General features: G+C 64.2%; 55 protein-coding genes (1 of these 55 only partly in view). 27 read left to right on the top strand and 28 right to left on the bottom strand.

Translation table 11 applies throughout. The features are described 5' to 3' along the window. Window positions 1–22: 22 nt before the first annotated feature. From FHY55_RS12635 to FHY55_RS12615, 5 genes are all read left to right on the top strand, one after another. Window positions 23–1,498: a hypothetical protein gene (locus FHY55_RS12635; protein WP_140014536.1), complete on the top strand. Its 1,476-nt coding sequence runs from the start codon at window positions 23–25 to the stop codon at window positions 1,496–1,498. Window positions 1,499–1,522: 24 nt separating this feature from the next. Continuing rightward, on the top strand, window positions 1,523–1,840 hold the full coding sequence (locus tag FHY55_RS12630) for a 2Fe-2S iron-sulfur cluster-binding protein (protein WP_140014535.1): 318 nt from the start codon (window positions 1,523–1,525) through the stop codon (window positions 1,838–1,840). Window positions 1,841–2,023: 183 nt separating this feature from the next. After that, the gene (locus FHY55_RS12625) at window positions 2,024–3,343 is read left to right on the top strand and encodes a Rieske 2Fe-2S domain-containing protein (RefSeq protein ID WP_140014534.1); all 1,320 of its coding nucleotides are present in this window, start codon (window positions 2,024–2,026) and stop codon (window positions 3,341–3,343) included. A gap of 46 nt (window positions 3,344–3,389) precedes the next feature. Continuing rightward, complete coding sequence (locus tag FHY55_RS12620) at window positions 3,390–4,847, top strand: glutamine synthetase family protein (RefSeq protein ID WP_140014533.1); 1,458 nt, start codon at window positions 3,390–3,392, stop codon at window positions 4,845–4,847. After that, complete coding sequence (locus FHY55_RS12615) at window positions 4,847–5,203, top strand: 5-carboxymethyl-2-hydroxymuconate Delta-isomerase (protein WP_140014532.1); 357 nt, start codon at window positions 4,847–4,849, stop codon at window positions 5,201–5,203. Before FHY55_RS12620 ends, FHY55_RS12615 begins: the two co-directional genes overlap by 1 nt. An 86-nt stretch (window positions 5,204–5,289) precedes the next feature. Here FHY55_RS12615 and FHY55_RS12610 read toward each other — a convergent pair whose 3' ends face one another. The 7 genes from FHY55_RS12610 to FHY55_RS12580 all read right to left on the bottom strand — a co-directional run bounded on the left by FHY55_RS12610 (window position 5,290) and on the right by FHY55_RS12580 (window position 12,410). Next, window positions 5,290–6,660 (bottom strand): FGGY-family carbohydrate kinase, encoded by a 1,371-nt coding sequence (locus FHY55_RS12610; protein WP_140014531.1) that lies wholly within the window; start codon window positions 6,658–6,660, stop codon window positions 5,290–5,292. Further along, window positions 6,657–6,971, bottom strand: a complete 315-nt coding sequence (rhaM, locus tag FHY55_RS12605) for an L-rhamnose mutarotase (protein ID WP_210410480.1) — start codon at window positions 6,969–6,971, stop codon at window positions 6,657–6,659. Before rhaM ends, FHY55_RS12610 begins: the two co-directional genes overlap by 4 nt. Continuing rightward, window positions 6,971–7,957, bottom strand: coding sequence for an ABC transporter permease (locus FHY55_RS12600; protein ID WP_140014529.1), 987 nt, complete (start codon window positions 7,955–7,957; stop codon window positions 6,971–6,973). The genes rhaM and FHY55_RS12600 overlap by 1 nt, the downstream gene beginning before the upstream one ends. Continuing rightward, on the bottom strand, window positions 7,954–8,937 hold the full coding sequence (locus tag FHY55_RS12595; RefSeq protein ID WP_210410479.1) for an ABC transporter permease: 984 nt from the start codon (window positions 8,935–8,937) through the stop codon (window positions 7,954–7,956). The genes FHY55_RS12600 and FHY55_RS12595 overlap by 4 nt, the downstream gene beginning before the upstream one ends. A gap of 7 nt (window positions 8,938–8,944) precedes the next feature. Next, window positions 8,945–10,471 (bottom strand): sugar ABC transporter ATP-binding protein, encoded by a 1,527-nt coding sequence (locus tag FHY55_RS12590; protein WP_140014528.1) that lies wholly within the window; start codon window positions 10,469–10,471, stop codon window positions 8,945–8,947. A gap of 93 nt (window positions 10,472–10,564) precedes the next feature. Continuing rightward, window positions 10,565–11,566 (bottom strand): rhamnose ABC transporter substrate-binding protein, encoded by a 1,002-nt coding sequence (gene rhaS / locus FHY55_RS12585; RefSeq protein ID WP_140014527.1) that lies wholly within the window; start codon window positions 11,564–11,566, stop codon window positions 10,565–10,567. Window positions 11,567–11,603: 37 nt separating this feature from the next. Beyond that, window positions 11,604–12,410, bottom strand: coding sequence for a DeoR/GlpR family DNA-binding transcription regulator (locus tag FHY55_RS12580; protein ID WP_140014526.1), 807 nt, complete (start codon window positions 12,408–12,410; stop codon window positions 11,604–11,606). 190 nt (window positions 12,411–12,600) lie between these two features. Here FHY55_RS12580 and FHY55_RS12575 point away from each other — a divergent pair, with 190 nt between their 5' ends. After that, window positions 12,601–14,703 carry a bifunctional rhamnulose-1-phosphate aldolase/short-chain dehydrogenase gene (locus FHY55_RS12575; RefSeq protein ID WP_140014525.1) on the top strand — a complete coding sequence of 701 codons (2,103 nt, stop codon included), beginning with the start codon at window positions 12,601–12,603 and terminating at the stop codon, window positions 14,701–14,703. 23 nt (window positions 14,704–14,726) lie between these two features. Beyond that, window positions 14,727–15,965, top strand: a complete 1,239-nt coding sequence (locus FHY55_RS12570) for an L-rhamnose isomerase (protein ID WP_140014524.1) — start codon at window positions 14,727–14,729, stop codon at window positions 15,963–15,965. Window positions 15,966–15,985: 20 nt separating this feature from the next. On the opposite strand, the gene xylB is transcribed toward FHY55_RS12570, so the two are convergent. The 8 genes from xylB to FHY55_RS12530 form a co-directional block, all read right to left on the bottom strand. Beyond that, on the bottom strand, window positions 15,986–17,437 hold the full coding sequence (xylB, locus tag FHY55_RS12565) for a xylulokinase (protein ID WP_140014523.1): 1,452 nt from the start codon (window positions 17,435–17,437) through the stop codon (window positions 15,986–15,988). Between the two features lie 4 nt (window positions 17,438–17,441). Further along, on the bottom strand, window positions 17,442–18,149 hold the full coding sequence (locus FHY55_RS12560; protein ID WP_254695297.1) for an HAD family phosphatase: 708 nt from the start codon (window positions 18,147–18,149) through the stop codon (window positions 17,442–17,444). Continuing rightward, window positions 18,146–19,207, bottom strand: a complete 1,062-nt coding sequence (locus FHY55_RS12555; RefSeq protein ID WP_140014522.1) for an ABC transporter ATP-binding protein — start codon at window positions 19,205–19,207, stop codon at window positions 18,146–18,148. Before FHY55_RS12555 ends, FHY55_RS12560 begins: the two co-directional genes overlap by 4 nt. Before the next feature lie 18 nt (window positions 19,208–19,225). Next, a complete protein-coding gene (locus tag FHY55_RS12550) occupies window positions 19,226–20,278 on the bottom strand; it encodes an NAD(P)-dependent alcohol dehydrogenase (protein WP_140014521.1) in 1,053 nt (350 codons plus the stop codon). Window positions 20,279–20,282: 4 nt separating this feature from the next. Beyond that, entirely contained in the window at window positions 20,283–20,525 is a 243-nt protein-coding gene (locus FHY55_RS12545; protein ID WP_140014520.1) for a DUF2160 family membrane protein, read from the bottom strand. A 4-nt stretch (window positions 20,526–20,529) separates the two neighbouring features. Beyond that, window positions 20,530–21,366 carry a carbohydrate ABC transporter permease gene (locus FHY55_RS12540; protein WP_140014519.1) on the bottom strand — a complete coding sequence of 279 codons (837 nt, stop codon included), beginning with the start codon at window positions 21,364–21,366 and terminating at the stop codon, window positions 20,530–20,532. 10 nt (window positions 21,367–21,376) lie between these two features. Further along, window positions 21,377–22,249 (bottom strand): carbohydrate ABC transporter permease, encoded by an 873-nt coding sequence (locus FHY55_RS12535; protein ID WP_140014518.1) that lies wholly within the window; start codon window positions 22,247–22,249, stop codon window positions 21,377–21,379. Window positions 22,250–22,366: 117 nt separating this feature from the next. Continuing rightward, a complete protein-coding gene (locus FHY55_RS12530; RefSeq protein WP_140014517.1) occupies window positions 22,367–23,818 on the bottom strand; it encodes an extracellular solute-binding protein in 1,452 nt (483 codons plus the stop codon). Window positions 23,819–24,036: 218 nt separating this feature from the next. Between FHY55_RS12530 and FHY55_RS12525 the strand changes: the two genes are divergently transcribed. From FHY55_RS12525 to FHY55_RS12510, 4 genes are all read left to right on the top strand, one after another. After that, window positions 24,037–25,005, top strand: coding sequence for a sugar-binding transcriptional regulator (locus FHY55_RS12525; RefSeq protein ID WP_140014516.1), 969 nt, complete (start codon window positions 24,037–24,039; stop codon window positions 25,003–25,005). Continuing rightward, complete coding sequence (locus FHY55_RS12520) at window positions 25,002–25,733, top strand: SDR family oxidoreductase (RefSeq protein ID WP_140014515.1); 732 nt, start codon at window positions 25,002–25,004, stop codon at window positions 25,731–25,733. Before FHY55_RS12525 ends, FHY55_RS12520 begins: the two co-directional genes overlap by 4 nt. Window positions 25,734–25,756: 23 nt before the next feature. Then, window positions 25,757–26,485, top strand: a complete 729-nt coding sequence (locus FHY55_RS12515; RefSeq protein ID WP_140014514.1) for an SDR family oxidoreductase — start codon at window positions 25,757–25,759, stop codon at window positions 26,483–26,485. 89 nt (window positions 26,486–26,574) lie between these two features. Then, the gene (locus FHY55_RS12510; RefSeq protein ID WP_140014513.1) at window positions 26,575–27,342 is read left to right on the top strand and encodes a hypothetical protein; all 768 of its coding nucleotides are present in this window, start codon (window positions 26,575–26,577) and stop codon (window positions 27,340–27,342) included. A 39-nt stretch (window positions 27,343–27,381) separates the two neighbouring features. Here the strand turns inward: FHY55_RS12510 and FHY55_RS12505 are convergent, their stop codons facing one another. Then, window positions 27,382–28,398: a Gfo/Idh/MocA family protein gene (locus tag FHY55_RS12505; protein ID WP_140014512.1), complete on the bottom strand. Its 1,017-nt coding sequence runs from the start codon at window positions 28,396–28,398 to the stop codon at window positions 27,382–27,384. 104 nt (window positions 28,399–28,502) lie between these two features. Here FHY55_RS12505 and FHY55_RS12500 point away from each other — a divergent pair, with 104 nt between their 5' ends. Further along, a complete protein-coding gene (locus FHY55_RS12500) occupies window positions 28,503–29,525 on the top strand; it encodes an SIS domain-containing protein (RefSeq protein ID WP_140014511.1) in 1,023 nt (340 codons plus the stop codon). Between the two features lie 74 nt (window positions 29,526–29,599). Here FHY55_RS12500 and FHY55_RS12495 read toward each other — a convergent pair whose 3' ends face one another. From FHY55_RS12495 to FHY55_RS12460, 8 genes are all read right to left on the bottom strand, one after another. Then, window positions 29,600–30,664: a Gfo/Idh/MocA family protein gene (locus FHY55_RS12495; RefSeq protein WP_140014510.1), complete on the bottom strand. Its 1,065-nt coding sequence runs from the start codon at window positions 30,662–30,664 to the stop codon at window positions 29,600–29,602. Window positions 30,665–30,668: 4 nt separating this feature from the next. Further along, window positions 30,669–31,616, bottom strand: a complete 948-nt coding sequence (locus FHY55_RS12490; RefSeq protein ID WP_140014509.1) for an ABC transporter permease — start codon at window positions 31,614–31,616, stop codon at window positions 30,669–30,671. Then, on the bottom strand, window positions 31,616–32,569 hold the full coding sequence (locus FHY55_RS12485) for an ABC transporter permease (protein ID WP_140014508.1): 954 nt from the start codon (window positions 32,567–32,569) through the stop codon (window positions 31,616–31,618). Before FHY55_RS12485 ends, FHY55_RS12490 begins: the two co-directional genes overlap by 1 nt. Then, the gene (locus tag FHY55_RS12480; protein WP_140014507.1) at window positions 32,566–34,047 is read right to left on the bottom strand and encodes a sugar ABC transporter ATP-binding protein; all 1,482 of its coding nucleotides are present in this window, start codon (window positions 34,045–34,047) and stop codon (window positions 32,566–32,568) included. The genes FHY55_RS12485 and FHY55_RS12480 overlap by 4 nt, the downstream gene beginning before the upstream one ends. Window positions 34,048–34,113: 66 nt before the next feature. Further along, window positions 34,114–35,139: a substrate-binding domain-containing protein gene (locus FHY55_RS12475; RefSeq protein WP_140014506.1), complete on the bottom strand. Its 1,026-nt coding sequence runs from the start codon at window positions 35,137–35,139 to the stop codon at window positions 34,114–34,116. A 46-nt stretch (window positions 35,140–35,185) separates the two neighbouring features. Further along, complete coding sequence (locus tag FHY55_RS12470) at window positions 35,186–36,100, bottom strand: sugar phosphate isomerase/epimerase (protein WP_140014505.1); 915 nt, start codon at window positions 36,098–36,100, stop codon at window positions 35,186–35,188. Between the two features lie 16 nt (window positions 36,101–36,116). Further along, window positions 36,117–37,265, bottom strand: a complete 1,149-nt coding sequence (locus FHY55_RS12465; protein ID WP_140014504.1) for a Gfo/Idh/MocA family protein — start codon at window positions 37,263–37,265, stop codon at window positions 36,117–36,119. A gap of 42 nt (window positions 37,266–37,307) precedes the next feature. After that, entirely contained in the window at window positions 37,308–38,033 is a 726-nt protein-coding gene (locus tag FHY55_RS12460) for an SDR family NAD(P)-dependent oxidoreductase (RefSeq protein WP_140014503.1), read from the bottom strand. 205 nt (window positions 38,034–38,238) lie between these two features. Between FHY55_RS12460 and FHY55_RS12455 the strand changes: the two genes are divergently transcribed. Further along, window positions 38,239–39,366 carry a zinc-dependent alcohol dehydrogenase family protein gene (locus FHY55_RS12455; protein WP_140014502.1) on the top strand — a complete coding sequence of 376 codons (1,128 nt, stop codon included), beginning with the start codon at window positions 38,239–38,241 and terminating at the stop codon, window positions 39,364–39,366. Window positions 39,367–39,382: 16 nt separating this feature from the next. On the opposite strand, the gene FHY55_RS12450 is transcribed toward FHY55_RS12455, so the two are convergent. After that, a complete protein-coding gene (locus tag FHY55_RS12450) occupies window positions 39,383–40,516 on the bottom strand; it encodes an FAD-binding oxidoreductase (RefSeq protein WP_140014501.1) in 1,134 nt (377 codons plus the stop codon). A 61-nt stretch (window positions 40,517–40,577) separates the two neighbouring features. Then, window positions 40,578–41,339: a DeoR/GlpR family DNA-binding transcription regulator gene (locus FHY55_RS12445; RefSeq protein WP_140014500.1), complete on the bottom strand. Its 762-nt coding sequence runs from the start codon at window positions 41,337–41,339 to the stop codon at window positions 40,578–40,580. 275 nt (window positions 41,340–41,614) lie between these two features. Here FHY55_RS12445 and glpD point away from each other — a divergent pair, with 275 nt between their 5' ends. The 10 genes from glpD to glpK all read left to right on the top strand — a co-directional run bounded on the left by glpD (window position 41,615) and on the right by glpK (window position 51,901). Next, window positions 41,615–43,228 carry a glycerol-3-phosphate dehydrogenase gene (glpD, locus tag FHY55_RS12440; protein ID WP_254695296.1) on the top strand — a complete coding sequence of 538 codons (1,614 nt, stop codon included), beginning with the start codon at window positions 41,615–41,617 and terminating at the stop codon, window positions 43,226–43,228. Between the two features lie 9 nt (window positions 43,229–43,237). Next, window positions 43,238–44,326 (top strand): ABC transporter ATP-binding protein, encoded by a 1,089-nt coding sequence (locus FHY55_RS12435; RefSeq protein ID WP_140014498.1) that lies wholly within the window; start codon window positions 43,238–43,240, stop codon window positions 44,324–44,326. Between the two features lie 9 nt (window positions 44,327–44,335). Further along, a complete protein-coding gene (locus FHY55_RS12430; protein WP_140014497.1) occupies window positions 44,336–45,415 on the top strand; it encodes an ABC transporter ATP-binding protein in 1,080 nt (359 codons plus the stop codon). A 151-nt stretch (window positions 45,416–45,566) separates the two neighbouring features. Next, window positions 45,567–46,439 (top strand): carbohydrate ABC transporter permease, encoded by an 873-nt coding sequence (locus tag FHY55_RS12425; RefSeq protein WP_140014496.1) that lies wholly within the window; start codon window positions 45,567–45,569, stop codon window positions 46,437–46,439. Further along, complete coding sequence (locus FHY55_RS12420) at window positions 46,436–47,281, top strand: carbohydrate ABC transporter permease (RefSeq protein WP_140014495.1); 846 nt, start codon at window positions 46,436–46,438, stop codon at window positions 47,279–47,281. The genes FHY55_RS12425 and FHY55_RS12420 overlap by 4 nt, the downstream gene beginning before the upstream one ends. A 16-nt stretch (window positions 47,282–47,297) precedes the next feature. Further along, window positions 47,298–47,606 carry a hypothetical protein gene (locus FHY55_RS12415; protein WP_140014494.1) on the top strand — a complete coding sequence of 103 codons (309 nt, stop codon included), beginning with the start codon at window positions 47,298–47,300 and terminating at the stop codon, window positions 47,604–47,606. After that, a complete protein-coding gene (locus FHY55_RS12410) occupies window positions 47,606–47,878 on the top strand; it encodes a DUF2160 domain-containing protein (protein WP_140014493.1) in 273 nt (90 codons plus the stop codon). The genes FHY55_RS12415 and FHY55_RS12410 overlap by 1 nt, the downstream gene beginning before the upstream one ends. A 59-nt stretch (window positions 47,879–47,937) precedes the next feature. After that, window positions 47,938–49,674, top strand: coding sequence for an ABC transporter substrate-binding protein (locus FHY55_RS12405; protein ID WP_140014492.1), 1,737 nt, complete (start codon window positions 47,938–47,940; stop codon window positions 49,672–49,674). A 120-nt stretch (window positions 49,675–49,794) separates the two neighbouring features. Then, on the top strand, window positions 49,795–50,280 hold the full coding sequence (locus FHY55_RS12400) for a hypothetical protein (protein ID WP_140014491.1): 486 nt from the start codon (window positions 49,795–49,797) through the stop codon (window positions 50,278–50,280). 133 nt (window positions 50,281–50,413) lie between these two features. Continuing rightward, window positions 50,414–51,901, top strand: coding sequence for a glycerol kinase GlpK (glpK, locus tag FHY55_RS12395; RefSeq protein WP_140014490.1), 1,488 nt, complete (start codon window positions 50,414–50,416; stop codon window positions 51,899–51,901). Between the two features lie 92 nt (window positions 51,902–51,993). On the opposite strand, the gene FHY55_RS12390 is transcribed toward glpK, so the two are convergent. Continuing rightward, on the bottom strand, window positions 51,994–52,290 hold the full coding sequence (locus FHY55_RS12390) for a MarR family winged helix-turn-helix transcriptional regulator (RefSeq protein ID WP_371706929.1): 297 nt from the start codon (window positions 52,288–52,290) through the stop codon (window positions 51,994–51,996). 469 nt (window positions 52,291–52,759) lie between these two features. Between FHY55_RS12390 and FHY55_RS20540 the strand changes: the two genes are divergently transcribed. Next, complete coding sequence (locus tag FHY55_RS20540) at window positions 52,760–53,221, top strand: PaaI family thioesterase (protein ID WP_168222995.1); 462 nt, start codon at window positions 52,760–52,762, stop codon at window positions 53,219–53,221. Between the two features lie 38 nt (window positions 53,222–53,259). On the opposite strand, the gene FHY55_RS12380 is transcribed toward FHY55_RS20540, so the two are convergent. Beyond that, complete coding sequence (locus FHY55_RS12380; protein WP_140014487.1) at window positions 53,260–54,075, bottom strand: response regulator; 816 nt, start codon at window positions 54,073–54,075, stop codon at window positions 53,260–53,262. 156 nt (window positions 54,076–54,231) lie between these two features. On the opposite strand from FHY55_RS12380, the gene FHY55_RS12375 reads away from it, so the two are divergent. The 3 genes in view from FHY55_RS12375 to FHY55_RS12365 are tightly spaced (at most 16 nt apart) and all read left to right on the top strand, a layout consistent with a single transcriptional unit that may run on beyond the window. Next, window positions 54,232–54,423: a NepR family anti-sigma factor gene (locus tag FHY55_RS12375; RefSeq protein WP_140014486.1), complete on the top strand. Its 192-nt coding sequence runs from the start codon at window positions 54,232–54,234 to the stop codon at window positions 54,421–54,423. Further along, a complete protein-coding gene (locus FHY55_RS12370) occupies window positions 54,420–54,998 on the top strand; it encodes an RNA polymerase sigma factor (RefSeq protein WP_140014485.1) in 579 nt (192 codons plus the stop codon). Before FHY55_RS12375 ends, FHY55_RS12370 begins: the two co-directional genes overlap by 4 nt. Window positions 54,999–55,014: 16 nt before the next feature. Further along, on the top strand, window positions 55,015–56,119 hold the 5' portion of the coding sequence (locus FHY55_RS12365) for a sensor histidine kinase (protein WP_140014484.1). Its footprint extends 749 nt past the window's final position; the window shows 1,105 of its 1,854 coding nt (coding positions 1–1,105); the start codon lies at window positions 55,015–55,017; the stop codon falls past the right edge of the window.

Genomic DNA, 56,119 nt, shown 5'->3' with positions numbered 1-56,119 from the left:
GAACAGAAAAGACCTTAGTGAAATGACACAGCAGTACCGCATCGCCTTTGGCGACATCCACAACCACAACGGCCACGGCTACGGCAAGGGCAGCATCGAGCGCAGCCTCGACATTGCCCGCGAACACCTCGATTTCTTCGCGTTCACCGGCCACAGCAGCTGGCACGATCTGGATGTCGCCTCCGACGAGCGGTTTCAGCATTTCAGCAAGGGCTTCGCGCGGCTGGCAGAGACCTGGCCGCGCGTGCAAACCGCGATTGCCGAGGCCAACGAGGCCGAGGGCTTTGCCGCCTTCCTCGGTTTCGAGTGGCACTCGAACTTTTACGGCGACCAATGCGTGATCTTTACCGAGGACCACAAAGAGATGTGCTACGCCTCCGACATCGAGGGGCTGCGCGACTTTTGCCGCGAACACAACGCCTTCATCCTGCCGCACCATGTGGCCTACCCCAAGGGCGTGCGCGGGCTGAACTGGGACGAATACGACCCCGAGCTTTCGCCGGTGATCGAGATTTTCTCGATGCACGGCTGCTCGGAGAGCGACACCAGCCCTTTCCCGATGAAAATCGGCTCACCCGGCGGACGCTCAACCGACCAGACCATCCAACGCAACCTCGCTCAGGGCCTGCGGTTCGGCTTTACCGCCTCGACCGACAGCCACCGGGGCTTTCCCGGGGCCTATGGCGAAGGGCTGATGGCAGCGCTGGTGGAGGATGTCAGCCGCGATGGGGTGATCGACGCCATCCGCAACCGGCGCACCTACGCGCTGACCGGCGACAAGATCGAAGTGGCCTTCAGCGTCGACGGCGCCTTGATGGGGGCCGACATCACCGCGAGTGGTCAGGTCGAGGTGGAATTTGACGTGCAGGGGCGAGACCAGATCGACCGCGTCGAACTGGTGCTGAACAACGAAGTCGTTGGCAGCTTTGGCCCTGAGCCGGAAACCACAGGGCAGGGGGCCTCGCAGCTTCGGATGGAGTGGGGCTGGGGCCCGTGGGGCGACCTCGACAAATCCCGTGTCGTGGATTGGGCCTTTGACATCGAGTTTGAGGGCACGTCGCTCAAGCGGCACTTTCCCTGCCTCACCTCCGGGCCGTTCGATGAGGCGCGCCGTCACCGGCTGACACCTGTTGGCGACGGGCTCTCCGTCATCTCCTACAGCTCCCGGCAAGAGCCCTCGATGGGCAACCCGAACCAGGCCGTGGTGATGGAGCTGCAAGAGATTGCACCCGATGCCTCCGTCACGGTGCGCATGTCCGCGCCCGTCGATATGGTGCGCGAATTCAAGCTGGCCGATCTCATGGCCGGCTCCGCCGAGGTCCATACCGGGGGGTATCCTTCGGAGAGCTTTCAGATGCACCGGATCGTGCCGCCAGAACTTTCACGCGTCACCGGCAGGCTGGCGGTGCCAATCCCCGAGGGGCCGTCCTTCGCCTATCTCCGCGTCACGCAAAAGAACGGGCAAATGGCTTGGTCCAGCCCGGTTTTCATCAACTGATCGCCCGCCACAAAGGAGCACATCATGTCAGAGAAAATCACACTGATATTCGAGTTGCCCGATGGGGCGCAAAAGCAGGTTGAGGCCACGGTCGGCCATTCGGTCATGCAGGCCGCGGTGCTGGCCAACGTGCCCCATGTCGAGGCCGAATGTGGCGGTTCGCTCTCATGCGCCACCTGCCATGTGCGGGCGGGCGATTTGCCCGGCGGCCCGAGCGACAGCGAAGATGCGATGCTGGACATGACCGAAGCCGAGCGCAGCGACGACAGCCGCCTCTCATGCCAGATCACGGTAAGCCCCGAGATGGATGGCCACGTCTTCCAGGTTCCGCAGCCAATGTAACAGTCGACCGAAAAAACGGACCGGCGCCCCCAACAAAGGGGGCGCAGATCTTGACCGCGATATCACAGACGCCGCCTACTCGGCGCAAAGCTCCGGCCCGCAACGCGCCGCGATGCGACATCACACAAGAAACGCCCGCGCGGCCCAAGCGCCCGCCGAGGCGAGACAGACAGGAGAGACGCCATGATCAGCCAGCAACTCAACGACCAACTCACCCGCACCGGCCCGGGCACCGATGCCGGGGCAGTGATGCGCCAATACTGGCAGCCCGCCGCGCTGAGCGACGAGTTGGCCAAGAACCGGCCGGTGGTGCCGGTCAAGCTGCTGGGTGAAGACCTTGTGCTGTTTCGTGACAGCGAGGGCGAGCTGGGGCTGATCGCGCGGGGCTGTCCGCACCGCGGCGCCGATCTCTGCTACGGGCGGCTGGAAGACAACGGGCTGCGCTGCCCGTTCCACGGCTGGCACTTCGACCGGACGGGCCAATGCGTCGAGCAGCCCGGCGAGCCGGAGACCTCGCGGATGAAGGAAAACATCAAAACCACCTCCTATCCGGTGGTCGAGAAGAACGGGATCATCTTTGCCTACATGGGGCCGGGAGAGCCGCCGGAGTTTCCGAACTTCGACTGCTTCCGCGCGCCCGAGAGCCACGTCTTTGCCTTCAAGGGGCTGTGGGAGTGCAACTGGCTTCAGGCGATGGAAGTGGGGATCGACCCTGTCCACGCCTCCTTCCTCCACCGCTTCCTCCAAGATGAAGACCCGGCAGACGCCTATGGCAAGCAGTTCCGCGACAAGGCCGCCGATACCGACATCCCGATGACCAAGCTGCTGCGCGACTACCCGCGCCCGGAGATCTCGGTGGAAGAAACCGACTACGGCATGCGCATTGTCGCCCTGCGCCACCTCGACAACGGCAAGACCCACGTGCGGATCACCAACCAGATCTTCCCCGAGGCGATCTCGATCCCGATGAGCCGCGAGATGATCATCACCCAATGGCACGTGCCGATCGACGACGAGCATTGCTACTGGTACTCGATGTTCACCAGCTTCGACAAACCCGTCGACAAGGAGCTGATGCGCGAGCAGCGCCTCAAGGAACACCGCCTGCCGGACTATGCGCCGCTCAAGAACAAGCGCAACAATTACGGCTATGACCCCGAAGAGCAGAGCCGCGAGACCTATACCGGCATGGGGCTCGACATCAACGTCCATGACCAATGGGCGGTGGAAAGCCCCGGCCCGATCTTCGACCGCACCAAGGAGCACCTTGGCAAAACCGACGTGGCGATCATCAAGTATCGCCGCATGATGCGGGCGGCCATTGCCGCGATGGCGGAGGGTAAGGTTGATGAGCTTCCGATGCATGGCTCTGTCGATCCGGCACAGGTGTTCGGTCCGATCTCCAACGACACGATCGGGGATCGCGAGAACTGGAAAGAGGCCTTCACCGCCAGTGACGCCGAGCGCCGCGCGGCCTGTGCCGACTGGGATGCCAAGGTGTGAGGCGGCTTGGCGCGGCACCGGCAGCTTTGGCAGGGATGGATCGGATATGAAGGACAGGTTGGACAAGATCGCCAATGGCCGCCTCGCGCAGGAAGGGCTTTTGAGCCCGGAGGCGGTTCAAGCGGCATCCGAGCTGGTCGAGCGCCTCTCCGGCGGCGAGACCGAAACCGTTCGCGTGCTCTTTGCCGATCAAAACGGCATCCTGCGCGGCAAAACCGTGGTGGCCTCGGCGCTTGAGAGCGTCTTCTGCTCCGGCCTCGCCGCGCCAAGCACCCTGATCCTGAAAGACACCTCCAACCGCACTGCCTTTCCGATCTGGGCCGAGAACAACGGGATCGAAGGGGAGCTGGCAGGGGGGCGTGACCTGCTGATGGTGCCAGACCCGGCAACCTTTCGTGTTCTGCCGTGGTCGCCGCATTCGGCATGGATCTTCTGCGACCCCTACTTCAAATCGGGCGCGCCAATCGCCTTCTCGCCGCGCGGTATCCTGAAGGTGGCTATGGATCGCCTCGCCAAGCACGGCCTTGCCATGCAGGCCGGGCTGGAGGTGGAATTTCACGTCTTCGAGCTGCTCGACGACAAGATGGCGCACAGCGATGCCACCATGCCCGCCACGGCTGTCACCACCCGCAACCTCTCCCGCGGCTATCAGTTTCTGAGCGGCGCGGATTATGACCGGCTGGAGCCGGTGATGGATGACCTGCGCCGCAACTGTCAGGCCTTGGGCCTGCCGGTGCGCTCGACCGAGGTAGAGATGGGGCCAAGCCAGTTCGAGTTCACCTTCGATCCGGCAGACCCGCTCACCCATGCCGACAACATGATGATGTTTCGTGCGATGGTGAAGGAAAGCTGCGCGCGCAAAGGCCTGCATGCGACCTTCATGTGTAAACCCGCCGTGGCCAATTCCGCCGCGAGTGGCTGGCACCTGCACCAGTCACTTGTCGACACCGCAACCGGCGAAAACCTGATGATCCCGCCCGCCGAGGCGGAGCTGAGCGACACCGCCAGCGCCTGGATCGCTGGCCTGCTGGAGCATGCCGCCCAAACCTGCCTGCTGACCACGCCCACGGTGAACGGCTACAAGCGCTACCGCCCGCACCAGCTTGCCCCCGACCGCATCCAGTGGGGGCGCGACAACAGGGGGGCGATGATCCGCGCCATGATGGCCCCGGGCGATCCGGCCTCGCGGGTCGAGAACCGCGTCGCCGAGACAACGGCCAACCCCTATTACTACTTTGCCAGCCAGATCCTCTGCGGGCTGGATGGGATAGAGCGCGGGTTGCGCGCGCCCGAACCGGTGGAAACCCCCTACGACAGCGACGCCCCCGCTTTGCCGAACAGCCTGCTGAGCGCGATCCAGCACTTCGAGGCCTCGGATTTCTATCGCGCCGCGCTCGGCGATACCTTCGTGGATTACATCGCAACGCTGCGCCGCTCGGAGTGGGAACGCTATCACCTGACCGTTTCCGAGTGGGAGCAGGCCGAGTATTTCGGGCTGTTCTGATGCCGCATTTCGTCATCGAGCACGGCAACGCGCTGAACAGCCCCGCGACCCGTCAGGCTGCGTTGCAGCTTGTGGGTGAGGTCGGGGCTGGCTGTGGCTTTATCGCGCGCGAGGATATCAAGCTGCGCATCTACGAAGCCGTGGAGTTTTTGCATCTCGACGGCACGGGCAGCTTTTTGCACCTCACGGTGAGCATGCTTGCGGGGCGGGAACCTGAGCAGAAAATCGCACTGGCCATAGCGCTGAGAGACGCCTTGGCCGAGCGATTCCCAGAGGTGGAGAGCATCAGCATAGACCTGCGAGATATGGACCCGACCCCCTACAAAAAACGCCTTCTTCCTGCGCGTTCGGGCTGAGAGCCGGAGGGAAAGGCTGGGTTAAGGCCTGAGTGGTGTTCGGGGCAATGCCGCGCACAGGTTGGCCCGAAACACCGCAGCAAACTTCAGCCGCAGGCGTCAGCCCAAAGCGCGGCATATGCCCCAAATCGTCTGTCACTCGGGATCACAACGGAAGGCTGCGGCGCGGCTGCAAGGGGCCTGTCGCCTGCGTCGTTGACCAAGAGCGCCGCGCCTTGGCCTGTGCCGGTGGCGCTGCCCATGGGCAAAACCTCGCAGCCCGTAGCGGCACTGAGCATCTGTAGGTAGGGGCGGTTTCTGGCAAAGGGGCCTTCCACGATGATATTGCCACGGTGGCCGATCAGGTCGAGACAGCGGCGGGTAACCAGAGCGAGATAGAAGGCCACGGCCACCCCGCGCTCGGCACTGCCGGGCTGGGGCTCGGGGCCCGTCCAGCGGTGGGCGCGGCCACGGAAGGGGCCGGTCTCTGGCACCATTGCGGGCAGCAGCATGATGTGCCGGTCGAGCACCTCAGACAGCGCCGCATCGCTCGCCTCGGGGTAGGGGCCGCCGGTGGCCAGATCATGCTCGCGCCCGCCCATGAACCGCGCCGACGGCACCGCCGCACCGAAGGCGTTGACGTTGATCAGCACATCCCTTTCCGGATCAGGTGCCACAGGCCGCCCGCCGATGGACATTGCGATTGTCCACGTGCCGCTGGACACCACCGAAAACGGCGGCTCCTGCGCCAGAAGATGCGGAAAGAGCGAGGCGTTGCTGTCGTGGATGCCGCAAGTCACCAGTGTGTTTGCGGGAAGCCCGGTTTGCTCGGCGATCTCCGGCAGGATCGGCCCGAGGACATCAGCCGAGCGCCGCGCCGGGGCGATCTTGCCCGCGATCTCCAGACGCTCCACCAAGGTAGAAAAGCGCCCCTCCTGCGGGTTCCACAGGTCGGTGTGGCAGCCAAGCGAGGTCACGTCTGTTGCGGCGACGCCGGTGAGCCGGTGGCCCCAGTATTGCGGGTAGGTGACGATGGTGTGCGTGCGTGCCTTCAGCCCCGGGTCAGTTGTAAACTGCCAATGGAGCTGCGCCCCGATGTTCAGCCCGCCGGACAGCCGTGGTGAGCCGGTTTCATCGAAGGGCGGGCGAATGGCGTCATACTCCGTTGCGCGCTCGTCCGGACCGTTGAACTCGTAGTCGAGGATCGGGGCGGCAAGGCCCCCCTCGGCATCAAGAAGCGCGGCGCAGGCCCCGTGGGTAGTCACAGAGATCGCGTCGATCCCGTGCGCGGCATGAAACCGGGCCAGCCCCTCCAGCAGAAAGTGCCAATGCCCCTCCACATCGAAATGCGGATAGGGCGGGCCGGGGCGCACCGTGTTGGGCCGGGTGATCACGGCGATTTCCGACAGTTCGGCAAGGTCGACCAGCGCCAGCTTGGCATTGGTCTTGCCGATGTCGATCACGGCGACATGGCTCATGGCATGTAAAAGACGGTTTCGAGCGGCACCGCCACGGGCTCGTTATCGGGGTGGGTTTCCATGATGTCGGCCATATGGGCCCACCACTTTTGCATGACCGCAGTTGCAGGCAGGGCGTCCATCCCGTGATTGTCGCGCCGCCATAGCACGCCGAAAAGCACGCCGGTTTCCCGGTCGAGGTGGATCGAGTAATCAGACACCCCGGCCTCTTTCAACAGCGTCACAAGCTCCGGCCAGATCTCATCATGACGCTTGCGATACTCTGCTTCGCAGCCCGGGTTGAGCTGCATCTTGAAAGCATATTTCTCCATCACTTCGCCTGCCACATCTTCCAGAGCCGGGGCAGGGCGATGACCCCGATCAGCAGGCCGCCGATCACGATGGACATCACGATCCCCGGCACGTTGAGAAGCCCCAGCCCGAATGTCACCAACCCCATGACAAAGGCGGCGATGACCACGCCGGGAATGGTGCCCGAGCCACCAAGGATGTTCACGCCGCCCAGCACCACCATCGTCACTACTTCCAGCTCCCAGCCGGTGGCGATGGAGGGGCGGGTGGAGCCAAGCCGCGAGGTCAGGCAGATCGCCGCAACGCCCGACATCAGCCCGGTCAGCAGAAAGAGAATGAACTTCACCCGCGCCACCCGGATGCCGGAAAACAGCGCCCCGGTGGGGTTGTTGCCAATGGCATAAACCGCGCGGCCGAAGTTGGTCATGTGCAGCACAACGCCGTAGATCACCGCCAGCACCGCAAAGAGCACCAGCTCGAAGGTGATGACCCAAAACACGTAGCCCTGCCCGAAAAAGGCAAAATCCGCCGGGTAGCCGCGAAACGCCTGATCGCCCAGCACGATGTAGCTGATCCCGCGAAACAGGCTCATGGTGCCGATGGTGACCACGATGGAGGGCAATCCCAGCCGCGTCACCAGCACGCCATTGAAGGCCCCGCAGAGCAGCCCGGTGCCAAGCCCCACGAGGATCAGCACCGGCGTCCCGGCCCCCATTTGCACCGCTGCGCCCATCGCCGTGGAGGCCAGCGCAATGATGGCGGCCACGCTCAGGTCGATCTCGCCGGAGATGATCAGCAGCGCCATGGCGAAGGCGATCATCGCCTTTTCGGTGAAGTTGAAGGTGGCGTCCGAAAGGTTCCATGCGTTCAGAAAGTAGGGCGAGGCAAAGCTGTTGGCGATGAAAATGGCGATGGCCACGAGCAGCAGCAGCGACTCCCAGCTTTTCAGGCGTTTCTGCAGCGGCGATTGCAGGCGGTCGGGGATGAAACGGGTTGTATCGGTCACGCCGCGTGCTCCGCTGATTTGAGGATGATCCGGCCCTTGGTGCGCGAGGCCCGGGCATTGACGGCAACGGCGATGATGATGGCGCCGCCCGAAATGGCCAGCTGCCAGAAGGGCGAAACGTTGATCACCGGCAGGGCGTTCTTGATCACGCCAAGGAACAGCGCCCCCAGCAGCGCCCCGCCGACCGAGCCGATGCCGCCGGCAATCGAGATGCCGCCGATGACGCAGGCCGCCACGACATCCAGCTCAAACCCTCCGGCAATGTCGACATAGGCCACCGCGTAGCGCGACACCCAAAGATAGCCGGTCAGGCCCGCCAACGCGCCGGAGATGGTGAAGGCCCAGAACTGCGTGCGCCCCACGTCGATGCCGGTATAGGTCGCCGCGTGCGGGTTGCCGCCCACAGCATAGGCCGCCCGGCCCAGCGTGGTGCGCGACATGACGATGGTAAAGACCAGCACCGCGAGGATCGCCGTCCAGCTCAGCATCGGCAGGCCGAGCAGTTCGAAGCGCGGGAAGGCCTTGAAGGCGGCGCTCATCTCGTGGCTGTTCACCCATTTTCCGTCGGAAATCAGAAAGATGATGCCCCGGTATATGGTCATCGTGCCCAGCGTCACCACGATCGGCGGAATGTCGAGTTTCCAGACCAATATACCGTTGAACATGCCCATCACCGCGCCAAGCGCCACCGCCACCACGAGGATCACCGCCACCGGCAGGCCGGGGAAGGCGAGGTTGAGCATGGAGACGACCATGCCGGTCAGCGCCAGATTGGCGGCGACCGAGAGGTCGATGCATTTGGTCAGGATCACGATCATCTGGCCGATGGCCAGCAGGATCAGCGGCGAGGTGTCGTTGAACACATCGGCAAGGTTTGAGGGCGCAACAAAGCCCGGAAAGCGAGTGGCGATCAGCGCCAGAAGCACGGCGATGGCTCCGAGCAAGAGCGCCTCGCGCGAGGTGATCAATCGTTGCAGCATGGTGCCCTCATATCCCCGCCGCGTGGCGGACAAGCGTTTCGGGGGTCAGCTCATCACCGGCCAGTTCGGCCACCATGCGCCCCTCGCGCATCACGATGACCCTGTCAGACATGCCGAGGATTTCCGGGATCTCGGAGCTGACCATGATCACCGCCAGCCCCTCTGCGGCCAGCTCGGCCATGAACTCGTGCACCGCGGCCTTGGAGCCGATGTCGATGCCCTTGGTCGGCTCGTCGAGGATGATGACCTTGGGCTGCGTTGCCAGCCATTTGGCGATCACCACCTTCTGCTGGTTGCCGCCCGAGAGGTTGCCAACATCGGTATCAAGCGAGGCGGCACGCAGATCGAGCCGGTCGGTGTATTCGCGGGCCAGCCTGAACTCTTCGGCAAGTTTCAGGAAGCCCCGGCGCGAGGTGCGCCCGAGGGAGGGCAGGGTGACGTTCTGAAAGATCGGCATGGCCGTAATCGCGCCCTGCTTGCCGCGATCTTCAGGCACGTAAACAATGCCCTGCGCAATGGCCTCGGCAGGGGAGCGGATGACGGCAAGCTTGCCATCAACCTTCGTCACCCCCTTGGAGGGGCGGGTGATGCCAAAGAGGGCCTGCATGAACTCGGAGCGTCCCGCACCCACCAGCCCGTAGAAGCCAAGGATCTCGCCGCGCTTCAGGGAAAAGCGGATTTCGTCGAACTCGGTGGGGTGGCTGTAGCCTACCACCTGAAGCACCTCTTCGCCCGGCGCACTCTGCCGGTCGGGGAAAACCTGGCTCACGTCACGGCCCACCATCATCTTCACCAGCGCCGCCTCGTCGATATCGGAGATCAGCCCATCACCAATGAACTGCCCGTCGCGGAACACGGTGAAGCGGTCGGCGATGCGGAAGATCTCATCGAACTTGTGGCTGATGAACAGGATCGCCTTGCCCTGCGCCTTCAGCTTTTCGACCAGATCGTAAAGCTCCTGAATTTCCTTGTGCGAGAGCGCAGCGGTCGGCTCGTCCATGATGACGACGCGGGCGTCGATAGAGAGCGCGCGGGCAATGGCCACAAGGTGCTTGTTGGCAATCCCAAGGTCGCGCAGCTTGTGGGCGGGGTCGATCTCGGCGCCGATCCCGCGCAGAATTTCGCTGGAGCGGGCCTCCATCGTGGCCCAGTCGATCAGGCCGAACCGCCCGCGCGGGGCGTGGCCGATAAAGATGTTTTCGGCAACGGAAAGCTCGTCAAACAGCACCGTTTCCTGGTGGATCGCGGTGATCCCGGCCTTTGCGGCGTCCTGTGCCGTGGGGAAGCGGGTGGGCACGCCATCCACAAGGATCTGGCCGCCGTCGGGTTGGTAGATTCCCGTGAGCGTTTTGACGACGGTGGACTTGCCTGCGCCGTTCTCGCCCACGAGTGCTGTGACCTGCCCGGGGTAAAGCCGGAGTGACACGCCATCGAGCGCCTTGACGCCCGGAAAGGTCTTGGTGATCCCGTCGAGGGCCAAAGCCGGGCTCGCCGCCGTTGGGGCGGGAGAAACGGGTTCAGTCTGCACCAGCATGTGAACAGCCCCTTTGCGGTTTCAGGAAAGTGTGGTGAAGGGCCGGGAGGGCAGTGCCCCCCCGGCGCATCGTCGCGCCAAGGCGCAGCGAGATCAGAAGATCGACTTGAACTCGTCGATGTTCGAGCTGTCGTAAACGAACGGATCAGCCATTGCGGCAGAGTTGGTGTCGTCCAGCGTGATGGTGCCCATGCGGCCGATGGAGATTTCCGCGCCGGGCTCTGCCGTGGCTTCGCCGGAGGCCAGCGCATGCGCGATCATTGCCGCCGAATATCCAAGGTCGATCGGGTTCCAGATGGCAAAGCTCTTGGAGGCACCGCTCTCGATGGCACCGGCCATTTCGGAGGGCAGGCCAAGGCCGGTCACATTGACCTCGCCAATCTTGCCAGCATCTTCCACTGCCTGAGCGGCAGCCACGATGCCAACCGAGGTCGGCGCGATGATCGCATCCAGATCAGGGTAAGACTGCATGAGGCCCTGCGCTTCGCGGTAGGATTTATCGGCCAGATCGTCGCCATAGACGGTCGAGACCACCTCGATGCCGGGGTAGTTGCCCATCACCTTGGTCATCTCCTCGATCCAGATGTTCTGGTTGGTCGAGGTGGTGGTGGCAGACAGCAGGGCAACCTGCCCACCATCAGGCAGCTCATCGGCGGCGAGCTTGATGATCATGTTGCCGATCAGCGCGTTTGACGAGGGGTTGAGGTGCATCTGGCGGCCCTCTTCGGCCACGCCCGAGTCCCACGAGATAACGGTGATGCCGCGCTGCTGCGCCTTCTTCAGCGTGGGCACAAGCGCATCGGTGTCATTGGCCGAAACGGCAATCGCGTCAACGCCTTGCGCGATCAGCGAGTTGATCACCTCGATCTGGCCCTCGGCGGTGGTGTCGGTCGGGCCGGTGTAGATGATTTCCACGTTTCCGAGTTCGCCAGCGGCCTCTTCGGCCCCCTTGTGCGCCGCCTCGAAAAAGCCGATGCCGAGCGCCTTGACCACCAGCGCGATGCGCATGTTGTCCTGGGCCATGGCCGAGGTGCCCATGAGCGATGCGCCAAGGCTGAGGCCGAGGGCGAGTTTGGTAAAGCTGCGTCTTTTCATAATGATATCCTCCCTGGAATCACGTGTTGAGGCGGGTCTAAGAGGCCGCTTCGTCCTCCTCCTGCGCCGCGCCCGATTGCGCGACGATCAGTTTCACATCGGCGGCCTCCAACATGGCGGCGGCCTTGTCGGTGATGCCCTCGTCGGTGATCACCGTGTCGATCCGGGCCAGCGGGCAAAGCACGAGGCTGGATCGGTTCTCGAATTTCGTGCTGTCGACCAGAACCACCAGCTCATCGGCCTGGCCAATCAGCTTTTGCTCGGCCTGAACCAGCAGCGGGTCGGCCTCCATCAGTCCAATGGGGCCAAGGCCCTGCGCCCCCATGAACATCCGCCGCGCATAGAAATTGCGGGTCACGTCATTGTCGAAGGGGCTGAGGATGATGTTCTGCTCGCGGTAGATCGCCCCGCCCGAAAGCATGATGGTGTTCTTGGAGTGCTTCAGCAGGTGCTCAGCAATGGGAAAGCTGTTGGTGAACACCTGGCAGCGGCGCGAGGCGAGCGGGTGCACCATCTGAAAGGTGGTCGTGCCGCCGTTGATGATGATCGAGTCGCCATCCTCGCACAGATCAACCGCCGCCCGCGCGATCGCCTGCTTCTGGCGGCCCTGCATCGTCTGGTTGACGGAAAACGGACGTCCGGCAAGCCCCACGAACTGCGGCGGCGTGATCGCCTCGGCCCCGCCACGCACCCGCCGCAGCTTCTTCTGCATATGCAGCGCAGCGATATCGCGGCGGATCGTGGCCTCGGAAGCCTCGGTCAGATTGCACAGGTCCACCACGGTCACCATGGGCCGGTCCTGAACCGCTGACAAAATGATCCTGTGGCGCTCGGTTTCGTGCATCCGGTCCTCCCTTGGCGAGTGAACATTGTCCAGAATCACAATCGCTGTCAATCATGAATGATCATAAGTAATCATGCTGCAGTGCAATATGATTGGAAATGATCGTTTATGATTGACAACTTGGCGCACCAAGATCAGTCTCCGGCGCAAGTGATCAGGCAGGGCGCGGCGCGCCGCATGGGAGGATGTCATGCTGAAAACCGTTGAGAATCAGCTACTTGAAAACCGCTGGGATGAGAGCGAGGCAGCGGGGATGAGCGAGTCGGAACTGCTGCTCTATCGCTCCAATACGCTCGGCGCCGACAAGCGCGTGACCAACTATGGCGGCGGCAATACCTCAGCCAAGGTGATGGAGACCGATCCGCTCACCGGCGAGCAGGTGGAGGTGCTCTGGGTCAAGGGCTCCGGCGGTGATATCGGCTCGATCAAGATGGACGGCTTTGCCACGCTCTACATGGAAAAGCTGGAGGCGCTGAAGGGGCTTTATCGCGGCGTCGAGCATGAAGACGAGATGGTTGGCTACCTGCCGCATTGCACCTTCCGGCTAAACCCGCGGGCCGCCTCGATCGACACGCCGCTGCACGCCTATGTGCCGCGCAAACATGTTGATCACGTGCACGCCGATGCGATCATTGCCATCGCGGCCTCGAAAAACTCCAAGGAACTGACGCAAGAGATCTTTGGCGACAAGATCGGCTGGCTGCCGTGGAAGAAGCCGGGCTACGAGCTGGGGCTCTGGCTGGGCAAGTTCTGCGAGGAGAACCCCGAGGCCGATGGCGTTGTGCTCGAAAGCCACGGGCTGTTCACCTGGGGCGATACCGCGAAGTCCTGCTACGACAAGACGATTGAAATCATCAATGTCGCTACCGAGTGGCTGGCGAAAAAGACCGAGGGCGTGGCGCCCTTTGGCGGGGCAAAGCACCAGAGCCTGCCCGAAGCCGAGCGCCGCGCCACGGCCGCGCGGCTGATGCCCGCGATCCGTGGCTTCGTGTCTGGCAACCAGCATATGGTGGGCCACTTCAACGACAGCGCCGCGGTGCTGGAATTCGTCAACGCGCAAAACATGGAGCCGCTGGCCGCGCTCGGCACATCCTGCCCAGATCACTTCCTGCGCACCAAGATCCGCCCGCTGGTGGTCAACTTCGACCCGGCCAAGGGCAATCTCGACGAGGTGCTCGAGGGGCTGCCCGAGCAGATCGCGGCCTACCGCGAAGACTACAAAGCCTACTACGAGCGCTGCAAACGTGATGACAGCCCCGCGCTGCGCGACCCAAATGCGGTGGTCTACCTCGTGCCCGGCGTCGGCATGATCACCTTCGCCAAGGACAAGGCGACAGCGCGCATTTCCGGTGAGTTCTACGTCAACGCAATCAACGTGATGCGCGGCGCGTCCTCGGTCTCCGAATACGTTGGCCTGCCCGAACAGGAGGCTTTCGACATCGAATACTGGTTGCTGGAAGAGGCCAAGCTGCAACGCATGCCCAAGCCAAAATCGCTGGCCGGGCGCGTGGCGCTGGTGACCGGCGGGGCAGGGGGCATTGGCGCGGCAACCGCCGAGCGTTATCTGCGCGAGGGGGCCTGCGTCATGCTGGCGGACATCAACGACGAGGCGCTTGCGGCGACGCAGGAAGGCCTGGCCTCGCGCTTTGGCAAAGACGTGGTGCGCACCGTCAACATGAACGTCACCGACGAGAGCGCTGTGGCCGCCGCCTATGCCGAATGCGCGGTGGAGTTCGGCGGCATTGATATTCTGGTCTCCAACGCCGGCATCGCCTCGTCTGCTCCGGTGGAAGGAACCACGCTGGCGCTGTGGAACAAGAACATGGATATCCTCAGCACCGGGTATTTCCTCGTTAGCCGCGAGGCCTTCAAGGTGATGCGGGTGCAAGACATGGGCGGCGCGATTGTCTTTGTCGCTTCCAAAAACGGCCTCGCCGCATCGCCCAATGCCTCGGCCTATTGCACCGCCAAGGCGAGCGAAATTCACCTTGCCCGTTGCTTGGCGCTGGAAGGGGCAGAAGCTGGCATTCGGGTCAATGTCGTCAACCCGGATGCCGTGCTGCGCGGCTCGAAAATCTGGGAAGGCGAGTGGCTGGAACAGCGCGCCGGAACCTATGGCACCGACAAGGAAGGGCTGGAGGAGATGTATCGCCAGCGCTCGATGCTAAAGCGTTCGGTTCTGCCCGAGGACATTGCAGAGGCGGCCTATTTTCTGGCGTCTGACCTCTCGGCAAAATCCACCGGCAACATCCTCAACGTGGATGCGGGCAATGTTCAGGCGTTCACGCGCTGAGCGCGGGACAGGGAGGAAAGACAATGAGCATCTATGAAAGCGCCAAGGCGCAGTTTTCCGATTGGGGCATCGACACCGAGGCCGCGCTTGAACGGCTCAAGACCATCCCGATCTCGATGCATTGCTGGCAGGGCGATGACGTGGTGGGGTTTGAGAACCGCTCCGCAACCTCCGGCGGCGGCATTCAGGCCACCGGCAACTACCCCGGCCGCGCCCGCACGCCTGATGAGCTGCGCGCCGATCTGGAGTTTGCCTATTCGATGATCCCCGGATCGCATCGGCTGAACCTGCATGCGATGTATCTCGACAGCGATGAAACGCCCGACCGCGACGAGATCGAATACAAGCACTTCGCGCCTTGGGTTGATTGGGCGAAGGCGCAGGGCATCGGGCTGGACTTCAACCCAACCTTCTTTGCCCACGAAAAGGCCGACGACAACCTGACCCTCGCGCACCCGGACAAGGGCATTCGCGATTTCTGGATCGAGCATGGCAAGCGCACGCGCGAGATCGCCGCGCAGATGGGCGAAGAGCTGGGCTCGGCCTGCATCAACAACATCTGGGTGCCGGATGGCTACAAGGATGTGCCGGTAGACAGGATGGCGGCGCGCAAGAGGCTCGAAGCCTCGCTGGATGAAATGCTGGCCCCCACGCAGGACCGGGCCAAGATGCTGGATGCGGTGGAGAGCAAGCTCTTCGGCATCGGGGTGGAAGCCTGCACCGTGGGCAGCCACGAGTTTTACTTGGGCTATGCGATCCGCAAGGGCACGCTGCTTTGCCTCGACATGGGCCATTTCCACCCGACCGAGAACATCGCCGACAAGCTCTCGGCCTGCGCTCTGTCGCTCGACGAGATCCTGCTGCACGTCAGCCGCCCGATGCGCTGGGACAGCGACCATGTGATCCTGCTGAACGACGATATTCAGGCGATGGCCAACGAGCTGGTCAGCGGCGAGATGCTGGGGCGCACCCATATCGGGCTGGATTTTTTTGATGCCACCATCAGCCGCACCGCAGCTTGGGTGATCGGCACTCGCAACATGCAAAAGGCGCTCCTGCGCGCCCTGCTGTTGCCGCTTGGCCAGCTTCGCGCGGCGGAAGATGCGCTGGATTTCTCGGCCCGCTTCATGCTGACGGAGGAGTTCAAAGATTTGCCCTTCGGCGCGGTCTGGGCAGAGTTCTGCGCCCGCAACGAGGCCCCAACCGGCACGGCGCTGATCTCTGGCCTCAACGCATACCAATCCTCTGTCGCAGGCCGCTAAGCGTCGCCCGCCTCGCGTGTCTACTGAATGTCTCGCGTGGCCCTATAGGCGGTTCTGAACCGCCCGAAGGCGTCATCGAAGCTGTCACGCAGGCCGGTCACCGGATCAATCCGCTGCCCCCGGTCTGGCGGCTGCATGACCGTTTCCATCGCCTCTCCTGTGGGGGCCAGCGTGGCAAGACGCGCTGCGCCGAGTGCGGCGCCAAATTCGCCATCCGCAGGCAAGACAAGAGGAATGCCGAGCGTCGTCGCAATGAGTTTGAGCCAATAGTGCGAACGGGTGCCGCCCCCGATTGCGATCAGTTCGGAGGGGTTGGCACCTGTGGCGCGCAGGGCTTCGAGGTTTTCGCGCAGGGCAAAGGCCACGCCCTCCATCACGGCGCGGGTCAGGCCCTCGCGCGTGCAGTCCGCCCCGATCCCGGTAAAACTGGCTCGGATCGCCGCGTCGTTATGGGGCGTTCGCTCGCCCGACAGGTAGGGCAAAAAGCGCACCGGCCCCGGCGGCTGCAACGCGTCGCCAAGGGCTGCAGAAAGCTCGGAGGGGCGGGTCTGGGTGATGCTGGAGAGCCAGTTGAGGCTATCGGTGGCCGAAAGCATTACTCCCATCTGATACCAGCGCCCCGGCACCGCGTGGCAAAAGGTGTGCACGGCGGTTTCCGGCGCGGGCGCGTAGCCGTTGCGCGCGGTCAGCAACACCCCCGAGGTGCCAAGAGAGACAAAACCCTGCCCCTCCTGCATCGCGCCAATCCCGCAGGCGGCGGCAGCATTGTCGCCCGCGCCGCCGGTCACGATAACCGGGTGCGTCAGCCCCCATGCGCGGGCCAGATCGGGGCGCAACATGCCCGCAGCCTCGCAGCCCTCCACCAGCCGTGGCATCTGATCCCGCCGCATGTGCCCGGCCTCCAGCAGCGCGTCAGACCAGCCGCGCGCCCCGGTGTCGAGCCATGAGGTGCCCGCACTGTCGGACATGTCGGCCACATGTTCGCCGGTGAGATAAAGGTTCAGAAACCCCGCAGGCAGCAAGACCTTCGCCGTGCGGCCGAAAATCTCCGGCTCGTGCTTGCGGACCCACTCCAGCTTGGGCGCGGTGAACCCGGCAAACACGACATTGCCCGAATGAGCCCGCACGCCCGGCACCGCGTCAAGCCGGGCGGCTTCCTCGTGCGAGCGGCTGTCGTTCCACAAAATGCAGCGCCGCAACACCTTGTCATCCGCGTCGAGCAGCGTGGCCCCGTGCATCTGCCCGGCAACGCCAATGCCGCGCAGGGCGGCAAAGGCCGGGTATTGCGCGCGCAGGGTGCCAATGGCTTTTTCCAACGCCTCGACCCAATCGGCAGGGTCTTGTTCCGACCAGCCGGAGTGCGGGTGGTGCACCGGATAGCTGGCCTCCGTGGCACCGATCGGAGCGCCTGTGTCATCGACAAGCAGGGCGCGCAGTCCGGAGGTTCCAAGGTCGATGCCAAGATAGCTCATCGGCTCAGGCGCTTGTTCTGCGCGTCAGCGCGGGAAAGGCAGCCTCAAGCGTATCAACCACCTGCGCCGCGCCTGCCTCCAGCAGCCGTGCGCGGTGGCTCTCGCGGATCGGGTCAAGATGCCCGCCGCCGACAAAGCCGACCGGGTGCATCCCGGCGGCGCGTGCCCCTTCGATGCCATGGGGCGAGTCCTCCAGCACGGCGCATTGCTCTGGGGCAACGCCAAGCTCACGCGCTGCCAGCAAAAAGAGATCGGGCGCAGGCTTGCCGCGCTCCACCGTCTCGGCGCTGAACGCACGGCCCTCAAAATACGCGGCCAACCCGCCAAGACGCAGGGTTTCGCGCATCCGCCGCACCGAGCCACCAGTGGCAATGGCGGTGGGCAGCCCTGCCTCGCTCAAGCGGTCGAGCAGGCGGGTGGCGCCGTCAATCTGCGTGAGCTTCTCGGCATAAACCGCAAACAGACCGGTCTCCACGCGGTCAACGAAATCAGCGGGCACATCGCGGCCAATGCGCCGGGTGATGTCGCGGCAGATATCGGTCATCGACACGCCGAGATAGTCGCGCCGAATGTCCTCGGCCCGCGCATCCTCCACGCCCACGGCGCGCATTTCTGTCGCAATCGCCTCCAGCGAATGCGGCTCGCTGTCCACGAGGCATCCGTCGAGGTCAAAAATTATTGCCCTGATGTTATGCACGTCGCTGTCGCTCACAGGTGCTTCTCGGTGTTTCTGTCAAAGAGGTGCACCTTCGCCGGGTCGATGATAAAGCCGATCTCTTCGCCGGGTCGCGCCTGAAGGCGTTCCTTCACCACGGCGTCGATCAAATCCTTGCCCGCGCGGGCAAACACCTGTGTCTCCGAGCCGGTCGGCTCCACCACCACCACCTTCACCGGGGTGCCTCCCGGCCCGATCTCGATATCCTCGGGGCGGATGCCATAGGTCACGGGCTGGCCCTCTTCGAGCGGCATATCGGGCACCGGCAGCGCCATCCCGTCATCGGAAACAAAGTGGCGGGCGTCGCCAGTGCCGGCAATCTTGCCGTGAACGAAGTTCATCGAAGGCGAGCCGATGAACCCGGCAACGAAAACGCTTTCCGGCCGGTCATAAAGCTCAAGTGGCGCGCCAATCTGCTCCACCCGCCCGTCCCGCATGACGACGATCTTGTCTGCCATGGTCATTGCCTCGATCTGATCGTGGGTCACGTAGACGATGGTGGTTCCCAGCCGCTGGTGCAACTCCTTGATTTCAACCCGCATCGTCACCCGCAGCTTGGCATCGAGGTTCGAGAGCGGCTCATCGAACAGAAACACCTGCGGATCGCGCACGATGGCGCGGCCCATCGCAACCCGCTGGCGCTGCCCGCCTGAAAGCTCCTTGGGGAAGCGTTTGAGATACTTTGTCAGGTCGAGAATGGCCGCCGCATGCTCAACCTTCTCGCGCACCTCCTCCTTCGGTCGCTTCGCCATCTTGAGCGGAAAGCCGATATTGTCGGCCACGGTTTTGTGCGGGTAGAGCGCGTAGCTCTGGAACACCATTGCAATGTCGCGCTCCTTGGGCGCGATGTCGTTAACAACCCGGCCCCCGATGGAAATCTCGCCGCCCGAGATCTCCTCCAGCCCCGCGAGCATGCGCAGCAGGGTGGATTTGCCGCAACCCGAGGGGCCCACGAGCACCACAAACTCGCCGTCTTCGATCTGCGCCGAGACCCCGTGCATCACCTGCACGCTGCCGTATCGCTTGATCACATTGTCGATTTTCACGTCAGCCACGGCTGTTCTCCTCGGGTGTCATTGCGGCAGTTCGATCTGCATCTTCACCTCTTCCGGCGGTGCCTCGGCGGCCCGCTGGAAGGCGGCGACGCTGTCGTCGAAGCCATATGTGCTGGTAATCAGGGGTTTCACGTCGATCGCACCCGAGGAAAGCATGGCGAGGCAGCGCGGGAAGACATGGGCATAGCGAAAGATGTTCTCCACACGGGCCTCGCGCACCATGGCCGCGCCGGCGTCATAGCTGATCGGGTCGGGCTGGCCGCCAATGAGCGTCACGCAGCCGCCCGGGGCCAGTGGCTCGAAGACGCGCGCCGCCGCCTTGGGCGAGCCGGTCGCCTCCCAAACCACATCCGCGCCCCAGCCCTCGGTGTCTGCCAGCACGCGTGCCGCAAGGTCTTCGCCCGGGGCCAGCACCGGCACGATGGCCGGGCTGAGAGCGGCGGCGATGGCCAGCTTTGTCTCCGAAAGGTCGGTGACGTAAACCCGGGCGCAGCCCGCCGCCAGCGCCGAAAGCGCGGTGACAAGCCCAATCGGCCCAGCCCCCATCACAACGCCCACATCCCCCGGTTTGACCCGGGCCTTGGTGGCCGCATGCACCCCAACCGCCAGCGGCTCCACCATGGCCGCCTCGGCAAAGCTAACGTTGTCGGGCAGTTTGAAGGTGAAGGCCTCAGGGTGCACGCAGGTTGGCCGCAGGATGCCGTGCACCGGCGGCGTGGCCCAAAAGCGCACCGCCGGGTCGACGTTGTAGATGCCCAGACGCGTGGCGCGGGAGTTCGGATCGGGGATGCCCGGCTCGGCGCAAACCCTGTCTCCCACCGCCAGCGTGCGCACCTCATCGCCCACCTCGATCACCGTGCCCGAGGCCTCATGCCCGAGGATCATCGGCGCCTTCACCACGAAGGGCCCAATCCGCCCGTGGGTGTAGTAATGCACGTCAGAACCGCAGATGCCGACGGTGTGCAGCTTGATGCGCACATCGCGCGGGCCCAGCACCTCCTCCTCCCGGTCGATCTGCGGGAAGTCGCGCAGCGAAAGCTCGTGCTTCTGTTCCAAGACCAGCGATTTCATCCGCCTATCCTTTCCAGATGATGTAGAGGCCCGCCGCCACCGAGATGGCATGGGCGATGTAAAGGTCTGCCCCCAGCGGCTCGATGAAGCGCAGCCAGACAAGGCAGATGGCCACCCAGATCACCAGCGAGATGAACAGCCGGTCAAACCAGTTGGTCTCGATCGGCAGAAAGCCGACGGGTGGCGGGGCAGGGGGCTGCGCCTCTTCTTCGAGGATGTCGATGGGTTCGTTGTCGATCTCGGTCATCTCATCACCCTTTCACGGCGCCAAAGGTGAGCCCGGCCACGATATGGCGCTGCACCATGGTGAAGACGATCAGCGCCGGGATCAGGGTGAACACCGAGATCGCCGCCATGATCCCCCATTCTGTGCCGGTGGTGGTGACGTATTCACTGAGCCCCGTCGTGAGCGTGCGGGCGTTAAAGTTGGTGAGCGTGGCGGCCAGAAGATACTCGTTCCACGCAAAGACCCAGGTCAGGATCAGCGTAACGGCAAGGCCGGGGCGACAGAGCGGAAAGACCACTTCCGAAATCACCTTCCAGCTCGACGCGCCATCAACATAGGCCGCTTCGTCCAGCTCGCGGGGGATGCCGTCCAGCGTGGGCCGCAGCGTCCATATGGCGAATGGCAGATTGAAGGTGCAATAGACCATGATCATGCCAAACCGGGTGTCCAGCAGGGTGAAATCCCCGATCCGGTAAACCTGCGTCATCAGCAAAAAGAGCGGCAGCAGGAACACTGCGGGCGGGGCCATGCGGTTGGTGATGGTCCAGAAAAAGATGCTCTCCTTGCCACCAAGGTTGAAGCGCGTCAGCGCGTAGCAGGCAAAGAACCCGAGCGTGGTGCAGAGCAGCGCGTTGCCCGAGGAGATGATAAGTGAGTTCAGCATGTAGCCGCGCAGCGTCCGGTCGGTCCAGACGTCGACGTAGTTCTGCCAATAGGCCCCGCGCAGGATGATATCGGGGGTCGAAAACAGGTCCACCGCCGGTTTCACCGAGATCACGAAGAGCCAGTAGATCGGGAACAGCGTGAGGAAGCTGATAATCACCCAAAACAGGGTTTGCAGCCATGGATTGCGCTTTTTCATCTCTGCGGCCTCACTTCTTGTTCCGGGGGGCGAGCATGCCGACGTAGAGCAGCCAGCAGACGACGATGGTGAGGTAGAGCACGATCACCGAAATGGCCGAGCCGTAGCCGTAGTTGGTCTTCGGAAAGACCTCCTTGAAGATGTGCACGCCAAGGTAGCGCGTGGCCGAGCCGGGCCCGCCGCCGGTGAGCATCAACACCTCGTCCACCGTGCGCAGCGCGTCCATCAGCCGGATGAAGACAGTGGCCACCACGGCGGGGGCGATCATCGGCAGGGTGATGTGCCAGAAGATCTGGCGCTTGTTCGCCCCGTCGATCTGCGCCTGCTCGAACGGGTCGGCAGGCAGCGAGACCAGCGCGGCGATGAGCGTAAGCGTCACCAGCGGCGTCCAGTGCCAGACATCCATGATGACCGTGATGGTAAAGGCCGCAAGCGCCGACTGGCCGATGTTGAGGTCATAGCCAAACCACTCGTCCAGCAGGTGCGGGATGATCCCGATCGAGGGGGTGGTCATCAGCTTCCAGATCGAGCCAACGATGATCGGCGCCATGATCAGCGGCAGCGTGTGAATGGTGCGAAAGATTGCCTTGCCGGGAAAGTCGCGCATGAAGGCACGGGCCAGCATGTAGCCGATCACCAGTTCGGTGAGCACCGCGAAGACCACGAAGGCAACGGTGACGCCGAGCGAATTCAGGAAGGCTGTGTCAAACACCAGGCGGCGGAAGTTTTCGGCGCCGTTGTAGATGATGTCGGGGTTGGTGGCGAAGGGGTTCCACTGATGGAACGCCAGCCACAGCACGTAGAAAAAGGGCACCGCGCCGAAGAGGAAGAGCACGAGCAGGGTGGGCGAAAGAAGCCACCAGCCCAATCTGTTGGAACGCATCTGGCCAACCTTTCCTGTCAGGGAGCGCGGTGAAAACCGCCCCGGGTGGAGCGTGTGTGAAGGCGAGGGCGGGCCGCCCGGGAGCAGGCGGCCCGCCGCGAGTGCTTGGCTGTGGGCCTACTCGCGGTAGCCCAGCGTCTTCAGCTCTGCCTCGGCCTCGGCGGCCATCTTGTCGAGCCCTTCGCTGACAGGTGTGTCACCGGTGAGGATCGAGTAGAAGGTGGGCGCAGTCGCCTCCAGCACCTGCCGGTGGAACGGGTATTCCGGCGCGCCTTTGAACAGGTAGCCCTGATCCTTCATCATGGTGAAGTAGCCACCCAGCTCTTCGTCGAGCTCCTTGACCATCGGCGTGTCATAGGTGCTGTCGAGGGTGATGCGCGAGGCCATCGCCCATTGCTCCTGCACCTCGGGCAGCGCCATGAACTGCAGGAACAGCAGCGCCGCATCCTGGTTCTTGGAGGTCGCGGGCAGGCCAAAGGCACCGCCGTCGTAGTAGCCGATGTAGCCTCCGCCAGCTTCGGCGGCGGCCATCACACCCTCTTGCAGCGGCGGCAGGGCCACGCCCACATTGCCGACAACACGGCTCTTGGTTTCGTCAGCGGCGATCCAGGCTGCGTTTTCCCCATAGACCAGCCCCTGAGCAACCCGCCCGGCGGCGAAGGTGGTGGCCACTTCCGTCCATGTGGACTGCACCGATTCCGGCGGCGCGATGTCACGCATCGAAAGCCACCATGTCAGTGCTTCCTTGGCCGCGTCCGAGTTCATCTCGCCGCCATTTTCAACGCTGGCACCGTAGTTCTCGCCCGGGTTGATGCCCCAGTCGAAGACGCCATAGGTCGGCGCGACGCTCTCGAAGAACTCATACCACGAGGCCGGGTGGCCGGTGTGGGCCTGAGCCGTGGTGCCCCAGAGATCCATATCGTTCTCTTCGCCATAGGCGGTAAAGAACTGCGCGATCTCGGCGTATTCCTTGTGGGTCGTGGCCGGGGCGAGGTCGCGGCCCGTCTGCTCCTTGAAGGCGGCCTGAATATCGGCATCCCCAAACAGATCGGTCCGGTAAAGGTAGATCTTGATGAAGGCTTCCATCGGAATGCCGTACAGATCGCCGTCCTCGGCGCCGCGGAAGTTGTCGGCAAAGGTGGTGAAGTTGGCTTCATCGTAGCCCGGCGCTTTCAGCTCGGACTTCTCGGCTAGCGCCTTGGTGGTGTTCACCAGAAAGTCGCGGGCGAGGTAGGCATAAACGATGTCCTGCTCGATATAGACCATGTCATAGATGCCGGTGCCGGCCTCCATGTCTTTGATCGCCTTGTCATACATCTGATCCCAAGAGGTGGTTTCCACCTCCACGCGAATGCCGGTGAGTTCCTCGAATTTGGGCGCGAGCACATCGCCCACAAAGTTTGACGGCGGGGTGCTTTCCGTCACGCCGCGCAGGGTGACGCCTTCAAACTTTGCGCCGGCCTCCTGCCACCAGTCTTGGTTTTCAATGGTCATGTCCTGTGCGCCCGCAAAGCCGGCAGCAAGGCAAAGTGCCAGCGCTGAGGCGCCGGTTCTAAATGCGATCTTCATGGTGTCCTCCCAAAAGGTCTTATGTGTCGCGGCAATGCGCCGGCAAGGCTCTATCCCCCTCACGCCAACGCCTCCTCGTGGGCTTCGATTTACATATGTAACGAGAGTCGCGCAAGTGAAAAATCTCATTTGTATTGCTTGCCTGACATATGCATTTCATGCCATGTGAACCCACCGGCGCATGATCTGCCTGCGCCAAGGGAGGAACGGGAGAAGCAATGCCGCGCGATCCGCAGGACGACAGCGATGCCTTCATTTGCGAGGTATGCTGGCACTATTTCATCAACGAAATGACCCAGGCCGAAGTGGCCCGCATGATGGGAGTCACGCGGCTACGGGTGAATCAGGCGATTCAGAAGGCGCGGGCACAAGGGACGGTGCGCATCGAGATCGACTCGCCCTTCTTGCCCTGTATCGAGTTGCAGGAGCGGCTGCGCAGCGCGCTCGGGTTGACAAAGGCGCTTGTCGCCCCGGCCAACCGCGAGGCCTATGATTATCACACCCCCGTTGGCGCGGCGCTGTCGAGCTACCTGACGGAAGAGCTGCGCGATGGCGGCTGGAAGCGCCTTGGCGTGTCTTGGGGCCTTACGTTGGAAAGCGCGGTGCGGCGTCTGCCCCGGCTCTCCAACCCGGCGCTGGAGGTTGTCTCCATGCTCGGTGGCACCTCGCGCGGGGCTTCCTTCAATGCCTTTTCCATCGCCTCCGGCCTCGCCGAAAAGCTGGGCGCGCAATACTCCCTGCTCACCGCGCCCGTCTACCTCTCCGAAGGGGTCGATAGGGCCGCTTTTCTGGCGCAGGAGCTCTTCGCCGCCCATTTTGCCAAGTTCGAGAATCTCGACGCCGCCGTGCTGACGGCAAGCGATGTGTCTGACAAGTCGTTCCTTGTGGCCAATGGCCTGCCCAGCGAGGTCACGGCGGCAGACCTGCGCGCGGCGGGGTCCATCGGCGATGTGCTGGGCCGCTTTCTGGGCACGGACGGCAAACCGATCGACCATCCGATTGACCGGCGCGCCATCGGCGTTTCGATGGAAACCGTCGCCCAGGTGCCGCTGAAGATCATGGCCGCCGCCGGGCCGCACAAGGCCCCGATCATCCGTGCCGCCACGCGGGCCGGGCTGGTCGATACCCTGGTAACAGATGACGTAACCGCCGAGCTGCTTTTGGCGGCGGAGGAGGAGGGCGCATGAGCGACGATTTCAAAGGCCGGACGGCCATCATCACCGGCGCGGGCAAGGGCATCGGTCGCGCCACGGCGCAGCTTCTGGCCGCGCGCGGGGCGCAGGTGGTGGCCATCGCCCGCACCGCCGCCGATCTCGAGAGCCTTGCCGCCGAAACCGGCGCGCGGGCCATCGCCGCCGACCTCGCCGATACCGCTGCGGCGCGGGCGGCGATGGACGAGGCCGGGCCAGCCGATTTTCTGGTCAACTGCGCGGGCACCAATGTGCTGGAAAGCGTGCTGGAGATGACCGAAGCAGGCTATGAGACGGTGCTCGGCATCAACCTGCGCGCCGCCCTCGTCTGCGCTCAGGCCTTCGCCCATGCCCGTGTCGCGGCGGGCGGCGGCGGGGCCATCGTCAACGTCACCTCCATTGCCGGGCACCGGGGCTTTGCCGAGCACATGTGCTACGCCGCCTCCAAGGCCGGGCTGGAGGGCGCGAGCCGGGTCATGGCCAAAGAACTCGGCCCCTACGGCATCCGCGTCAACTGCGTCGCCCCGACCATCACCATGACAGAACTGGCCGCCGAGGCCTGGAGCGATCCGGCAAAATCCGAGCCGATGATGGTGCGCCATCCTGTCGGGCGGTTTGCCGAGGTCGAGCATGTGGCCCGGGCCATCGCCACGCTGCTGGGGCCCGATAGCGAAATGGTAACGGGCACGGTGTTGCCCGTTGACGGCGGCTTTCTGGCCGTCTGATCCGCATTCAAGGGAGAGAGAAAATGGCATCACGTTTCGAAGGCAAGGTTGCAGCCATCACCGGCGGCGCTTCGGGGATTGGGCTGGCCACCGCAGAGGCGCTGCTGGGGGAGGGCGCCACCGTGGTGCTGGTGGACCGCGACGAGGCCGCTCTGGCGCGGCTGACCGAGCAGCACGGGGCCCGCTGCCTCGCGCAGGTCACCGACCTGCTTGATGCCGAAAGCTGCAACGCGATGGTGCCCGAGATCCTCGCCAAGATCGGGCAGATCGACATCTTGCATTGCAACGCGGGCAGCTACATCGGCGGCGATCTGGCAGACACCGATCCAGCCACCATCGACCGCATGCTCAGCCTCAACATCAACGCGGTGATGAAAAACGTCCACGCCGTCATCCCCCATATGAGCGAGCGCGGCACCGGCGATATCATGGTCACATGCTCCGTTGCCGGGCACGCCGCGATCCCGTGGGAGCCGGTCTACTCCGGCTCGAAATGGGCTATGACGAGCTTTGTGCAAATCATGCGTCGGCAACTCATGGGCAAGGGCATCCGGGTGGCGCAGGTGTCGCCCGGGCCGGTGCACTCGGCGCTGCTGGCCGACTGGCCCGAGGAGAACCTGCGCAAAGCCAAGGAAAACGGCGCGCTGCTGGAGCCGGGTGAGGTGGCCGATGCGGTGGTGTTTGCCCTTTCGCGCCCGCGCAACGTGACCATCCGCGATATGGTCGTGCTGCCCTCCAGCTTCGACATTTAGGCCTGAGCCCGCCCCCCCCCCGAGAGCCACAGCTTGACCGCAGCCCACCTTCTGCCTCACTCTTCCAAAGAGCCAGCCCCGGGTGTGCCATGCGTTTCTCGGCCCTTCTCCTCGCCCTCGTCACCCTCGCCGCCACCCCGGCGCGCGCGGAGCTGCTGCACCGCCTCACCCTTCAGGGCCTTCGCGGTGTCTCCATCGCCTATGACGCGCAGGTCTGCGGGTTCTGGGTCGCCACCGAGGGGCGCGAGGTGATCCTGCTCAACACCGCTGGCGAAGAGATCCTGCGGTTTGACAGCGGCTTGTCTCAGGTGCGCAGCCTCACCGCCGAGCGCGCTGCGCTCCTGCTGGCCGATGGCTGGGGCGGCTTTCGTCGGGTCGACAGGTCTGGCCGCCCGATCGACAGTGATTTCTCGCTTTCCGCCACCCTCTCCGACACGGAAGGCCTGCACGCCGATGCCGACGGCAGCTATCTGGTGGTCGAGGATGACCCCTCCCGCCTGTTGCGCGTGGCCCCGGACGGCGCGGTGCTGATGGAACTCTGGGGCGATGGCTTCAGCCCGCCGATGATCGAGCCGCAGGGGGTGGAGCGTGATCCGTTCTCCGGCAACATCCTTGTGGTGGATGACAACGAAGGCCTCAACGCGCTTTTCGAACTGTCGCCCGAAGGCGAGGTGTTATCCGTCACCCCGCTCTCGCAATGGGGTCGCGACGCCGAGGGCGTGGCCCTGCAACCCGAAACCAGCACCCTGATGATCGGCTTTGACGGCGGCAATGCAGTGGCCATCTTCGATTGGCGACCCACCGGGCGCTCCATCGAAACCCCGCTTGCCCGAGGGCCGGATTGCGCGTTTTCGTAGCCCAACCGACATCGGCCAACGCCGTCGACGGTGCAAAGGCTAAAGCGTAACCACCGCGCCGGTGCGAATGCTCTCATCGGCCGCAAGGCAGATCGCAAGGCTTTGCACCGCATCCTCCGCATGGCGCGCAAGGTCGATATCCTCGGCAATGGCGCGTAGCAAAAACGCCTGCTCGGCATCGCAAAGCGCCTGATGGTCCGGCTCAACGGGCAGGTCGATCACCTCATCACCCCCGGGCCGATGCAGCTTGAGCCCACCCACCCGGGTATGCCCCTCGATCTCCGAAGAGCCGCCCTTGTCGCCATCCATGATCGAAACGGACCCTGCAGGGCTGACGATATCCTTCACGAAAAACGCGGTCTCCGACATCATCGGCCCCCAACCGGCCTCATACCAGCCCACCGAGCCATCCTCGAACACCACCTGAAACTGGCCGTAGTTATACATATCCGCCGCGATCTCATCGCTCAGCCGCAGCCCCATGCCATGCACCCGCAGGGGCCGCGCATCGGTGATCTGGCACATCACATCAACATAATGCACGCCGCAATCCACGATGGGCGAGGTGGTGCGCATCAGCGCCTTGTGGGCCTCCCATTCCGCACCGCTGGATTGCTGGTTGAGGTTGAGGCGAAACACATAGGGGCCGCCCAGGGCACGCGCCTCGACGATCAGCCGCTGCCACGAGGGGTGATGGCGCAGAATATAGCCAACGGCGAGCTTGCGGCCCGTGGCACGGGCGGTGTCCGCCACCCGGCGAGCATCTTCCACCGTGGCCGCCAGTGGCTTTTCCACAAACACATGCGCGCCAGCCTCCATTGCCGCAATGGAATAGTCGGCGTGGCTGTCGGTATGGGTGGCAATCACCACAAGCTCGGGCTTCAGGGCCAGTCCCTCTTCCAGAGTGGCAAGCACCGGATATCCCGCCAGCGCATCCGGCAGGTTGGGCGCCGAGCGGTTCACCAGCCCGATGATCTCGGAGGCTGGGTTGGCGTGGTGGGCCAGCGCATGGCTGCGCCCCATATTGCCAAGGCCCACGATGAGCGTGCGTGTCATGCGCTATCTCCCTTCCGCCGCGAGACTGGCCCGGCGCAGCGGAGAGGGCAAGCATTGTGCCCGGGGGGCAGGCCGGGCAGGGTGGTACGAACGGAGGAGAGGCGATGAGCGACAAAAGCCTGATGCGCCGGGAGATCGAGGAGATCCCGGCAGCGGTGGAGCGGTTGCTGACGGCGGGGGCGGTGCCCCGGGTGGCGCGGGCGGTCGTGGCACGGGATCCGGCCTATTTCATCACCGTCGCGCGCGGCTCCTCCGACCATGCCTGCACCTTCTTCAAATACGCTGCCGAGCTTGTGCTGGGGCGCGTGGCGGCCTCTGTCGGGCCCTCTGTCGCCTCTGTCTACGCCGCGCCCCTGCGGTTGGAGGGGGCGGTGGCGCTCTCGGTGTCGCAATCGGGCGGCAGCCCCGACATCGTGGAAATGACCCGCGCGGCCCGGGCCGGTGGCGCGCTGACACTGGCGCTCACCAACACTCCGGCCTCGCCGCTGGCAGAGGCTGCGGCGGAGGTGGTGGATATCTGCGCCGGGCCCGAGCGCTCGGTGGCGGCGACCAAGAGTTTTGTCACCTCCGCACTGGCGGCGCTCTGGCTGGTGGCCGAGGTGGCGCAGGACGCGGCGCTGCTGGCGGCGATCCATGCGCTCCCCGAGACATTGGCGCGCGCGGTAGAGGCCGACTGGAGCGCGGCGGCAGAGGCGATGGACGCGGGCGGCTCGCTCTATGTGCTGGGCCGGGGGCCGGGCTGGGCGATGGCGAGCGAGGCGGCACTGAAGTTCAAGGAATGCTGCCAGACCCACGCCGAGGCCTATTCCTCCGCCGAGGTGTTGCATGGCCCGGTAAGCATCGTAGGGCGCGGCTTTCCCGTGTTGGCGCTCGCCTGCGGCGATGCGGCAGAGGCGGGCGTGGCCGACATGGCCGACCGATTGGCCGGGCAGGGGGCTCAGGTATTTGCCACCACCGCACTGGCACAGGCGGCCCACGTGCTCAAGGCCCCGCGCACTGGCCACGGGCTGACAGACCCTCTGGCGCTGATCGTCGCCTTCTACGCGATGGCCGAAGCCGTGGCCCGCGCCCGAGGGCTGGACCCGGACGCGCCACCCCACCTTCGCAAGGTCACGCAAACGGTCTGAAGCCTGAGATGGCGCGCTCTAGCCGCCCTGGCCGATAGGGCGAGGCGATTGGCATCTGTGAACAGGCAGCAAGCTCATGCCAGCAATTTCAGCGTCCGCTTCTCGGCGGCCGATTGCGCCGCAGTGTCAATAATCCGCTGTGCGGTGAGGCAAAGCGCCGGGTCAAGCGGGCCGTCGATGGCACCGCCGCTCTTCAGGCGTGAGAGCATGAACTCCACAGGGTTGCGCTCGCCCTCGGGCAGCGGCTGCACCGGCAACGCATGCACCTTGGGCTTGGCGCGGGTTTGCAGGGTGACGTGATCGGCATAGTCGAGGCTGGTGAGCGTGCCTTCCGCGCCGATGAAGGTGAAGCCGCAGGCGGGCTGGGGCTGGGTGATCCACGGGTCAGTGAAGGTGCCCCAGCGGGTTTCCATCTTGCTGAGGCCCTTGGCGTAGCGGCAGATGGTGATCGAGTGCTGATCCACCTCGATGCCCGGCGTTTCGTCGACCACGCAGGTCACCTCCAGCGGGGCCGCGCCATTCATGAACCACGTGCCCAGCGTCGCGCCATATCCTAGGTAATCGAGCAGGGAGCCACCGCCGGAGTCGCGTTTGTACCACCAGCTCTCAGGCTTCTGCCGCTCCACCTCCTCGGGCGTCACCTCCACCTTGTCGGCGAGGTGAAACAGCGGCCCCCGGTTGCCGCCATAGCTGCGCACTTCCAGCAGCTCGCCAATCTCCCCGGCGTCTACCAAGGCCTTCGCCGTCACATGGCTCTCCACCCAGCGCAGCGGCCAGTTGATCGCCATGCGCCCGCCGCCCGCCTCCATCGCGGCGATCATCCGGCGGGCCTCATCGGCAGAGGCCGCAAAGGGCTTTTCAACCATCAGGTTGCAGCCCGTAGGCGCGATGCGCTCGGCCATATCTGCATGGCTGGCGGTGGAAGAGCAGAGAATGGCAAGGTCCGGCGCGGTGGCCAGCGCAGGGTCCAGCTCGGTAAACACCCGGCTTTCGGGCACGCCAAAGGCCTCCACCGCCGCCTGCATCCTCTCCCTGTCCGGATCATAGAGCGCGCATATCTCCGCCTCCGGGTGCGCGTGAACCATCCGCAGCAGGTCGCCCATATGCATGTGGTCAAAGGAAATTCCGGCGATCTTCATCACGCTACCTCGTGTCGGTGAGCCGCAGGTGAATGGCCGCAACGCCAAGGATGATGCCGCCAAACAGAATGCGCCGCGCCCCCTCGGGCATATGCAGCAGCGTCAGCATGGTGCCGAGCACGGTAAGGATCAGCGCGCCCACGATGGTGCCCGCATAGCCGCCCCGCCCGCCAAAGATCGAGGTGCCCCCGATCACCGCCGCCGCCACCGAAGGAAGCATCAGCGGCACCGCGAGCGAGAGCGAAGGCGCCTTGATGAGCCCGACATAGAGCAGCCCCGCCACCCCCGCGATCAGCCCCGACAGCCCGTAAAGCGCAAGGTGAACCTGCCAGCTCCGCACCCCCGCCAGCCGCGCCGCGCCCTCGTTGTCGCCCATGGCATAGAGCAAGCGGCCAAAGCCTGTGCGCTTTTGCGCAAAGAGGATAAGCGCCGCGAAGGGGACAAACAGCACCAGCGCGTTCGGAAAGCCCCATGTCCGCCCGGTGCCGAGCCACGCAAGGCCATCAGGCACGACAGACCCGGTGGCGATCACCGTGCTCTGGTAAACCTGCAGGCACCCCGTGCCGATCAGCCCGGTGCCCAGCGTGATGATCAGCGGATGCACCCGGAAAAAGCCCACGCCGATGCCGTTCAGCAGCCCGATCATCACCGAAGGCACCAGCGAAAGCGCAATCGCCCCGGCGGCCCCGTAAAACGGCACCAGCGTGGCCATGACGAAGCTGGAAATGGTGGCGACGATGGCGGCGGAAAGGTCGATCCCGCCGGTCAGCATGGTCAGCGTCTGGCAGGCGGCCAGCATGGCCAGCGGAATGGCGAATTTCACCGTGTTGGCGATCCACCGTTCGCCCACGATGCCGGGGCGCATGATCTCAAGGATGCCGACAAGCAGCGCCAGCAACACCAGCAGCGGAATGATCGGATGATCGCGCAATAGGGCCTTGAGCCTGTCCATCACAGCTTTCCCTTCGCCGCGAGCAGCCCGCCGATCATGACGACAACCACCATGATCGTGCCCTCGATGATCGCTGAAACATTGGGATCAACGCTCAAGAGCGTCAGGTCCATCCGCACCAGCCGCAGTATGAACACCGCAATCAGCGGGCCCAGCAGCCCGCCCTTGCCGCCACCCAGCACCACGCCGCCCAGCACCACGGCGGCCACGCTCGCCAGCAAGTAGGGCCCGGGTATCGGCTCGCCTATGCCGGTGGACAGCGTCAGCGACAGCCCCCCCATTGCGGCAAACACCCCCGCAAGCGCATAGGCCACGATCCGGGTGCGCCCCACGTTCACCCCCGAGCGAAAGGCCGCCAGCGCATCCGAACCCACCGCATAAAGCGAAAGCCCCGTGCGCGAGCGCCGGATCGGCAGCCAGACAATGGCCACCAGCACCAGCAAAAACACCAGCGCGCGCGGCACCCCGCCAAGGCCCGGCACCGGCAAGCCGCCAATGATGAACCCGCGCAGCCACTCTGCCGCATCGCCACCCGGCGCGTTGAGGATCAGCAGAGCTACGCCCTCCCAAACAAACAGCATCGCCAGCGTCACCACGATGTCGGGCACGCGGGTGATGTTGATGAGCAAGCCATTCAGCGCGCCCATCCCGGCCCCCATCGCCAGCACCAGCAGCACGATCCCGGCAGAGATCGCCCCGCCATTGCCTTCCATCAGCACCGCTGCCGTCACCGAGCAGACCGCCATCATCGAGGCGATGGAGAGGTCGATGCCCCCGGCAATCACCACCACCGCCTGCGCCACGGTGGCAAAGGCAAAGGGCAGGGCGGCGCGGGCAAGGCTTTCCACCCCGCTCGCGCCGAAGGTCGGCTGTATCAGCTTGGTCGCGAGGAAGAGGGCCGCGAGGATCACCGCAAGCCCGGTGATCCACGCATGCTTGCGCAGCGCTTTCATGCCGCGTCTCCCGTCAGCCCGTAGGCGGCGCGCATCAGCCGCGCCTCATCGGCCTCTGCGGCGGGCATGGTATCGACCACGCGGCCATTGAAGATGACGATGCAGCGGTCGCAGGCCAGTTGAATTTCCTCCAGCTCGGAGGAGTAGAACAGCACCGCGGCGCCCCCCTCGGCCAACTCCCGCACCAGCGGGTAGATCTGGCGCTTGGTGCGCACGTCGATGCCCCGGGTCGGGTCAAACAGCAGCAGGGTGTCGCAGCCGTGGGCGAGCCAGCGCCCGATCGTCACCTTCTGCTGGTTCCCGCCAGAGAGGCGGCCCACCTCGCCCTGCGCGCGGGTATCAATCTGAAGCCGCTCGATGGTGCGCGCCACCACCTCGCCCTCCCGTTTCATCGAGATCGGACCCCAGGCTCGGGCACGGGCCGAGAAGGGCAGGGCGAGGTTGTCTCTTACGCTTTGCTGCATGGCCAGCGCATCGGCCCGGTTGCCGGGCACGAAAGAGAGGCCGGCGGCAATCGCATCCGCCGGGTGCGCAAACCGCCGCGCCGCGCCTTCCACTTCAATCACGCCCCGGTCGGGCTTGCGGGCGCCTGCCAGCACCTCAAACAGCTCGTCCTGCCCCTGGCCCTCCAGCGCCACCACGCCCAGCACCTCGCCGGGGTGGAGCGCAAAGCTCACGTCCCTGAGCTGCCCGCCTGCACCAAGCCCCTTCACCGCCACACGCGGCGTGCCCTGCGGCGCGGTGGCTACCCGCTCGGCGGCGCTCTCACCGGGCTTGATCACCTCGCCCAGCATCAACTCAACAATCGGCTCCTCCGCGCCCTCCGCAATCGGCACCTCGCCCACGGTCGCCCCATCGCGCAGCACCACGGCCCGCTGGCACACCTGCGCGATCTCCGCAAAGCGGTGCGATATGTAAATCACCGAGCGCCCGGCCTCGGCCTGTTGCTGCACCACCTTCAGCACCGCCTCCACCAAATCGGTCGGCAAGGCGGCTGTCATCTCGTCGAGCAGCAGCACATCCGGCTCAGACGCCAGCGCGCGGGCAAGGTCGATGATGCGCAGCGTGGCCAGCGGCAGGCTGTGGATCATCGCGGATAGGTCAAACCCCGCAAAGCCCAGCTCCCCCATCCATGCGGCAAACCTGGCCGGATCGGTTCCGCCAAGGCGCAGGTTGTCGCCCACGTCCAGATCGGGGATCAACGAAGGCTCCTGATAGACCGGCACCAGCCCGCTCTTGCGCGCCTCCGCGGGCGAGCCCACGGCCCGCTCTGCTCCGCGAATGCGCACATGCCCGCCATCAGCCTTCAGCGCTCCGGTCAGGATTTTCACAAAGGTCGATTTGCCCGCGCCATTGGCCCCCATCAGGGCCACTATCTCACCCCGGCGGATCGTCAGAGCGGCGCCCTTCAGGGCCACCACCGCGCCAAACCGCTTCTCTACGCCGCTGGCGTCCAGCAGCGGAGCCTCATCTGCCATATCGCCTCGCTTCACATGCATTTCAGAGGTTTGGCCGGGCACGTTCATGCGCCCGGCCGAAGCGATCTATTCGCCCGGGCCCTTGCAGGCGATGATGTCTTCCATCGTGTAGTCGGTCCAGCCGGGGATCTGCACCGAAACCGGCCACTCCGGGTCCAGATCGGGGTTCTGTGCCGCCGCGATCTGCTCCTTGCCGGCGTCGTCGTTGTTGGCCCAAAGGCTCGGGTCCACCAGCACCACGCGCTCTTCGGGGGCCTCACCTTCAAGGATCTGCAGCGCCAGCGTCACCCCCGCGCCACCGATCGAGCCGGGGTTGGTCACCGCCGCGCCGGTCAGCCCCTCCACGTTGGCCAGCTGGCCCACGAACCCGGCATTGTCTGCGCCCACCACGGGCACCAGCTCCACATCGCTCTCCACCAGCGCATCGACGATCACGTTGTCGATGCCAGAGGTCCAGATGCCGTCAAACGGGATGCCGGTGGCGATGTAATCAAGGATCTGCTGCTTGCCCTTGTCCTGCTGCCAGCCGGTAAAGACCTCCTGCGCAATCTTCACATCGGGAAACTCCTCCAGCGCCCGTTTGAAGCCCTTGTCGCGGTCGTCATCCGCCGCAGCCCCCGCCGCGCCGCGCATGTAAACCACCTCGCCCGAGCCGCCGATGGTTTCAAACAGCCACTTTGCGCCTAGGTAGGCGTATTCTTCCTGGTTGTTGCTCAGGATATAGGCACCATCCGCGTTCACGCCCTGATCGACGGCCACCACAACGATGCCCTTGTCGGTCGCTTCCTTCACCGCATCGGCAATGCCATCGGGGTTGGCAGGGTTCACCACAATCGCATCCACGCCCGCTTCGATCAGGTTGCGGATGTCTTCCGACTGGCCCGCCGCATCGGTGTTGCGATGGGCGATGTTGAGGCTGTCGACCTTGCCCGACACCAACGCCTGCGCCTTCATCGCGCAAACCATCTCTTCGCGCCAGCCGTTACCCTGCACCGTGTTGGAAATCCCGATGGTGTATTCGGCAGCCGCCATGCCGGTGAGCGCCATCGTCAGCCCCGCTGCGGCGGTTGTGGCTTTCAGTAGTGTCTTCATGGTTTTCCCTCCCTAGGAAAAGTGAATATTCAGACAGTTACACGAGTTACTTGATGTAGGGTTGCAGCACGTCACGGGCGAGCAGAAAGCCCCGTTTCACCGCCTCCTCATCGGTCTCGAACACCTTGTCCTCATGCTCGATGATCACCGGCCCATTATAGCCCGCACGATAAAGCCCGGAGAAAAATCCGGGCCAATCCACATCCCCCAGCCCCGGCATGCGCGGCACCTGCCAGCCCATGCCAACGCTCATCACGCCATTCTCATAAAGCCCGTCCCGGTCGATCATCACGTCCTTCGCATGCACATGGGCCATGCGGGGGCCGAACTCCTTGATAAAGCGGGCCTGGTCGATCATCTGCCAGACAAGGTGCGACGGGTCGAAATTCATCCCCACCGCATCGCCCCATTCTTCGAAGATGCGCCGCCAGATCTTCGGGCTGTAGGCAATGTTGTGCCCGCCGGGCCATTCATCATGGCTGAAGATCATCGGGCAATTCTCAAAGCAGAGCTTCACGCCCGCGTCCTCGGCATGGCCGACGATAGGCGAGAAAATCTGCCTCGCCCGTTGCCAGTTTTCGTCTACATTCAGTGACTTGTCGCCACCAATGAATGTATTCACCACAGGCACCGAAAGTGTGGCAGCCGCTGTGATCACATGCTTGAGGTGGCTGATCACCTCCTCGCGGTGCGGGGCGTCTGCGTGCAGCGGGTTCGGGTAGTACCCCAGCGCCGAAATCGAAACGCCCAGCTCGGCCAACCCGCCGGTAATCTCCTGCGCCTGTCCCTCCGACAGCCCGTTACAATCAATGTGCGATGTGCCCGCATAGCGCCGCGCCTCACCGCCCGAGGCGGGCCAGCAGGCAACCTCCAGCAGCCCCATGTCCACCTCAGCCGCCCATCGCGCCACCTCCATCAAAGGAGCGGTCTCGAAAGGGGCCGTCAAAATGCCAAGTTTCATGTTTATATTCCTTGTCTTATCCGCCGATCTTCACCCATGCGCCGCTTTGCGCACTGGCAAGGACCGCCTCGCAGAATTCCATCTCAAAATGCCCGTCGGCAAAGCTCGCCCAGGTCGATGCTTCCTGCCGCCCGCCCGCCAGCACATCGCTGTAAACTTGCGAGAACAGGGCAAAGAACGTGTCAGCAAAGCCTTCCACATGCCCGCCGGGCAAATGCGCCGCCGCCGCGCCCGTGGCGTTCATCAGCGCCGCATCGCGTTGCAAAATCTGGTTCGGGCCGTCGCGGTGCCCAATGAACAGGTGGTCCGGCGTTTCCGAGTTCCACTCCGCGCTGGCCGTGCTTCCGGCAATGTCCCAGCGCAGCGAATTCTTCCGCCCCGGAGACACCTGGCTTACCGTCAGAGAGCCCCGCGCTCCGGAGGGATAGCGTAGCAATATCAGCGCGGTATCTTCCGTGGTTACCGTAACCTTCTCGGTCGCGCCGGAAGCGGCGGTAAAGGTTTCCACCGGCCCCGTTGGCTTGTCGCGCTGCTTGAGGAAGGTGCTCAGCTCGGCCAGCACCGCCACCGGCTTTTCGCCCGCCACAAAGCTGGTGAGGTCGGCCCAATGGGTGCCAATGTCGCCCACCGCCCGCAGGTCGCCCCCCTTGTCGCCCTCCAGCCGCCAGTTCCAGTCGGTCGGCTTGGCGAGCCAGTCCTGCACGTAGTGGCCGGTAATCAGGCGCAAATCCCCAAGCTCACCTGCCGCAACCATGCCCCGCGCCTGCTGGTTCAGCGGGTAGAAACGGATGTTGTAGCACACCGCACAGACCAGCCCCGAAGCCTCGGCCAGCGCCACCAGCTCAGCCGATTGCGCCGCCGTCATAGTCAGCGGCTTTTCGCAAACCACATGCTTGCCCGCCTCGATCAGCGCCTTCACCTGCGGGTAGTGCAGGTGGTTGGGTGAGGTCACATGCACCGCCTGCACGCTCTCATCGGCGCAAAGCTGCTCCAGCGTGTCAAACGAGGCCACGCCCAGCCCAGCCGCCGCCTTCGCGCCGCGCTCGGGCGAAGAGCCCAACACGCCCCGCAGATCCACCCCCAGCCGCCGCAGCGCCCAAACGTGAACCGTTCCAATAAAGCCGGTGCCGATCACGGCAACGCCGATGCGCGAGAAATCCGTCATCGCGTTTCGCCCCAGAGCGGGGCGCCTCCCTGTGTGAAAGTCTCAAACAACCGAGTAGCCCCCGTCAACCGGAATGCATGCTCCCGTCATGAATGCTGCCGCCTCCGAGGCCAAAAACAGCACCGGCCCGGCGATATCCTCGGGCTGGCCCCAGCGGCCCAGCGGGGTGCGGGCGTTCACATTGGCCACATGTGTCGCGTCTTCGCGGCTCCGGGCCGATTGCGCCGTTACAATGAAGCCCGGCACCACCGCGTTCACCCTGATGCCATCCTCTGCCCAGGCGATGGCGAGCGACTTGGTCAGCTGCTGCACCGCCGCCTTTGAGGCCCCATAGGCCGGGTTCTTCGGGCTGCCGAACCCGGCATACATCGAGGCGATGTTGATCAGGCTGCCCTTGGCCTCGGCCAGTTGCGGCCGAAAGGCGAGGGCGCAGCGCATGGTGCCGGTCAGGTTGATGTCGACCACCTTGGAAAAGAACTCCGGCGCCATCTCCTCGCCCCGCGCCGTGATCGCCGCGCCGTTCACCAGCACGTCGAGCCGGGGCATGGCGGCAGAAAGCGCCTCCACGGCGGCACCGTCTGTTACATCAAGCTGGCGATAGGCAAAGCGGGCGGCATCCTCGGGGGCAGGGGCCGCCTCAACGCCGGTAATCGTCACCTCTGCGCCCGCGTCCTGAAACGCCCGTGCAATGGCCGCGCCAATGCCCGCGCGGCTTGCACCGATCACCAGAACACGCTGCCCCTCAAAGGCGGCGCTCACCTGATGCATCCTTTCGGCGTGATGCTGTGCATCTCTTCCCCCAAGGCCCTTTTCGGGCCGTGTAATCGTTTACATTGCGGGGTAAACTTCCCGCGGCGGCAGCACTTGTAAACGATTACAATCTCGCCCCGGCGCGGCAGCCTTGTCAAGCGGGGATGGACAAGCCCGGGGTGCGGCGCAATGGTGCCGGGGCAAAAGTCAGGGAGATTTGCCAATGAAAACGCGGGTGGCGCTTCTGCGCGAAATGGGGGCCGCGCGGCCCTATTCTCAAAGCAAACCGCTGCAGATCGTCGAGGCCGAGCTTGCGCCTCCGGGGCCGGGGGAGTTGCTCGTCAAGATGGCCGCCGCCGGGCTCTGCCATTCCGACCTTTCCACCATCAACGCCGACCGCCCGCGCGAGATGCCCGTCGCGCTTGGCCATGAGGCCAGTGGCGTGGTGCAGCAGGTCGGCCCCGGCGTCACCCGCTTCGCACCCGGTGATCACGTGGTGCTGGTCTTCGTGCCCACCTGCGGCCAATGCCTGCCCTGCGCCGAGGGGCGCCCCGCGCTCTGCGAGCCGGCGGCAGTCGCGGCGGCGGCTGGCACGCTGATGAGCGGCAAAAAGAAGATCTCGGTCGATGGCACGGCGGTAAACCACCACATCGGCGTCTCGGCCTTTTCCGAGCACGCGGTGGTGGCCGAAGGCTCGGCGGTGAAGATCGACAAGGACATCCCCCTCGACAAGGCCGCACTTCTCGGCTGCGCGGTCCTCACCGGGGTCGGCGCCGTCATCAACGGCGGCCATCTCGAAATGGGCCAAAGCTGCGCCGTTGTCGGTCTCGGCGGGGTCGGCCTCGCCGGGTTGCTCGGGGCGATAGCTGCGGGGGCAGGGCAGGTGGTCGCCTGCGATATCGCCGAAGGCAAGCGCGCTTTCGCACTGGAGCTCGGCGCACATCTGGCCGTGGATCCGGCCGAGCCCAACGCGGTCGAAAAGCTCAAGGAAGCCACCGGCGGCGGCGTCGATCTGGCCGTTGAGCTTGCCGGCGTGGTGCCCGCGCTCGATTTCGCCTGCAAGATCACCCGGCGCGGCGGCGTCACCGTCACCGCGGGCCTTCCGCACCCGTCAAAGGTGCTCGAGGTGCCAGTGGCCGCGCTCACCGTCAGCGACGCCACGATCCGCGGCAGCTACGTCGGCTCCTGCGTGCCCAAGCGTGACATCCCCCGCTTTGCCCGGATGATGCAGCAGGGCCAGCTCCCGATCGAAAAGCTGATGACCCACAAGATCAAGCTCGACGAGATCAACGAAGGCTTCGAGCGGCTGGCCGCAGGGCAGGCGATCCGCCAAGTCATCGAATTCGACTGAGCCGCGCGCCCCGGCCTCAGCCCGCCAGCGCGGCCCTGCCCGGCGCGATGGTCTCGGCGCTGAGGCCGGTATCACCCACCGCCTCTGCCACCGGGCGGCCCAGCACCAGCTTGGCCGCAAGCCGGGCCATGCCGGGCGAGGTCTGCACGCCGGTGCCCCCCTGGCCCGCCAGCCAGAAAAAGCCCGGCGCCCCCGGCGCAAACCCCACCACTGGCAGGTGATCGGGCGCAAAGCTGCGCAGCCCGGCCCATTTGCTCTCGATCCGGCGCACCTCAACCGCGCAGGTGGTCATCAGCCGGTCCGCGCAAATCGCCACGTCCATCTCCTCGGGCTGGGCATCGCAGGGGGCGGAGGGCGTTTCATCTGCCGGAGAGGCAAGCAGCCGCCCGGCATCGGGCTTCACATAGAAGTCTTCCGCCGCATCCACGATCATCGGCAGCGCCGCCACGTCGATCCCCTCTGGCGCCGCCACGGTGATTGCCGTGCGCCGCTTCGGCTGAAGGCCCACGCGTGCCACACCGGCCATCCCGGCCAATTCGTCGGCCCAGGCCCCAGCCGCGTTCACCACCACGCCCACCCGCAGGCTCTCGTCGCCCAGCGTCACCCGCCAACCGCCGCCCTCACGCACAAGCGCCGTCACAGGCGCACCCATCCGCATCTGCGCGCCCGCCGCCTTGGCCTGCCGCAAGAACCCCTGAAGCAGCGCATGCACGTCAATGTCGCTCGCGCCCTCGTCCAGAAAAGCGCGCTTCACATGGCCCCGCCGCAAGATCGGCGCACGCGCCTCAGCCTCTTCGCCAGTCATCCAGATCAGCCGGTCCGGGTCACGCATGTGCCCCGGCAGGGCCTCCAGCGCAGCAAGCTGATCCTCGCTCGCCGTGCGCATCAATCCACGCGGGGTGAGCAGCGGCACATCGGCAAATCCCTCCGGCGGGGCGTCGAAAAACGGGCGGGAGAGGGCGGTAAGCGCCTGCATGGCGCTGCTGCCATAGCCCGGCGCGAAGAGCGCCGCCGAGCGGCCCGAGCTGTGGTATCCCGGCTGCCGCTCCGTCTCGATCAGCACCACCGAGGCGCCCTTGGCGATTTCTGCCGCGGCCGAAACCCCGGCGATCCCGCCACCTATCACCGCAACGTCGAAGTCTGTCTGCATGTCCGGGCTCCCTTCGCGCCAAGACCTGCCCGGATCGGCGGCGGCGCACAAGGGGCAGCCCTCAGCCGCAAACCTCCACGCCCGTGCCCCAGCCGTCGCAAAGTGCGGCCAGTTCGGGCGCAAGCGGCGCATCGGTGAAAAAGCGATCTATCGCGCCCAGCGAGGCGATGCGGGCCGGGGCGGTGCGCTGAAACTTCGAATGATCAGCCACCAGAAAGGTGCGGCGCGACTGGGCCAGGATCGCCTGACTCACGCCCACCTCCTGAATGTCGAAGTCCAGCATATCCCCCTCCCGGTCGATCGCCGAGCAGCCCACCACCGCCAGATCGAACTTGAACTGCTGGATCGTTTCGCTCGCCAGCTTTCCCACAAGCCCGCCGTCCGAGCGGCGCAGGCTGCCGCCCGTCACCACAATTTCGCAGTCCGAGTTGGCGGCAAGAATGTTGGCCACGTTCATGTTGTTGGTGACAACAAGCAGGCTGCGGTGGTGCATCAGCTCACGGGCAACCGCCTCGGTGCTGGTGCCGATGTTCAAGAATATGCTCGCATTTTCAGGGATTTGCGCGGCACAGGCCCGGGCAATGGCGGCCTTGCCCTCAAGGTTCAGCGAGCGCCGCTCCTCGTAGCCGATGTTATGGGTGCCCGAGGCCAGGATCGCCCCGCCATGCACCCGCTCGATCTGCCCGGCATCGGCCAATTCGCTCAGATCCCGGCGGATGGTTTGCAGCGTGACGCCAAAGTGCTCGGCCAGCCCATCGACCGTGACCTTGCCGTCGCGACGGATGATGTCGAGCATTTCGGGGTGGCGGAAGGCTTGGCTCACGCGTGGTCTGTCCTGATCTTCAATGTTCGTTTCTTTTCGCATGCGGCTCGAAGTTCGGCAAATGGTTTTGCCACGAAAGGGCAGGGGAGAGGCGCGGAAGGTGGCAATTCATGTTCTCCTTCAAAGCGGTCGCTGCAATGCGGCGATTTCCGCTGCCTCGCGGCAAGCCTATGTTTGCACGCGACAAAATCAAAAACGAAAAGAAACGAACATTTCTGCTTTCGTTACACGGCGACTCGGTGCATAAATCGGCCCAGCACACTTGGGAGGGATCTGTGCCAGAGGGGACACCCGCACAACCGGTCGATCTGTTCGTAATCGGCGGCGGCATCAACGGATGCGGCGTCGCGCGTGATGCGGCGGGCCGCGGTCTGTCTGTCACCCTGGCCGAAATGAATGATCTCGCACAGGCCACCTCGTCTTCCTCTACAAAGCTGTTCCACGGCGGTCTGCGCTACCTTGAGTTCTTCGAGTTCCGCCTCGTGCGCGAAGCCCTCAAAGAGCGTGAAGTGCTGCTGCGTAATATGCCCCACATCTCATGGCCAATGCGATTTGTGCTGCCTTATCATCGGGATATGAGGTTTGAGAAGGCCACGCCTACCTCGCGCCTGCTCTCCTTCGTCATGCCGTGGATGAAGGGCCGCCGCCCCGCATGGCTCATCCGCCTCGGCCTCTTCCTTTACGATCACCTCGGCGGCAGAAAGATCCTGCCCGCCACCCAAACCCTCAGCCTGCCCGACTCGCCCGAGGGCGTGCCGCTGCAAGAGCGGTTTCTTCACGCCTACGAGTATTCCGATTGCTGGGTCGAAGACTCCCGCCTCGTGGTGCTCAATGCCCGCGATGCCGAGGCCCGCGGCGCCCGCATTCTCACCCGCACCAAGGTGCTCTCCGCCGCCGTCGAAAACGGCATCTGGCGGGTCGAAACGCAAAATACCGAAAGCGGCGCAACCACCACCCATCACGCCCGCATGCTGGTCAACGCCGGCGGGCCGTGGGTGGGCGATATCCTCAGCCACACCATCCGCTCCAACTCCACCGAGGGCGTGCGGCTGGTGCGCGGGTCGCACATCGTCACGCGCCGCCTCTACGATCACGACAAGGCCTATTTCTTTCAGGGCGAGGACGGGCGGATCATCTTCGCCATTCCGTATGAGCAGGATTTCACCCTGATCGGCACCACCGAATGCGATCACGAAAGCCCCGATGAGCCGCCCCGCTGCACCGATGAAGAGCGCGACTATCTGATCGACTTCGCAGGCCGCTACCTCGCCGCCCCGATCACCGCCGATGATATCGTCTGGAGCTATTCCGGCGTTCGCCCGCTCTACGACGAGGGCACCGCCTCTGCCACGGCGGCGACGCGGGATTATACGCTGAAGGTCGATACCTCTGCAGGCGCCCCCGTGCTCAACATCTTCGGCGGGAAAATCACCACCTACCGCCGCCTCGCAGAATCCGCGCTCGAAAAGATCGCACCGCATTTTCAGGGCCTTGGCCGCAAGTGGACAGAAGACGCCCCGCTGCCCGGCGGCGATTTCGCCCATGATGGCGCACCCGCCCTTGCCGAGGCGCTCACCGCCGATTACCCCTTTCTCCAGCCCGCACAGGCCGCGCGCCTTGTCCGCGCCTACGGCACCGATGCCCGCAAACTGCTGGGCGCGGCCAAATCCGTCTCCGATCTGGGGCAGGACTTCGGCGCAGGGCTGACGGGGGTGGAGGTAGATTGGCTGATGGCCCATGAATATGCCCGCACCGCCGAGGATATCCTGTGGCGGCGCAGCAAGCTGGGCCTGCGGCTCACGCCCGAACAGGCCGGGGCGCTGGAGACATACATGAAAAGCCACGCCAAGAAACAAGGGCGCGATGCACGCCCGGCGGCGGCGGAATAGGGGAGAGGCATGGTTCTGGAACTCAAATCCGTGAGCAAGATGGTGGGGCGTGATACGCACATCCACCCCACGGAGCTGACCTTGGAGAACGGCACGATGAACGTGCTTCTCGGCCCCACCTCATCAGGCAAAACCAGCCTGATGCGCCTCATGGCCGGGCTCGACCAACCCACCGAGGGCCGGGTGTTCTGGAACGGCGAAGACGTGACGGGCATGCGCGTGCAAGACCGGCAGGTGGCCATGGTCTACCAGCAGTTCATCAACTACCCCTCGATGACGGTTTACGACAACATCGCCTCCCCCCTGCGCCTTCAGGGCAAGGACCGCGCCACCATCGACGCCGCCGTTCACAAGACCGCCGAGATGATGAAGCTCACCCCCATGCTGGATCGCAAACCGCTGGAGCTTTCGGGCGGCCAGCAGCAGCGCTGTGCGCTCGCCCGTGCGCTGGTAAAGGGGGCAGGGCTGGTGCTGCTCGACGAGCCGCTGGCCAACCTCGACTACAAGCTGCGCGAGGAACTCCGCGTCGAGATCCCTAAAATTTTCGAGGAATCCGGCGCAATCTTCGTCTACGCCACCACCGAGCCTGAAGAAGCCCTCCTGCTCGGCGGCAATACCGCAACCCTCTGGGAAGGCCGCGTTACCCAGTTCGGCCCCACGCCGGATGTTTACCGCCGCCCGGTCGATGCCACCACCGCGCGGGTCTTCTCCGACCCGCCGATGAACTTCCTGCAAGTCTCGAAAACCGGCGCAAAGCTGATGTTCGGCGAGGGCCAGTCCGCTCCCGCCGCCGGCGCACTCTCCGAGTTGCCCGATGGCCGCTATCTCGCGGGCTTCCGCCCCAACCACCTCGAAATCAGCCAGCACAGCCCCGAGGCCATGCACTTCAACACCCGCCTTTCCGTCACCGAGCTGACGGGGTCGGAAACCTTCGTGCACCTCGACCACGCTGGCGAGCGCTGGGTCGGGCTGGTGCATGGGGTGCATGATCTCGCACCGGGAACCGACCTCGCCGTCTGGCTCGATCCCTCCCACGTTTACATCTTCGATGCAGAGGGGGCGCTGGTTGCACCGGCCTCCTATGCGGCGGCGGCATGAGGTAGAGCCATGGCCCAGATCACGCTAGACAACCTCGCCCATTCCTACCTCGCCAACCCGGCGAGCGAGGATGATTTTGCCCTCAAGGAGCTCAACCACGTCTGGGAAGATGGCGCCGCCTACGCCCTGCTTGGCGCCTCCGGTTGCGGCAAGTCCACCTTGCTCAACATCATTTCCGGCCTGCTCCAGCCCTCCCGCGGGCGCATCCTCTTTGGCGACCAGGACGTAACCCACGCCGCCACCGCCGAGCGCAACATCGCGCAGGTGTTCCAGTTTCCGGTGGTCTACGACACGATGACCGTGCGCGATAACCTCGCCTTCCCGCTGCGCAACCGCGGCCATGACGAGGCCTATGTCGCCGAGCGCGTGGGCGAGATCGCCCGGATGATCGGTATGGAAGAGGTGCTTGCAAAAAAGGCCCGTGGCCTCACCGCCGACGCCAAGCAAAAGATCAGCCTCGGCCGGGGCATGGTCCGCAAGGATGTGAACGCGCTGCTCTTCGACGAGCCGCTCACCGTGATCGACCCCCACATGAAATGGGAGCTGCGCACCCAGCTCAAACAGCTCCATCACGACTTCGGCCACACGATGATCTACGTCACCCACGACCAGACCGAGGCGCTCACCTTTGCCGACAAGGTGGTGGTCATGCACGATGGCCGCGTGGTCCAGATCGGCACGCCCGAAGAGCTTTTCGAGCGCCCCGAGCACACTTTCGTGGGCTACTTCATCGGCTCCCCGGGGATGAACCTGATCCCCGCCAAGGTCGAGGGCAACCGCGCCTATATCGACGGCGCCGAGCTGGCGCTGGCCCATGGCTACGGCGACCTTCAGGGCCGCGTGGCCCTCGGCGTGCGCCCCGAATACGCCAAGCTCTCCGCCAGCGAGGGCCTGCCGGTCAAGGTCCGCCGGGTGGAAGACGTGGGCCGCCACAAGATCGTCCGCGCCGAGTTTTTCGGCAATGAGATCAACGTGATCGCAGGGGAGGGGGATGAGATCGGCGCCGACATGACCCGCGTTGCCTTCGACCCGGCCCATGTGAACGTCTACGCCGACGACTGGCGCGTCAGCCCTGAGGTGGCGGCATGATGCACCACGGAATCTTACCCCGCGCCGCCGCCGGCAATCCCGCCATCCTCGGGCTTGCCCCGAGGATCTCCCCGATCCGGGCGGACCATTCCTCAAGAGATCCTCGGGTCAAGCCCGAGGATGACCACCGCGCAACCGGAGGCACCGCCTGATGGAAAAGACCCAGAACAACAAGGCGTGGTTCCTCGTCCTCCCGGTCCTGATCCTCGTCGCCTTCTCCGCCGTCATCCCGCTTATGACCGTGGTCAATTATTCCGTGCAGGACACTTTCGGAAACAACGAGTTCTACTGGGTCGCGCTGGAATGGTTCGAGGAAATGCTCGAGAGCGACCGGATGTGGAACGCGCTTTGGCGGCAAATGGCCTTCTCCGGCATCATCCTCGCCATCGAAGTCCCGCTCGGCATCTTCGTCGCGCTGAACATGCCCAAGAAGGGCGTATGGGCCTCCGTCTGCCTCGTCCTCATGTCGCTGCCGCTGCTGATCCCGTGGAACGTGGTCGGCACCATCTGGCAAATCTTCGGCCGGGTCGACATCGGCCTGCTTGGCCACACCCTCGCCGCCATCGGGATCGACTATAACTACACCCGCGACGTGCTGGATGCCTGGATCACCGTAGTAGTCATGGATGTCTGGCACTGGACCTCGCTCATCGCGCTCCTCGCCTACGCCGGCCTCCAGAGCATCCCCGATGCCTTCTACCAAGCCGCCAAGATCGACCAGGCCAGCCGCTGGAAGGTGTTCCGCTACATCGAGCTCCCGAAGATGCAGGGGGTGCTGATGATCGCCATTCTGCTGCGCTTCATGGACAGCTTCATGATCTACACCGAGCCATTCGTGGTCACCGGCGGCGGGCCGGGCAATGCCACCACCTTCCTCTCCATCGACCTCGTGAAAATGGCCATCGGCCAGTTCGACCTCGGGCCAGCCGCCGCCTTCTCGATCATGTATTTCCTCGTGATCCTGCTGGTAAGCTGGGTGTTCTACACGGTCATGACCAACCTCGACAAAAGGGACGCGAAATGACTGACGCCACCCTGACCCCCGCCGCCAAAGCGCCGCGCGTCCGCGTCAAAGGCTCGGCCATCGTGATGGGCCTCTACCTGCTGTTCCTCCTGCTGCCGATCTACTGGCTGCTGAACATGAGCCTGAAGACCAACGCCGAAATCCTCGGCGGCTTCAGCCTCTTCCCGCAGGATCTGACCTTCGCCAACTACATGGTCATCCTGACCGACCCGAGCTGGTACATGGGCTATGTGAACTCGCTGATCTACGTGGTGATGAACACGGTGATCTCGGTCGCCGTGGCCCTCCCGGCAGCCTACGCCTTCAGCCGCTACCACTTCCTCGGCGACAAGCACTTCTTCTTCTGGCTGCTCACCAACCGCATGGCCCCGCCTGCCGTCTTCGCGCTGCCCTTCTTCCAGCTCTACTCCTCGGTCGGCCTTTTCGACACCCACATCGCCGTGGCCCTCGCGCACTGCCTCTTCAACGTCCCCCTCGCGGTCTGGATCTTGGAGGGCTTCATGCGCGGCGTCCCCAAGGAAATCGACGAAACCGCCTATATCGACGGCTACAGCTTCCCCCGCTTCTTCGTCAAAATCTTCATGCCCCTGATCGCGAGCGGCATCGGCGTCGCCGCCTTCTTCTGCTTCATGTTCAGCTGGGTCGAACTGCTCCTCAGCCGCACCCTCACCACGGTCGACGCCAAACCCATCGCCGCCACCATGACCCGCACCGTCTCCGCCTCCGGCCTCGACTGGGGCGTGCTGGCAGCCGCCGGCGTGCTCACCATCGTCCCCGGAGCGCTGGTGATCTACTTCGTGCGCAACTACATCGCCAAGGGCTTCGCCCTGGGGAGGGTGTGATCAAATGGAGAGTGAAATGATTAACTATGTTGACGACATCGCAATTACGACGGTCCTGACCGTGATCAGTCTTACCGGTTTGTGGTTGGCGATGGGCCGACTCGGCAGTGATCATCCGAGGCTTGTTGTTGCCTGTTTTGGCTTTGCCTTAGTCGTGCCCTCCATCGTGATTCTGACAATGTACGGCCACATACCGAAAGAAAGCTCTTACGCATTGTTCGGAACATTGGTGGGCTTTGTTGGCGGGCTGTTTGCAGAAACTTCAAAAGTTTCTGGCGTCTCGGAAACCAGTAAAAAAGCTGCTGAAAGCGAGGGTTCCAACTAATGGACTGGATGGCATGGACATGGCCCACCGCCATATTCTTCCTCGTGATCGCCAGCCTGCTGGTCACCTTCACCATTCTGGCGATCAAGTACCCCGAGACGCCTCGCAAGGGCGTGCTCCAGATCGAAACCACAAGGGGCGACCGCCTCTTCATCACCCTTCTCGGCTCGGCCTTCATCAACCTGGCCTGGCTCGGATTGACCGGCATCGCCCAACCTTGGGCGCTGGTCCTCTGCCTGATCTATGCCGCAGCGGTGTTCCGCTGGGTGTAGCGCAGGAATAACGGCCGCAGCCAATGCGGCGCTTCATAACCCAACAGGGAGGAGAAAACATGAAGCTCAATCTCAGATCCACCACCGCCTTTACCGGCGGGCTCGCGGTGGCCCTTAGCCTTGCCGTGCCGGCCTTTGCCGGTATGGACGAGGCGCGGGAGTTCCTCGATGCCGAAATCGGCGATCTTTCGACGCTGAGCCGCGAAGATCAGGAAGCCGAGATGCAGTGGTTCGTCGATGCCGCGCAACCGTTCGCTGGCATGGACATCAAGGTGGTCTCCGAAACCATCACCACCCACGAGTACGAGGCCCAGGTGCTGGCCCCGGCCTTCACCGCCATAACTGGCATCCAGATCACCCACGACCTCATCGGCGAGGGCGACGTGGTCGAAAAGCTGCAAACCCAGATGCAGTCGGGCGAGAACGTCTATGATGCCTACATCAACGACTCCGACCTGATCGGCACCCACTGGCGCTATCAGCAGGCCCACAACCTGACCGACTGGATGGCAGGCGAGGGGGCAGACGTCACCAACCCCGGCCTCGACCTTGAAGACTTCATCGGCCTGTCGTTCACAACCGGCCCCGATGGCAAGGTCTACCAACTGCCCGACCAGCAGTTCGCCAACCTCTACTGGTTCCGCTACGACTGGTTCAACGACGAGAAGACCAAGGCCGACTTCAAGGAAGCCTACGGCTACGACCTCGGCGTGCCGGTCAACTGGTCGGCCTATGAAGACATCGCCGAGTTCTTCACCGGGCGTGACATGTCTTACGCCGGCGGCCCCTCCGAGGGCGTCTATGGCAACATGGACTACGGCAAGAAAGACCCGTCCCTCGGCTGGCGCTACACCGACGCGTGGATGTCCATGGCTGGCATGGGCGACAAGGGCGAGCCCAACGGCCTGCCGGTCGACGAGTGGGGCATTCGTGTGAACGAAAACTCCCAGCCCGTCGGCTCCTGCACCGCCCGTGGCGGCGCAACCAACGGCCCCGCTGCGGTTTACGCCGTGACCAAGGCCATCGAGTGGCTGGAGAAGTATTCTCCCCCCGCCGCGGCTGGCATGACCTTCGGCGAGGCTGGCCCGGTGCCTGCGCAGGGCTCCATCGCCCAGCAGATGTTCTGGTACACTGCCTTCACCGCCGACATGGTGGGTGACGGGGCTGATGCGGTGCTCAACGAGGATGGCACGCCCAAGTGGCGCATGGCCCCCTCGCCGCATGGCGCCTACTGGGAAGAGGGCACCAAGATCGGCTACCAGGACGCCGGCAGCTGGACGCTGCTCAAGTCCACCCCGATCGACCGTGCCAAGGCGGCCTGGCTCTATGCCCAGTTCGTCACCTCCAAGACCGTGGACGTGAAGAAAAGCCACGTTGGCCTGACCTTCATCCGCGAGAGCACGATCCAGGACGAGAGCTTCACCGAGCGCGCCCCCAAGCTGGGCGGTCTGGTCGAGTTCTACCGCTCCCCGGCCCGTGTTCAGTGGTCGCCCACCGGCACCAACGTGCCGGACTACCCCAAGCTGGCACAGCTCTGGTGGCAGAACATCGGCGATGCGATGTCGGGTGCCAAATCCCCTCAGGAAGCGCTGGACTCGCTCTGCGCCGATCAGGAGCGGGTGCTGGAGCGGCTTGAGCGCGCAGGTGTTCAGGGCGATCTCGGCCCGGTCATGAACGAAGAGAAAGACCCGCAGGAGTGGCTCTCGATGGAGGGCGCGCCCAAGGCCAAGCTCGACAACGAGGATCCCACCCCGGAGACCATCAGCTACGATGAGCTGATCGCCTCCTGGAACTGATTTTCCTCCTCAAGCCGGGGCTGCCCTTACCGGGTGGCCCCGGCAACTTATTCTTTGACAGGCTAGCCATGCGTCCGTCACCCTGCGCCAATCCCTTGAGTGCCCCGACGGAGCCGTGCCATGCCGCCAGCCCCACCGCCCAGAAATGTTTTCCTGAAACGCGCCGCCGTCGTGGTGGTGGCCGTGGTGCTGCTGATGATCGTCCTCGGCCCCTTCGTCGGCCGCACCCGCCCGCCAAGCGAGGACATGGCAGCAGAGATGCTGCACGCCTTCGACGGGCAGGCGCTGGCCGCCATGGCCCCCACCGGCGAGATCGTGACCATGCAGGTAGAGCCGGGGCTGGAGCCCTACACCATGCTCTGCCACCGTTTCGAGCGCCCGTGGCGCGGGCTGATGGGCACCGCACAAAAGACCACACCCGATGCCTTCAACTGTGTGCTGCGGGTGGCGGTGGAGGGCGGGCTGCTGCACCGCATGATCCTTCAGGCCATCGCCCTGCCCGAAAGCCCGCCACCCGAGGCGTTGGAAGAGGCCGGTGCAGCCTGGCTCGGCGGCTTCGTTCTGGTCCCGCTGGACGCCCGCGCCCTTGGCCGCGCTTTCCCCTGAGCGGGCAGGGCGGCTCATCGGCCCTTGCAGCCCACCTCGCAGCTGAACTCAGGCGGCACCACCGCCAAGGAGCGGCCCCGGTGACGCCGCCTCAATCCCGCGCTAAACCATCCAAACCAAGGGAGGACATGACATGACCTACATTCTCGCCATCGACCAGGGCACCACGTCCTCCCGCGCAATCCTCTTCGATGAGGCGCTGAAGCCCGCCGCCACCGCGCAGGAGGAGTTCACCCAACACTTCCCGGCATCCGGCTGGGTCGAGCATGAGGCCGCCGACCTGTGGACGACGACAGCGGCCACCTGCCGCGCCGCGATTGAAAAAGCCGGGGCCTCCAGCGGTGACATCGCCGCCATCGGCATCACCAACCAGCGCGAAACCACCGTGGTGTGGGATCGTGCAACCGGCAAGGCGATCCACAATGCCATCGTTTGGCAAGATCGTCGCACCGCCGATTTCTGCCGTGACCTTAAGGAGAAGGGCCATGAAGAGGCGGTCACAGAGGCCACCGGCCTGCTGCTTGATCCCTACTTCTCCGGCACCAAACTGCGCTGGATTCTCGACAGTGTCGAAGGCGCGCGCGCCAAGGCCGAGGCGGGCGAGCTGGCCTTCGGCACCGTGGACTCTTGGATCATTTGGCACCTCACCGGCGGCACATCCCACGTCACCGACGCCACCAACGCCGCCCGCACCATGCTCTACGACATCCGCCGCGGCGCTTGGTCCGAAGATATGTGCACCCTGCTCGATATCCCCATGTCGATGCTCCCCGAGGTGAAAGACAGCGCCGCCGACTTCGGCATGACCCGCCCCGATCTTTTCGGCGGGCGCGAGATCCCCATTCTCGGCGTCGCGGGCGATCAGCAGGCCGCCACCGTGGGCCAAGCCTGCTTTGAGCCGGGCATGATGAAATCCACCTATGGCACCGGCTGCTTTGCCCTGCTCAACACCGGCAGCGAGCCGGTGAAATCCGAAAACCGCCTGCTCACCACCATCGCCTACCAACTCGACGGCAAGCCGACCTATGCGCTCGAAGGCTCCATCTTCGTCGCCGGGGCGGTGGTGCAATGGCTGCGCGATGGCCTCAAGCTGATCCGCGAAGCGGGTGAAACCCAGCCGCTGGCCGAAACCGCCGACACGGGGCAGGGGGTGGTGATGGTGCCCGCCTTCACCGGCCTCGGTGCGCCCTATTGGGATGCCGACTGTCGCGGTGCCGTCTTTGGCCTCACCCGCAACACCGGCCCCGCCGAGTTTGCCCGCGCCGCGCTCGAAAGCGTTGGCTATCAAACTCGCGATCTGCTGGAGGCCATGAAGGCCGACTGGAGCAGCGGCAGCGAAACGGCGCTCCGCGTAGACGGCGGCATGAGCGCCTCCGATTGGGCGATGCAGTTCCTCTCCGATATCATCGGCGCACCGGTAGACCGCCCCAAGGTGCTGGAGACCACGGCTATGGGCGCGGCTTGGCTCGCTGGCCAGCGCGCCGGGGTCTACCCCGACAAGGCCGGCTTTGCCGAAACCTGGGCACTGGATCGTAGCTTTTCGCCCAAAATGGATGATGCTGCGCGGGAAGAGAAATACGCGCGCTGGAAGCGCGCGGTGAACGCCACACTCGGCTTCTGAGCGGTGGGTTAACTCCTCGCCTCTATGTCAAATGACATGTGCATAGGTTGTGCATCACTTGTGCACAGGATGTTGCCCTTTGCTTTTTGGGGTTAACGCCCCGCCAGCTGGTCCAGCCCGTCCCGCATCTCATGGGCCGTTATCCGCTCCAGATCCGCCTCGATCCGCGCATGGGTTTCCCGCCAGATCGGCACCGCCTGTTTAAGCAGCGCGCGGCCGTCTGCCGTAAGCAGTAACCGCTTGGCGCGCTTATCTTTTTCGTCCGGCTCCTGCCGCATCAACCCGCGCCGCTCCAGCACCTTCACCGAGGCCGTCAGGGTTGTGCGATCCATGCCGAGTTGCCCGGTCAGATCCGTCAGCCGGGGCGGGGCAGGGCGGTTGAGGCTCATCAACAGGCTAAACTGCCCATTGGTCAGGTTAAGTGGCCGAAAAACCTCATCAAATACCCGCGCCAACTGCCGCGCCGCCCGCTGCGCACGCAGGCAAAGGCAAGCAGATCCAACCTCATGGGTCACGTCTAGGGGGAGGTTCGGGTCCATGGTGTCCTTATGTTGATATCAACCAGAAAGCCTGTCAATCGTTCCCCGAAATGCGTCAGGAGCAGGCTGATTGCAATGGCTTACGTTCAGGGGTTCGCCCGACAAGCCCCAGGAAAACAAGGCGCAATGCACAGAAATGGCCGGGGCGCAGACCAAGTTGAAAAGGCGCTACAGCGTGGCGTGGTATGTCGGAGCCTTGCTTTCTCGGCTGATGCTGGCCCCGCGCGGCAGAGCCGACAGGGCGTTAACCAGACCTTTGCATTTGTATGTAAAGCTATCCGCATTGACGCCGGTTGCGGCGCGGGGCAGCGTGCCGGGCATGTCAGACCAATCCCAAAGCCTGCCGCCGCCCGATGGATACGCCCCGCTCACCACGCTCTGTGCGGTGGACGAGGCGATGGGCCCGTGGTTTCTGCGCGAAAACAGTGATGGCTCGCGCACCGTGGGCTTTCGGGTTGAGCCGAAGCACCTCAACGTCAACGGCGTCTGCCATGGCGGCGTAACAGCGACCTTTGCCGATATCCTCGCGCGGGTCTTCAACGAAACCTACAGCGGCAGGCCCGGCGCGGCCCCGCTGGTTGGCAAGATGGCAACGATCACGCTGGATATCGACTATCTCGGCCCCGGCCAGCCCGGCGCATGGATCGAGGCCACGCCAGAGGTGGTGAAACGCACCGGTAAGATGTTGTTTACCCAAGCCCTCATCACCGACGGCGAGGTGCCGGTGGCGCGCTGCAAGGCGATCTACCGTCTGTTCCAACAAAAAGGCGGGACCGACTGAACGCCGGACCCGCCTTCTTCGAGGGAACTGGAATGGCCTCAGGCGACGAGCGTCACCGTGGAGGCAAAGAACATGGCCTGGCTCACCGCAAGGCGCACCTGCTCTTCAGTGTAGGGCTTGGTGATGAGGAACACCGGCTCGGGCTTTTCGCCCGTCAGCAGCCGTTCGGGGAAGGCGGTGATGAAGATCACAGGCATCTCGCCGAACTCGCCCAGAATGTCGTTGACCGCATCAATGCCAGAGCTGTTATCGGCCAGCTGAATGTCGGCAAGGATCATGTCGGGGCGCTCTTGCTGCGCTAGCTGCACAGCGCCCTTGTGGGTGCGGGCAACGCCTGTCACCCGGTGGCCCATCTGGCCAACAACGGTTTCGAGATCCATGGCGATGATCGCCTCGTCCTCGATCACCATCACCTTGCCGCTGATCGACTTGGCCATCTCTTCCTGCGCCGTCGCCACCATCTCTTCGGCTTCTTCCTCGGTGCAATTGGTGATTTCACCGATCTGCGCATAGGAAAACTGCTCGATCGTGTAAAGCAGCAGCGCTTCTCGTGTGCCCGGCGTCAGCGGAGACATATGGCGGTTGGCCTGCGCGGCCAAAAAGCTGTCTCCCTCAGTGGCTTCCACCGGCGCGCCGGAGCTTGTCCAGATCGCGTGGAAGGCGGCAAAGAGCGCCACTCTGGGGCTGCGCGAGCGGTCACCCAGCTCGGGGTCGTCCAGCATGGCCTCAAGGGTGGCCGCTGCATAGGCGTCCCCCGATTTCTGGCTCCCGGTCAGCGCTCTGGAGTAGCGGCGCAGGTATGGAAGTTCCCGCGCGATGCCATCGGCAAAGCTTTCGGAAGGTGCACTATTCATGTTGCCTTACCCGTTTTTTTATTGGCGTTACGGAACCAAACGTGGGGGCGCGGCGTTTGGTTCCAAAATAATGTGCGCAGCAGGGAAAAAACTTTGGAACCATTTGGCGTGCCTAAGGGTTTTGACCGGGATGGCCGATAAATACGGGTGGGTCAGGTGACGCAGAAAGGCAAGAAGGTAGCGATGAAAGAGCAGCAAAAAGAGGCTGGAGACGGATTGCGTCGGCAGATCGACGAAAACTTGCGCCGGGTGTTTCAGGCGCAGGTCGAGGAAGATGTGCCAGACAGGTTCACGGATCTTATCAACCGCCTGCGTCAGCAGGATGGAGAAGGCGGTTCCAGCAAATGACAACAGCCGCAGCCGAAGTTCCACCGAGCGATCCGCGCGACGAGATCGTTAAGCATCTTCCTGCAATGCGCGCCTTTGCCATGAGCCTTGCCAGAAATTCTGCGCAGGCTGATGACTTGGTGCAAGACTCCGTGGTCAAGGCATGGAGCAACTTTGACAAGTTCAAACCGGGCACCAACCTTCGGGCCTGGCTTTTCACGATCCTGCGCAACACCTTTTATTCGGCACGCCGCAAGTCTGGCCGGGAAGTGGCTGATGTGGATGGGGTGATGGCGGGCAATCTTGCCTCTAAACCCGATCATGATGGCCGCCTTGCCCTCGCCGATTTTCAAACAGCCTTTGCGACCCTGCCCGATGAACAGCGCGAAACCCTGTGGCTCGTCGGCGCACTTGGTATGTCCTACGATGAGGCCGCCGTCACCTGCGGCTGCGCCGTGGGCACCGTCAAGAGCCGCGCCAACCGTGCCCGCGCCCGACTTGCCGAGATTTTGCACCTCAGCGATGAAGACGAGTTGGAACTGACAGATCAGAGCACAATGGCCGTCGTCGCGGCCAGCAACACCCCGCTCGGGTGAGCCTGGGGAGCAGGGTGTGAAAGGCATCACACAATCACTGGTTTTTCGCGTCGTCGTGATGCTCACCGTTGCACTCTTGCCGGTGGGCATCATCGCTTTGATGCAGACGGCCAACGTGTCGCGGCAGGCCAGCGAGTTGAACCGCTCGGCGCTGTATGGGCGCACGGTGGCGGATGTCGAAGACATGCGCGATCTGCTGCACGGGGGCTTTGCGTCAGCCCGGGTGATGGCCACTTCAGTTGTCGGCCTGCGCGATGATCCGGCAGCATGCTCCGACCTGATGCGCCAGCTTGTCGATCGCAGCGTTGTCTACTCACTCGCGATGTTCGTGGACGCTGAATACCAGAGCAACTGCAACTCCCGGGGTGAAACCTTCGATCTGACCGGCTCGACCTTTTCCGAGCGGATGGTCCGCGACCGGGTGCCCATGGCAGATCTGCTCTCGCCGGGCAGGGTGACCGGCGAAGAGGTGATGGTGCTGGGCTATCCGGTCTATCAGGATGGTGTCTTCCTCGGTTTCGTCTCCATCTCGATCATGGAAGGTGATCTGACCCAGCATACCGGTGCCGACACGCTGCCAGCTACGGAAGAGATGGTAGAAGAGCCAATAGATCTCCTAACCTTCACGGATGACGGGCAGGTTCTGCTGGCGCGCAGCGACGCAGACACGCTTAGCCGCGAACTGCCCACCGATGTCTCTCTCCAAGCCCTCGCTGGCGGCGGTGTAACGGCCTTCTCGGCCGAGAACGCGAATGGCGATACGCGGATTTACACGCTGGTCACGATCATTCCGGGCCTCGTCCACGCCATGGCGATCTGGGAAGATGCCACGCCGAGCGGGCTTAACTGGTATAGCGCCGCCGTCTTTCCGATGCTGATGTGGATCATCTCGCTGGGGGTTGCCTACATTGCCGTTCACCGGCTGGTTCTGGTCCATATCCGCCGCTTGCGGGCACGGATGATCCGCTTTGCGGCCGGCCATCGGAGCCTTGGGGGGCAAACCGGGCTTTCTGATCGAGCACCAACCGAACTGCGGGAGATGAACGAAACATTTTCCAGCATGGCCGAGACCATTTTGCGCGATGAAGCCGAGCTGGAGGACGGGCTAAACGAGAAAAACC

The sequence above is a fragment of the Oceanicola sp. D3 genome, assembly GCF_006351965.1.
GTDB lineage: Bacteria > Pseudomonadota > Alphaproteobacteria > Rhodobacterales > Rhodobacteraceae > Vannielia.
Note: the sequence above shows the minus strand (reverse complement) of the source record. Positions and strands in the feature narration are given on the sequence as shown.

Excerpts from the sequence above, each read along its gene's own strand:
- FHY55_RS12425 (WP_140014496.1), top strand. The coding sequence starts at position 45,567 with ATGGAAAAGACCCAGAACAACAAGGCGTGGTTCCTCGTCCTCCCGGTC.
- FHY55_RS12505 (WP_140014512.1), bottom strand. The coding sequence starts at position 28,398 with ATGACACGCACGCTCATCGTGGGCCTTGGCAATATGGGGCGCAGCCAT.
- FHY55_RS20540 (WP_168222995.1), top strand. The coding sequence starts at position 52,760 with ATGTCAGACCAATCCCAAAGCCTGCCGCCGCCCGATGGATACGCCCCG.
- FHY55_RS12545 (WP_140014520.1), bottom strand. The coding sequence starts at position 20,525 with ATGACCGAGATCGACAACGAACCCATCGACATCCTCGAAGAAGAGGCG.
- FHY55_RS12630 (WP_140014535.1), top strand. The coding sequence starts at position 1,523 with ATGTCAGAGAAAATCACACTGATATTCGAGTTGCCCGATGGGGCGCAA.
- rhaM (WP_210410480.1), bottom strand. The coding sequence starts at position 6,971 with ATGGAGAAATATGCTTTCAAGATGCAGCTCAACCCGGGCTGCGAAGCA.
- FHY55_RS12615 (WP_140014532.1), top strand. The coding sequence starts at position 4,847 with ATGCCGCATTTCGTCATCGAGCACGGCAACGCGCTGAACAGCCCCGCG.
- FHY55_RS12500 (WP_140014511.1), top strand. The coding sequence starts at position 28,503 with ATGAGCGACAAAAGCCTGATGCGCCGGGAGATCGAGGAGATCCCGGCA.
- FHY55_RS12540 (WP_140014519.1), bottom strand. The coding sequence starts at position 21,366 with ATGAAAAAGCGCAATCCATGGCTGCAAACCCTGTTTTGGGTGATTATC.
- FHY55_RS12580 (WP_140014526.1), bottom strand. The coding sequence starts at position 12,410 with ATGCACGAAACCGAGCGCCACAGGATCATTTTGTCAGCGGTTCAGGAC.
- FHY55_RS12450 (WP_140014501.1), bottom strand. The coding sequence starts at position 40,516 with ATGCAGACAGACTTCGACGTTGCGGTGATAGGTGGCGGGATCGCCGGG.
- FHY55_RS12535 (WP_140014518.1), bottom strand. The coding sequence starts at position 22,249 with ATGCGTTCCAACAGATTGGGCTGGTGGCTTCTTTCGCCCACCCTGCTC.
- FHY55_RS12430 (WP_140014497.1), top strand. The coding sequence starts at position 44,336 with ATGGCCCAGATCACGCTAGACAACCTCGCCCATTCCTACCTCGCCAAC.
- FHY55_RS12475 (WP_140014506.1), bottom strand. The coding sequence starts at position 35,139 with ATGAAGACACTACTGAAAGCCACAACCGCCGCAGCGGGGCTGACGATG.
- FHY55_RS12405 (WP_140014492.1), top strand. The coding sequence starts at position 47,938 with ATGAAGCTCAATCTCAGATCCACCACCGCCTTTACCGGCGGGCTCGCG.
- FHY55_RS12370 (WP_140014485.1), top strand. The coding sequence starts at position 54,420 with ATGACAACAGCCGCAGCCGAAGTTCCACCGAGCGATCCGCGCGACGAG.
- FHY55_RS12525 (WP_140014516.1), top strand. The coding sequence starts at position 24,037 with ATGCCGCGCGATCCGCAGGACGACAGCGATGCCTTCATTTGCGAGGTA.
- FHY55_RS12590 (WP_140014528.1), bottom strand. The coding sequence starts at position 10,471 with ATGCTGGTGCAGACTGAACCCGTTTCTCCCGCCCCAACGGCGGCGAGC.
- FHY55_RS12595 (WP_210410479.1), bottom strand. The coding sequence starts at position 8,937 with ATGCTGCAACGATTGATCACCTCGCGCGAGGCGCTCTTGCTCGGAGCC.
- FHY55_RS12515 (WP_140014514.1), top strand. The coding sequence starts at position 25,757 with ATGGCATCACGTTTCGAAGGCAAGGTTGCAGCCATCACCGGCGGCGCT.
- FHY55_RS12575 (WP_140014525.1), top strand. The coding sequence starts at position 12,601 with ATGCTGAAAACCGTTGAGAATCAGCTACTTGAAAACCGCTGGGATGAG.
- FHY55_RS12495 (WP_140014510.1), bottom strand. The coding sequence starts at position 30,664 with ATGAAGATCGCCGGAATTTCCTTTGACCACATGCATATGGGCGACCTG.
- FHY55_RS12490 (WP_140014509.1), bottom strand. The coding sequence starts at position 31,616 with ATGGACAGGCTCAAGGCCCTATTGCGCGATCATCCGATCATTCCGCTG.
- xylB (WP_140014523.1), bottom strand. The coding sequence starts at position 17,437 with ATGAGCTATCTTGGCATCGACCTTGGAACCTCCGGACTGCGCGCCCTG.
- FHY55_RS12635 (WP_140014536.1), top strand. The coding sequence starts at position 23 with ATGACACAGCAGTACCGCATCGCCTTTGGCGACATCCACAACCACAAC.
- FHY55_RS12470 (WP_140014505.1), bottom strand. The coding sequence starts at position 36,100 with ATGAAACTTGGCATTTTGACGGCCCCTTTCGAGACCGCTCCTTTGATG.
- FHY55_RS12625 (WP_140014534.1), top strand. The coding sequence starts at position 2,024 with ATGATCAGCCAGCAACTCAACGACCAACTCACCCGCACCGGCCCGGGC.
- FHY55_RS12460 (WP_140014503.1), bottom strand. The coding sequence starts at position 38,033 with ATGCATCAGGTGAGCGCCGCCTTTGAGGGGCAGCGTGTTCTGGTGATC.
- FHY55_RS12465 (WP_140014504.1), bottom strand. The coding sequence starts at position 37,265 with ATGACGGATTTCTCGCGCATCGGCGTTGCCGTGATCGGCACCGGCTTT.
- FHY55_RS12570 (WP_140014524.1), top strand. The coding sequence starts at position 14,727 with ATGAGCATCTATGAAAGCGCCAAGGCGCAGTTTTCCGATTGGGGCATC.
- FHY55_RS12455 (WP_140014502.1), top strand. The coding sequence starts at position 38,239 with ATGAAAACGCGGGTGGCGCTTCTGCGCGAAATGGGGGCCGCGCGGCCC.
- FHY55_RS12520 (WP_140014515.1), top strand. The coding sequence starts at position 25,002 with ATGAGCGACGATTTCAAAGGCCGGACGGCCATCATCACCGGCGCGGGC.
- FHY55_RS12550 (WP_140014521.1), bottom strand. The coding sequence starts at position 20,278 with ATGAAATCGCTGGTCTTGGAACAGAAGCACGAGCTTTCGCTGCGCGAC.
- rhaS (WP_140014527.1), bottom strand. The coding sequence starts at position 11,566 with ATGAAAAGACGCAGCTTTACCAAACTCGCCCTCGGCCTCAGCCTTGGC.
- FHY55_RS12485 (WP_140014508.1), bottom strand. The coding sequence starts at position 32,569 with ATGAAAGCGCTGCGCAAGCATGCGTGGATCACCGGGCTTGCGGTGATC.
- FHY55_RS12530 (WP_140014517.1), bottom strand. The coding sequence starts at position 23,818 with ATGAAGATCGCATTTAGAACCGGCGCCTCAGCGCTGGCACTTTGCCTT.
- FHY55_RS12410 (WP_140014493.1), top strand. The coding sequence starts at position 47,606 with ATGGACTGGATGGCATGGACATGGCCCACCGCCATATTCTTCCTCGTG.
- FHY55_RS12380 (WP_140014487.1), bottom strand. The coding sequence starts at position 54,075 with ATGAATAGTGCACCTTCCGAAAGCTTTGCCGATGGCATCGCGCGGGAA.
- glpK (WP_140014490.1), top strand. The coding sequence starts at position 50,414 with ATGACCTACATTCTCGCCATCGACCAGGGCACCACGTCCTCCCGCGCA.
- FHY55_RS12510 (WP_140014513.1), top strand. The coding sequence starts at position 26,575 with ATGCGTTTCTCGGCCCTTCTCCTCGCCCTCGTCACCCTCGCCGCCACC.
- FHY55_RS12415 (WP_140014494.1), top strand. The coding sequence starts at position 47,298 with ATGATTAACTATGTTGACGACATCGCAATTACGACGGTCCTGACCGTG.
- FHY55_RS12620 (WP_140014533.1), top strand. The coding sequence starts at position 3,390 with ATGAAGGACAGGTTGGACAAGATCGCCAATGGCCGCCTCGCGCAGGAA.
- FHY55_RS12480 (WP_140014507.1), bottom strand. The coding sequence starts at position 34,047 with ATGGCAGATGAGGCTCCGCTGCTGGACGCCAGCGGCGTAGAGAAGCGG.
- FHY55_RS12420 (WP_140014495.1), top strand. The coding sequence starts at position 46,436 with ATGACTGACGCCACCCTGACCCCCGCCGCCAAAGCGCCGCGCGTCCGC.
- FHY55_RS12390 (WP_371706929.1), bottom strand. The coding sequence starts at position 52,290 with ATGAGCCTCAACCGCCCTGCCCCGCCCCGGCTGACGGATCTGACCGGG.
- FHY55_RS12610 (WP_140014531.1), bottom strand. The coding sequence starts at position 6,660 with ATGAGCCATGTCGCCGTGATCGACATCGGCAAGACCAATGCCAAGCTG.
- FHY55_RS12400 (WP_140014491.1), top strand. The coding sequence starts at position 49,795 with ATGCCGCCAGCCCCACCGCCCAGAAATGTTTTCCTGAAACGCGCCGCC.
- FHY55_RS12435 (WP_140014498.1), top strand. The coding sequence starts at position 43,238 with ATGGTTCTGGAACTCAAATCCGTGAGCAAGATGGTGGGGCGTGATACG.